This is a genomic window from Zobellella endophytica, assembly GCF_003012775.1.
Classification (GTDB): Bacteria; Pseudomonadota; Gammaproteobacteria; order Enterobacterales; family Aeromonadaceae; genus Oceanimonas; species Oceanimonas endophytica.
The window spans coordinates 786,274-837,553 of the sequence record NZ_PXYG01000002.1 but is presented as its reverse complement, the minus strand read 5'-3'; the positions used below and the strand labels follow the sequence as shown (position 1 = coordinate 837,553).

The following is a 51,280-nucleotide window of genomic DNA, read 5'->3' as shown; positions in this document are numbered from 1 at the left end:
CACCCAAGAAGTGTGAGACCTTGCGGTCAAGGCGACTACAACGACAGCAAACATCAGTTTTCCAGCGATTGTTGGTCGAGAGACCGGCAATCATCAGTTTATTGCCTGGCGGCGATAGCGTTGTGGAACCACCTGACCCCATGCCGAACTCAGAAGTGAAACGCGACCGCGCCGATGATAGTGTGGCAGCTGCCATGTGAAAGTAGGTCACTGCCAGGCACCCAAATTCAAGAAGCCCTTCACCGATGTGAAGGGCTTTTTTCGTTGTCATCGAATGTCCTGAGCGCTGGCCAAGGCATCTAAATAAAAACCCCGACACCTTGGTGTCGGGGTTTTTTCGTTTGCCAGGAACGCCGTCTCGGACCTGGTAACAAGAGCGGCCTTTACGCAATATCCAACCCCTGGATGCCCGTGCAGGCTGTAAGAGTCAACGATGGAGCTGCCGGCAGGTGTCCGGTTGCTGAATAGCCTTACTGTATACATTTTATGCGTGCTATGTTGTTGCATTATCTCTTGTTTTTGGATTATATATTTGGTGATTGAGTGCTTTGTTAAGGTAGATGTAGATCACGTTGATTTAATTATTGTGTACAAATACATCACATAAACATAACAACTTTGTTTTTTTTAAGGTATTATCAATTTGGCTCCTCACTTAGCCCAGGCTTTGCAGTGGAGTATGGAGGATCAGCGCCAACTGTCTTGACAGGATGTTGGCCAATAATCAACAGCAGTCGTCTCGACTGCTCATTGGCAACGATTAACAAAGGGATCTGTTATGACCCAGGAAACTAGAACAGAACAAAGCCGGAACCACGATCTGCTTTATTCATTACACGACAGGCCCGCCTTCTGGCCTTCGACCTTCGCCGCCCTGCAGCATGTGCTGGCAAGCCTGGTCGGGGTGATTACCCCCACCCTGATCGTGGGTGGCGTGCTCGGCTTGGGCGAACATGTTCCCTATCTGATCAGTATGGCGCTGATGGTGTCGGGGGTAGGAACCTTTATCCAGTGTCGTCGTATCGGCCCCATCGGTGCCGGCATGTTGTGCCTGCAGGGTACCAGTTTTGCGTTTCTGACCGCGGTGCTGTCGGCCGGCATGATCGTCAAGAGTCGTGGCGGTACGCCGGAGGACATACTGGCGACCATCTTCGGGGTCAGCTTCTGCGCCGCTTTTGTCGAGATCTTCCTGAGCCGTTTTATCCACAAACTGCAGCGCGTTATTACGCCGGTGGTGACCGGTACCATCATCATCCTGATCGGTATTCCGTTGATCAAGGTAGCGATGACCGACATCGGTGGCGGTTTCGGTGCTGAAAACTTCGGTGCCCTGGATAACCTGCTGCTGGCCGGTATCGTGCTGGTCAGCGTGATCCTGCTCAACCGCTCTAAAAACCCGATGATTCGCCTGGCCGCGGTGGTGATTGGTCTGGCCCTGGGCATGCTGGCGGCTTTTTTTATGGGACGCCTGGATTTTTCCCACCTGGGCAGCCTGCCGCTGATGTCCATTCCCGTGCCCTTCAAGTTCGGCTTCCAGTTTGATCTGGCTGCCTTTATCCCGCTGGCCATCCTGTTCTGTGTCAGCGCCATGGAGACCACCGGTGATCTGACCGCCAACTCCACTATTTCGAAAGAGCCGGTGAAGGGGCCCGTCTATCTGAATCGTATCCGCGGCGGTGTACTGGCCGACGGTTTCAACTCCATGATTGCGGCCACCTTCAACAGCATGCCCTCCACCACCTTCAGCCAGAATAACGGTGTTATCGCCCTGACCGGCGTCGCCAGCCGCTTCGTGGGCATCTATATCGCCGCCATCCTCTTTATCATGGGGCTGTTCCCCATCATCGGCGGCGTGCTGCAGCAGATGCCCAAACCGGTGCTGGGCGGCGCCACCCTGATCATGTTTGGCACCGTTGCGGTTGCCGGGATCCGGGTGCTGTCTCATGCTCATCTGGATCGTCGCAACATGATGATTGTGGCCATCTCGGTCGGCCTGGGTATCGGCGTATCTACCGTGCCGGATGTACTGCAGGAGCTACCGAAGACCGTCGCCAACATTCTGAGTTCACCGGTTGCTATGGGCGCCATCTCTGCCATCCTCTTGAGCCTGGTGTTGCCGGAACAAAAGGTGGAGGAAGAGGAAGTCGCCGATGCTGTTGCCACGGAAGAAGGCGTCGAGATGACTAAAAAAAAATTAGGTGAGATGAGTTAAGACTCACTGTCGTATTGCAGCCTGAATTGGCTCAATCCCCTGGCGTACCTTCCCGGATTGTACGTCAGGGGTTTCTACATCCGGGGGATGCCAACTTTCATTTTTCAATGGAGTCGAAAGTCTGATGCAAAACCCCAAGACACTCTGGATAAAACAGCCTCTTGCCACCCTTGATCCGGCCTGTGCCGGTGGCCTGGTCGTGGCGGGAGACCGTATTATCGAATTGCTGGTCGCGGGCCAGTCTCCCGCTACACCGGTGGATGAGGTATTCGATGCCCGCCGCCATGTAATGCTGCCCGGCCTGGTGAATGCCCACCACCATTTCTACCAGACCCTGACCCGGGCCCATCCGGAGGCCCTGAACAAGGAGCTGTTTTCCTGGCTGGTGTCCCTGTACCCGGTCTGGGCCAGGCTGCACCCGGAAATGGTGGAAGTTTCTACCCAACTGGCCTTGTCCGAGCTGTTGTTGTCCGGCTGTACCACCGCCAGTGACCATCACTACCTGTTTCCGGCCGGGTTGGAAGACGCTATCGATATCCAGCTCGCGCAGGCGGAGAAGCTGGGGGTGCGGGTCCATCTGACCCGGGGCTCGATGAGCCTGGGCCAGGAGCAGGGCGGCCTGCCGCCCCAGTCGACGGTGCAGTCGGAAGAGACCATTCTGGCCGACAGCGAACGGCTGATCCGCCGCTACCATAACAGTGATGACGGTGCCATGGCCCGGGTGGCGCTGGCTCCCTGCTCGCCGTTCTCGGTGAGCAGCGAGCTGATGCGGGCCTCGGCCAGGCTGGCGGAGCAGTACGATGTACAATTGCACACCCACCTGGCGGAAACCCACGACGAAACCGAATTCTGCCTGAAGATGTTCGGCATGCGACCGGTGGATTATCTGGAGTCGGTCGGCTGGCTCAGTAACCGGGCCTGGCTGGCTCACGGCATTCATTTTGACGAGCAGGAAATCCGGCGCCTCGGCCGGGCCGGGGTGGGCATCGCCCACTGTCCTTCCTCCAATATGCTGCTGGCGTCGGGCCAGTGCCCCACCCTGGATCTGGAAGCCGCCGGTTGTCCCATCGGCATTGGCGTGGACGGCTCCGCCTCCAACGATGGCTCCAACATGATCATGGAAGTGCGCCAGGCACTGCTGTTGCAGCGGCTGCGCTACGGTGCCCGCCGTATCACCCACCAGAAGGTGCTGGATTGGGCCACGCGAGGATCGGCGGCCTGCTTGGGCCGCGAGGACATCGGCGAGCTGGCGGTGGGCAAGCAGGCGGATCTGGCCCTGTTTACCCTGGACGATATCCAGTTCGCCGGTGCCGGCGATCCCCTGGCGGCGCTGGTGTTGTGCGGTGCCCGTCAGGCCGATCGGGTGATGGTGGCCGGCAAATGGCGGGTCAGCAACGGTCTTGTCGAGGGGCTGGATCTGGAAGCGTTGAAAGCCCGCCAGCGCGCCCTGGCGGCCACCCTGCGTTAAGCATGCAAGCCGGCCTGGCGGCCGGCTTTTTTGCATCCTGAAATCACCGGTGGATTCTGATATAACATCGGCCTGGCCAGCTTCCTGCTGTTCGCCGTCTATCGCTTTCCCCGCTGCCAGCTCTATCCGCTGATCCCTCTGGTCCTGTTGATGGCGATGCCGAGGCTGTGGTCCGTGCCCATTGGCTGACCGACGTGCTCTGTGGCGCCGTACCACTGGCCCTGCTCACCGGAGCCTGGCTGTTCCACACCCCGCTGGCGGCCCTGCTGATCCGGTTGCTGTCCGGCATGATCTTGAGGCTGCAGCCCCAGTTGAAATCGTAAATCCTCAGCAGGGCAGGGTCAGGCGTTCGCTGCACGGAAGAATATCGTAATCCACCATGACCGGCTGACGGCTGAGATGGCGGCGCAGCATGTCCAGGGCCGCCACCGCCAGCAGCTTGCGGCGGGCCAGGGGATCACGAAAGTGGACCTTCAGGGTCTGTACCTGGCAGTGCTCGGCGGTGAGCAGCGCCACCGGCACCCCCTGCGGCCCCTCCGCTCCTATGGCCAGGGCGGGTCCCCGGGCCGAGCGTTGCAGCCATTCGCCCAGATCCCGGGCTTCGTCGGGCAAGCCGCTCAGGTAGTGACCTTCGAATTCGGCGGTGATGGTGCTGATGGTATCGGTCAGCCGGCCGCCGCTGGCCTCTTCGAACACCGTCAGCGGCTGCATGTCGAGCAAAGGCCCCAGGCTGCGCCGGAAGTCGAGTTCATCGCGGGCCAGCAGGTGAGTGCCCACTTCTGCCAGCAACTGCCGTTCGGCCTGGGCCAGGGCCTCGGGGCTGGCCTGCTCGGCGATCAGCTTCACCTCGATGGTGGGCAGGCTGGCCCGGTAACCCAGGGTGATGCCGGCCGGCCAGTCCTGGCTGTCGAGGCGATCACTCAAACCTGACTCGGAGAGGCCGAACAGGAAGAAGCGCCGTACCTCGCTGGCGCCGCGCTGGCCGAACCAGGTGGCGAGGCGGGGAATGATTTCCTGCTCCATCATGGTCTTCAGCTCGGACGGGACCCCCGGTGTAAAGATGAAAATGGCGCGGTTGAGCCGGACGGCAAAACCGCAGGCGGTGCCCACCGGGTTGTCGATCAGCTCGGCCCCCTGCGGCAGCATGGCCTGCTTGACGTTGCTCCGGGGCATCTGCCGGTTGCGGTTGCTGTATTTTTCCTGCATTACCGCCAGCCAGTGTTCGTTCAGCTCCAGGGGAATGCCGGCGGCGGCGGCCATGGCCTCAGCGCTGATGTCGTCCGAGGTCGGGCCCAGGCCGCCATTGACGATCACCAGATCGGCCAGGTGGCTGCGCTGCTCGAACAGCTCGACCAGATCGGATCTGTCGTCGCCCACGGTAAAGCGGCGGCGAACCTGCCAGCCCTGCTCCAGCAGGCGTTGCGACAGCCAGCCGGCGTTGGTATCCACAATCAGCCCGGTCAGCACTTCATCACCGGTACTCACCAGCTCAATTACAGGTTCCATAGCGTTATCCTTGGGGTGCGTTGTGGCGATTCTAACGCAACTTCCGCCCGTGGCCCACGCCGGGGATGACAAGGACGGCGCCTTTGTTGTAGATTTCTAGATGTCTAGACTTTCTTACCGATACTGTGCATGGAGTAAGCAAATGCCCATCAGAATTCCGGATCGCCTGCCAGCGGCCAATGTCCTGTCTCAGGAAAATATCTTTGTGATGACGGAGACCCGTGCGGTAAATCAGGATATCCGTCCGATGCGGGTGCTGCTGCTCAACCTGATGCCGAAGAAGATAGAGACCGAAAACCAGCTGCTGCGCATGCTGTCCAATTCGCCGCTGCAGATCGGGGTGGACTTGCTGCGCATCGACGACCGGCCCTCGAAGAACACGCCCCAGTCCCATCTCGAGCATTTTTACTACGACTTCGACCAGGTCAAGGACGAGTTCTACGACGGCCTGATCATCACCGGCGCGCCCCTGGGGCTGACCGATTTCTGTGACGTGGTCTACTGGGACAAGATCGAGCAAATCGTGGCGTGGGCCAAGAGCCACGTTACCTCCACCCTGTTTCTGTGCTGGGCGGCCCAGGCCGGGCTGAAAATTCTGTACGGGCTGGACAAGCAGACCCGGCTGGAAAAGCTGTCCGGGGTCTACGAGCACCAGAACCTGGCGCAGTTTGAGCCTCTGGTACGCGGCTTCGACGATGTGTTTCTGGCACCCCATTCCCGCTATGCGGACTTTCCGTTGGAGCTGATCCGCGAAAAGACGGATCTGAAGATCCTGGCGGCGTCCGAACGGGCGGGGGTCTACCTGGCGGTGAGCCCGGATCGGCGGCAGGTGTTTGTCACCGGCCATCCGGAGTACGACGCGGACACCCTGCATCAGGAATACATGCGGGATCTGACCGCCGGCATCGAGCCGAAGATGCCGGAGAATTACTACCCCGGCAACAATCCCGACAACGGGCCCCGGGCCACCTGGCGCAGCCATGGCCATCTGTTGTTTTCCAACTGGCTCAACTACCACGTCTACCAGCTGACCCCTTACGATCTGCGTACGCTCAGCGCCGCCGGCGACACCCTGACCCGGGACTGGGAAGAGTAGCAAAGAAAGGGGGCGATGCGCCCCCTTGTCGTTCCCTTATTCGATGGGAAAACCGGCCTTTTCCGCAGCCTTGGCCTTGTTGATCATGGGGATGATGCTCATGCCCTGCACGATGATCGAGAAGATGACGATGGCATAGGTCATCATCAGGATCAGATCCCGCAGCTCCACCTGACCATCGCTGCCCAGCTTGACCCCGGCCGGGATCGACAGCGCCATCGCCAGGGACAGCCCGCCGCGCAACCCGCCCCAGGTCAGGATCCGTACCGAATACTTGTTGTAGGCACGGAAGCGGCGAAAACCCAGGTAGGGCAGGGCCACGCTGACGAAGCGGCCGGCCAGGGTCAACGGAATGGACAGCAGCACCAGGATCCAGGCCTGCCAGTGGAACTCCACCAGCAGCATGGCCAGGCCGATCAGCAGGAACAGCAGGGCGTTGAGGAACTCGTCCAGCAGATGCCAGAAGTGATCCAGGTATTTCTGGCTCTGCTCCGAAAAGCCGCTGTGGCGGGTCCAGTTGCCGACCATGATACCGGCCACCACCATGGCGAGCGCACCGGACACGCCCAGCAGGTTGGCCAGGGCGAAGCCGGCGGTGGGCACACACAGGGTCATCAGCAGCTCCATGGAGCCGTCGTCGGTGGCGCTGATCATGATATGGGACATCAGTCCCAACAGGGCGCCGAAGATAATGCCGCCGATGGCTTCATGGGTGAACAGGGTCATCACCGAGCCGAAGGTCGCCTCGTTGCCGCTGAAGGCGACGGCGAAGATGGTCAGGAAAATCACCAGGCCGATACCGTCGTTGAACAGGGATTCCCCTTCTATCTGGATGGCGATCTGCTCCGGGGCCCCCAGCTTTTTCACGATCGCCAGGACGGCGATGGGGTCGGTGGGCGAAATCAGGGCGCCGAACAGCAGACAATAGATAAAGGGCAGGGGAATGGCGGCCACAAAAGCCAGCAGCCAGAGGCCGACGGCGACCACCAGGGTGGAAATAACTACCCCCAGCAGTACCAAGACGGTAATTTCCCACTTCTGGCTGCGCAGGGCGGAGAGGTTGATGCCCAGGCCGCCGGCAAACAGCAGAAAGCCGAGGATCCCCTGCAACAGGAATTGTCCGAAATCCACGGTTTCGATGGTACTGACCGCGTGCTGCTGCAACTCGGGCCAGGTGGTTTTACCGAGGATCAGCATCAGGATGGAAATCGCCAGGGCCCCGGAGGTAATGGCGATGGTGGTTTGTATTTTCATGATGTACTGATTGACGAAGGCGATGGTAATCGCCATGGCCGCCAAAAAACACAGGGTATAATAGACGCTCATACAGGCACTTCCGATAATTATTGTATTTTTGCAAGCTGGATTGGCCGGTCTTCGCCGGTTGTGCATAGTGTGCCTTAACTGAACAGTTTTTCTCTAGTGAAAACTGTGGTTGTTCGGCAAAACCGCTGGCAGCGGCAGGCCGCGAGGCCGCCATTCATGGCTGGCCTTATAGATGGCTGGATTTCTAATGCTGTATTTTGTGATAGCATGAACGCCGCTTACAGGAATCAGGTAGTAACAGGAGTCACCAGTGTCCAGATCCCCGGTTTTTTCCCAGCTCGAGCAGGCGCTCGCCGAACGTATTCTGATCATCGATGGCGGCATGGGCACCATGATCCAGTCCTACCGGCTGGATGAAGCCGCCTACCGGGGCGAACGCTTCGCCGACTGGGCCTCCGATCTCAAGGGCAACAACGACCTGCTGGTGCTGACCCAGCCGGAGATCATCGGCCAAATCCACAGCGACTACTTCGCCGCCGGCGCCGACATCATCGAGACCAACACCTTCAACGCCACCACCATCGCCATGGCCGACTACCAGATGGAGTCGCTGGCGGCGGAGATCAACTTGGAGGCGGCCCGGCTGGCGCGCCGGGTGGCGGACGAATGGACCGCGAAAGAGCCGCACAAGCCGCGCTTCGTGGCCGGGGTGCTGGGGCCGACCAACAGAACCGCCTCCATCTCGCCGGACGTGAACGACGCGGGCAAGCGCAACGTCACCTTCGACCAGTTGGTGGCGGCCTACACCGAGGCGGCCCGGGCGCTGGTCGACGGCGGTGCCGATCTCTTGATGATCGAGACCATCTTCGACACCCTCAACGCCAAGGCGGCGGTGTTCGCCATCGAAGGCCTGTTCGACCAGTTGGGCGTGCGGCTGCCGGTGATGATCTCCGGCACCATCACCGATGCCTCCGGCCGTACCCTGTCGGGACAGACCACCGAGGCTTTCTACCACTCCCTGCGTCATGCCGAGCCGCTGTCTTTCGGCCTCAACTGTGCCCTGGGGCCGGACGAGCTGCGCCAGTACGTGGCCGAACTGTCCCGGGTGTGCGAGAGCTACGTGTCGGCCCACCCCAACGCCGGCCTGCCCAACGCCTTCGGCGAATACGATCTGGACGCCGCCGAGATGGCCGGCCATATCCGGGAGTGGGCCGAGAGCGGCTTCCTCAACCTGGTGGGCGGCTGCTGCGGATCCACCCCCGAACATATCCGCGCCATGGCCGAGGCGGTGGCCGGCATCACACCGCGCGCCCTGCCCGAACTGCCGGTGGCCTGCCGGCTGTCCGGCCTGGAGCCGGTGCTGATCACCCCGGAGAGCATGTTCGTCAACGTGGGCGAGCGCACCAACGTCACCGGCTCCGCCATGTTCAAGCGGCTGATCAAGGAGGAACAGTACGACAAGGCGCTGGAAGTGGCGCTGCAGCAGGTAGAGAACGGCGCCCAGATCATCGATATCAACATGGACGAGGGCATGCTCGACGCCGAGGCCTGCATGACCCGCTTCCTCAACCTGATCGCCGGCGAGCCTGACATCGCCCGGGTGCCGATCATGATCGACTCCTCCAAATGGGAAGTGATCGAGGCCGGCCTCAAGTGCATTCAGGGCAAGGGCATCGTCAACTCCATCTCCATGAAAGAAGGAGAAGAGAAATTTATCGAGCAGGCCCGGCTGGTGCGCCGCTACGGCGCCGCCGTCATCGTGATGGCGTTCGACGAGGTGGGCCAGGCCGATACCCGGGCGCGCAAGTTCGAGATCTGCCAGCGCGCCTACCGGGTGCTGGTGGACAAGGTCGGCTTCCCGCCGGAAGACATCATCTTCGACCCCAACATCTTCGCCGTGGCCACCGGTATCGACGAGCACAACAACTACGCGGTGGACTTCATCGAGGCGGTGAAGGACATCAAGGATCACCTGCCTCACGCCATGATCTCCGGCGGCGTGTCCAACGTCTCCTTCTCCTTCCGCGGCAACGACGCGGTGCGCGAGGCCATCCATGCGGTGTTCCTCTATCACGCCATCAAGAACGGCATGGACATGGGTATCGTCAACGCCGGCCAGCTGGCGATTTACGAGGATATCGAGCCCGAGCTCAAGGCCAGGGTGGAGGAGGTGGTGCTCAACACCCACGACGGCGCTACCGAAGCGCTGCTGGAGATCGCCGAGCGCTATCGCGGCAGTGGCGGCCAGCAGGCTGATGCCCGGGATCTGGAGTGGCGCAGCTGGCCGGTGAACAAGCGGCTGGAGCACGCCCTGGTGAAGGGGCTCACCGACTTTATCGAGGACGACACCGAAGAGGCCCGCCAGCAGGCGGCGCGTCCGCTGGAGGTGATCGAGGGCCCGCTGATGGACGGCATGAACGTGGTCGGGGACCTGTTCGGCGAGGGCAAGATGTTTCTGCCCCAGGTGGTCAAGTCGGCGCGGGTGATGAAGCGGGCGGTGGCCTACCTCAACCCCTTTATCGAAGCGGGCAAGGAGGCGGGTCAGAGCAACGGCAAGGTGGTGATGGCCACGGTCAAGGGCGACGTGCACGATATCGGCAAGAACATCGTCGGGGTGGTGCTGCAGTGCAACAACTTCGAGGTGATTGATCTCGGGGTCATGGTGCCCTGCGAGACCATCCTCAAGACCGCCCGGGAAACCAACGCCGACATGATCGGGCTGTCCGGCCTGATCACCCCGTCACTGGACGAGATGGTGCACGTGGCCAAGGAGATGCAGCGCCAGGGCTTCAAGATCCCGCTGCTGATCGGCGGTGCTACCACCTCCAAGGCCCATACCGCGGTGAAGATCGAGCAGAACTACGACGAGCCGGTGGTCTACGTGGCCAACGCCTCCCGTGCCGTGGGGGTGGTGCAGACCCTGCTGAGCGCGGAAAACAAGCCCGCCTTCGTGGAGCGGCTCAAGCAGGAATACGAGGTGGTGCGGGATCAGCACGCCCGCAAGCGCCCGCGCACCCGGCCGGTGACCCTGGCCGAGGCCCGGGCCAACAGGATGGCCATCGACTGGCAGGCCTACACCCCGCCGGTGCCGGCCAAGCCGGGTATCCACGAATTCCGAGATGTGCCCATCGCGGTGCTGCGCGACTATATCGACTGGACCCCCTTTTTCCTCACCTGGTCGCTGGCGGGCAAGTACCCCCGCATCCTCGAGGACGAGGTAGTGGGTGAGGAGGCCAAGCGGCTGTACGCCGACGCCAACGCCCTGCTCGATCAGCTGGCGGCGGATGGCGAGCTGCGCTGCGCCGGGGTCATGGGGCTGTTCCCGGCCAACAGCGTGGACGACGACGTCGAGGTCTACACCGACGAGTCGCGCAGCCGGGTGCTGCATACCCTGCGCTTCCTGCGCCAGCAGACCGAGAAGAAGGACGGCTTCCCCAACTACTGCCTGGCCGATTTCGTGGCGCCCAGGGGCGCCAAGCCCGACTATATCGGCGCCTTCGCGGTGACCGGCGGCATCGGGGAAGACGACATCATCCGCCGCTACAAGGACGCCCACGACGACTACAACGCCATCATGGCCAGCGCCGTGGCCGACCGGCTGGCGGAGGCCTTCGCCGAATACATGCACCTGCTGGTGCGCCGCGAATACTGGGGTTATGCCCCGGACGAGGCGCTCAGCAACGACGAGCTGATCCGCGAGAAATACCGGGGCATCCGTCCGGCGCCCGGCTACCCGGCCTGCCCCGAGCACACCGAGAAGGGCACCCTGTGGCAGTTGCTGGACGTGGAGTCGCGCATCGGCATGAAGCTGACCGAGTCCTTCGCCATGTGGCCGGGGGCGGCGGTGTCGGGCTGGTACTTCTCCTATCCGGATACCCGTTACTTCGCGGTGGCCCAGATCCAGGAGGACCAGTTGCTCGACTACGCCGAGCGCAAGGGCATGAGCCGGCTCGAGGCCGAGAAATGGCTGGGGCCCAACCTCGGTGCATGAGTGCCGTCGGCAAGGCACCGGAAGGTGCCTTGAAGACAAATATTTACGGCTTTTTGCCCCTTGGCGATTGCGCCGACATATATGCTTGTTATATGAGTACTGTTAATGCATGCCGGAGGGCGGCCAGGGAAGGTGTCTCTCCTCGTTCTGCCGGCCGGATCAGTAGAGAAAGGCTGGACAGAATTCGGGCAATCGCGTAGTTTCTGCCGGCTTTATTCACCCTTTGGGAGGAGAGTCCCATGTTTGCTGTACAACAAGCCGGAAAAAGCGGGTTCATGCTGCTGGCCCTGCTGTTTCTTTTCTCCCTGTTCAACCCGGCCCAGGCCAACCCGCGCTATGCGGCCATCGTGATCGATGCGGACAACGGCGAGGTGCTGCATGCCTCCAATGCGGATGCGACCCGCTATCCCGCCTCGCTGACCAAGATGATGACCCTGTACATGCTGTTCGAGGCCATGGAGCAGGGGCTGATGACCCTGGATACCGCCATGCCGGTATCGGCCCACGCCGCTTCCATGCCACAGACCAACCTCTCGCTCAAGGCGGGAGACCGGCTGAAGGTCCGTGACGCCATTCCTGCGCTGATCGTGCGCTCCGCCAACGACGTGGCGGCGGTGGTGGCCGAGGCGTTGGGCGGCACCGAGAGCGGTTTTGCCCGCATGATGACCGACAAGGCGAAGGCGATGAAGATGACCGCCACCACCTTCCGTAACGCCTCCGGCCTGCCGGACAGCCGGCAGACTTCCACCGCCCGGGATCTGGCTATCCTGTCCCTGCGGCTGATGAAGGATTTTCCCCAGCATTATCATTATTTCTCCACCCAGTCCTTTAGCTACAAGGGGCGGACCTATAACAGCCATAACCGCATGGTGCGCAATTATGCCGGGGTGGACGGCATGAAGACCGGCTACATCCGCGCCTCGGGCTTCAACGTGGCCACCTCGGCCAAACGAGGTGAGCGGCGGGTGATTGGCGTGGTGATGGGAGGCAAGACCGCCCAGTCCCGCGATACCCACATGGCCTCCCTGCTGGACCGCAGCTTTACCCGGGCCAGCCAGATAGCCAGGGTGTCGGCCGAGGCGGCCGCACCGGCGAGCAAACTGGTGATCAGCACCGATACCGTCCGCCAGGTGGCCAGGCAGGCGCCGGAGACCCGGGCCCCGGCGGTGGTGCAGCGGGCCCAGGCACCGGCCGCCCTGCCGCGGCCCTCGCTCACCGAAGAGCTCGGCTGGGCGGTGCAGATAGGCTCGTTCCGGGTGCCGGAGCAGGCGCGGGATCGGGCCTCCGATGCCGCCAAGCGGCTCAATGACGTCGATCTGGCCCAGATAGCGGTGAGCGAGGTGGAGATCAGCGATCGCAAGCTGTTCCGCGCCCGGCTGGTCGGCCTGCAGGAAAACCAGGCGAAAAATGCCTGCCAGCGGCTGTCCCGTCAGGGGATGGATTGCCTGGTGGTCAAACTTTCCGGCAGCTGAATCGATATCGGCCCGCAGCCGGCGTACCGCTGGTTGCGGGCGGGCGAGTCCGGGGCCGAATCCTTTGCCACTCGCGAGAGCACCGATCAGTTTAAAAGTTGACCAGCATGATGTTTCTTGGGGGGCGGGCGGCCCGCCCGCATGAGGGTGGCACCGAGGTGGGCAAAAAAGCACAGCCCAACCCGCGATGCCTGTTCTGCTTAGAGTCTGTTTAAACCTGTGGTGTGGTAGCCGAGTCCGAGGGTTTGCGCTACGCGCGAAGGCAGGCGGGCCGCCTGCGTTCCACCAGCAAGGCGCACACGCCTGGCAGCTTGATTTTTAAACTATATGGCGTTCTAGGCACAAAGAAAAAGGGGGCGACATCATGTCGCCCCCTTTTGGGTCGTCTTAACGGTTCAGTCCGTAAACCAAATTGCTCCCTGCAATCCCTGACTTCACCTTAATCCTTAAGGTCATCCTCTTCCCGATCCCTCGGTGTGTCCCTCAGCTCATCCTGAGCGCGCGTCGTCCTGACTCGCCTGACATTCTCCGTCCCGGGAGGTGTCCTTTACCGCGTCCTGCGGGGTTCCATTCGCCTTTCCTGGCAGCCCGTCTTCCTGACCGACTTCCTCGCTCCTTGCGGGAGAGATAATAGCCCAACTCCCGAGCGGCTCAAGCAAGTAAAATGGGCACCGGCGCTGTCAGAAATCGATGTTTGCCATCAACGCATTGATTTTTAAATTAAAAAATTATTTTTCCTGGCAGGTTCCGCGTAGTGAAAACGTTTTCTCTGTCGCCAGCTTGAGAGATCTCTTACAATTTGGCAGGTCTATATCGCTAGTGGTCGGCCATGCCGGCTTCGTGTTGCAGTAGCCAGACCTTGCGCTCCAGGCCGCCGGCATAGCCCACCAGCTTGCCACCGGCACCGATCACCCGGTGACAGGGGATGATGATGGCGACGGGATTGCGGCCGTTGGCCATGCCCACCGCCCGCATCGCTTTGGGGTTGCCGATCAGGGCGGCGATATCGCGGTAACTGCGGTGCTCGCCGCAGGGAATGCTCTGCAGGGCCTGCCAGACTTCCTGCTGGAAGGGGGTGCCTCGGGGCGCCAGGGGCAGATCGAACCGTTGCCGCTCCCCGTGGAAGTAGGCGTCGAGCTGGTCGCAGGCGGCCTGCAGCAGGGGGCTGGCCGGCGGGCAGGGTGGCATTGCTTCGTCCCGGAAGTCGACTTCGAGGATGGCGTCGTCGCTGGCGGCGATATAAAGGGTGCCCAGGGGGCTTGGCAGGGTGGCGTACATAAGGGCTCCGGGCGTTGGGGATACCCTGATTGTATCCTCATTGCGGCATGAGTGGCAGTTACCGGGACAGTCGGCGGGCGATGGCCTCGCCCAGGGTGGCGGTGGTGCCCTGGCCCTTGAGGTCGGGGGTGAGCCGGCTGCCGTCCGCCTCTGTCAGCACAGCTTCGATGGCGGCCAGTATCGCCTGGCCCGCCTCGGCGTGGCCCAGGTGTTCCAGCATCATGGCGCCGGACCAGATCTGGCCTACCGCGCCCGGCGATGTCCGGGGCGCGGCCATGCACCGGCTCGGACAGGCTGGGGAAACGGCCTTCCGGGTTGATATTGGCCGATGGTGCCGGTACAGGCCGGCACCAGATCTGAGAGGATGCCGCCGAACAGGTTGCTGGCCACCACCACGTCGAACCAGTCCGGATGCAGCACGAAATGGGCGGTGAGGATATCGATATGGAACTGATCCACTGCCACCTGCGGATAGCCCTTGGCCATGGCGGCCACCCGTTGATCCCACCAGGGCATGGTGATGGCGATGCCGTTGTATTTGGTGGCCGAGGTCAGCTTGCGGCACGGCCGTCGTTGAGCCAGCTCGAAGGCGTATTTCAGCACCCGGTCGACTTCGGTGCGGGTCATCACCGTTTCCTGGATGACGATTTCCCGCTCGGTGCCTTCGAACATCTTGCCGCCGACGCTGGAATACTCGCCCTCGGTACTCTCCCGCACTACGTAGAAGTCGATATTCCCCGGCTGCCGTCCGGCCAGCGGGCTCTTGATGCCGGGCAGCAGGCGGCAGGGCCGCAGGTTGACATACCGATCGAAGGCGCGGCGGAACTGCAGCAGCGAGTCCCACAGGGAAATGTGGTCCGGCACCTTTTCCGGCCAGCCGACGGCGCCGAAGTAGATGGCGTCGAAGCCGTACAGGCTCTGGAACCAGTCGTCGTGCAGCATCTTGCCGTGTTGCAGGTAGTCGTCGCAGCTGGCGAAATCGAAATGTTCGAACTACAGCTTGATGTCAAAGTGGTCGGCGGCGGCCTGTATCGCCTACCTGATGGCGGCCCTGCCCGAGCGGCGGCTGCCGCTGCCGGACTAGAACCCGGCCAGGGGCCAGGAGTCGAAGGCGGGCTCTTCGTAAGGGTGGGTGGCGCGGAGGGCGGCGACGGCGGCCCGGATCAGGTGATCGTCGCACACCAGTTCGACCCGCACCTCGGCCACCTGCTCCAGCTCGCCGGGCTGGCCGATAAAGGGACTGGCCCCGGCCAGGGGGCGGAACTGACCCAGCCCCCGGGTTTCGAAGCAGCATTGATCGTAGTCGCCGATTTTTCCGGCGCCGGTGGCGAACACCGCCGTTTTGACCGGCTCCAGATGGGATTCGGGCACGAAGAACACCAACTTGTACATGGCTACCTCCCGGCTCCTGCTCAGGCCTTTTTCAGGAATTTGGCCACCAGCACGATTTGCACGCCGTTGACCTTGCCTTCGATATGCTCCGGATTATTGGTCAGGCTGATGTTCTTGACCAGGGTGCCGCGCTTGGCGGTGAAGCCCGCGCCCTTGACCTCCAGATCCTTGATCAGGGTGACCGCATCGCCGGCCTGCAGCCGGGTGCCGTTGCTGTCGAAGGTCGGCTCGCTGTCGTCTTCCTCGGCGGCCAGGCCGTCTTCGGCCCACTGCTGCACCTCTGGCTCCAGGTAGAGCATGTCCAGCAGGTCCCGGGCCCAGACTTCACCGGAAAGCTTTTTCAGGGTGCGCCAGGCCAGCACCTGCACCGCCGGCACCGGACTCCACATGCTGTCGTTGAGGCAGCGCCAGTGGTTGTGATCCTGGGGGCCGTCCAGCTCGGCCTGGCAGTGGGCGCACAGTAGGGCACAGTGATCGGCACTGTCGGCGGCGCGCGGTGCCACCGCGTGCAGTTGCAGCTGTTCGCCGCCGCCGCCGCACAGCTCGCACCGGTCACCGCCGCGCTGTTGCAGTTGTTGTTCGATAGTCATGTGTTGAAATCACCCCATTCAAGGTAAAAGTGGCGGCACTATAACACAGCCGCCGATATCCCCTAAGCGGAGCCCGGCGACTGAACTATACTAGCTGGGAGAACGGGGATATGCGTTGCCGGGTAAATCGTCGCTTGTTTTCCGGTCATGGAAGGGGCCGGAGCATCGGGAATGCCGGTGGCGGGACGGGGAGGAAGCCCGGCCCCCTACCGGATTTCAGGGTAACATCAAGAGACAAGCCATTGACTTACCGGGTCCCTGCATGGTAGTCGGAAAAATGGACAGGACGTCCTATGCACAATTTGCCTGGAACCAAGGACAGGGCCGAGCGCGGGGGGGGTACCGCCGACGCCATACCGCAATTCAATCTGCTCAGATGGTTTTCCCTGCTGAGCCTGTTGATCATCGCCACCGTCGCCATCGGGCTGGGCTACATCACCACCCATTTTCTGGTCAAGGAGAGCATGGAGCGCGATTCCATGCTCAGCGCCCAGTTTATCGAGGCGATCGCCGAGGCCGAGGTCAGTCATTCCGGCGTCCCCTTTCTGGCGGCCATGGGGGAGCTGCTCGATCCGCGCGAGGATCACCGGCATCCGGCGGCGACCTCCGCCATCCGAAAACAGGCGCGACAGGAGTTTCTCGATCATATCGCCCACCTGCCCGACGCCCTCCTGGCCAATATCTATGCGCCGGACCGGATCATTGTCTGGTCGACCAATCCGTCCCTTATCGGCAAGCGTATCGGCCAGAACCCTCATCTGGAGGCGGCCTTCGTATCGGGTGAGCGGATGGTCACCAGCGATGTCCATGCGGTCGAGGGCCGCCAAGAGCAGAAATTCATCCAGCACCCGGAGAAGCTCTTTATCGAGACTTATATCCCGCTGATGGACGAGCAGGGCAGCGTGCTGTCGGTGGTCGAGATCTATAAGGAGCCGAAGGATCTGCTGGCCAGGATCCAGCGTGGTTATGTGCTGATCTGGCTGTCCACCTTTATCGGCGGCGGGCTGATCTACGGCGGCCTGTTCTGGATAGTGCGCCGGGCCTCGATCCTGCTGGCCTCCCAGCAACAGCAGCTGATCGCCAACGAAACCTTCGTGGCCCTGGGCGAGATGTCTTCCGCCGTGGCCCACAGCCTGCGCAATCCCCTCGCCACCATTCGTTCCAGTGCCGAGCTGGCGCTGGATATTGCCGAGCCGCCGTTGCAGAAAAACATCGGTGACATCATCACCCAGGTCGATCGCATGTCCCACTGGGTACGCGGCCTGCTGTTGTCGTCCCGCCCGATCAGCGGCGACAGCGAGCCGGTGGATCCCGCCGCCGCGGTACGGGAAACCCTGATTGCCTTCGAACAGCAGCTGCGGGTGGCGCGCATCGAGGTGGAGGCGCCCCAGGGTCCGGCGCCGGCGGTGATCAGCGAACGAATGCTGCTCTCCCAGGTGCTCAACAGCCTGGTGGCCAATGCCATCGAGGCCATGCCCGGGGGGGGGCGGCTGAGCATCCGTATCGATCCTGATCAACAGACGCATCGGCTGCACCTGATCATCAGCGACAGCGGCAGGGGCATGAGCCCGGAACAGGAAACACTGGCCTTCAAGCCGTTCTACACTACCAAGAAAGGGGGACTGGGCGTGGGGCTGGTACTGGTTAAAAGGATCATGGAACGATTCGGCGGCAAGGTCAGCCTGACCTCCCGCGAGCAGGAGGGGACCCGGGTCTGCCTCAGCTTCCGGTTGGCCGCAGGGGGGGAAAATGGAACACAGCATACTGATTGTCGAGGATGACCCTGTTCTGGCGGAAAACATCCAGACCTATCTCCGGCGCCGGCAGTTCGATGCCCAGATCTGCCATTCGGCGGAGGAGGCGCTGACGGTGCAGCAGTCCCAGCACCCGGATATCGTGCTGACCGACAACTCGCTGCCCGGGATGAATGGCCTGCAACTGCTGCAGCAGCTCACCATCGCGGATCCCCAGCTCAAGGTGATCATGATGACCGGCTACGGCAATATCGAGGACGCGGTGGAGGCGATGAAGGTGGGCGCTTTTCACTACCTGACCAAGCCGGTGGCCCTGGCCGAGCTCAAGCTGCTGCTGGACAAGGCACTGCAGGCCCAGCGCATGGAATGCCAGCTGCACTTCTATCAGCACCGTGAAGGACAGAACGCGGGGCTGGCGGCGCTGCTCGGCAACTCTGCGGCCATGCAGAAGGTGAAACAGATGGTACGCCAGTTGCTGGAGGCGGAAGCGCGGATGGCGGGGGCGGATCTGCCGAGCGTGCTGATCGAGGGCGAAACCGGCACCGGCAAGGAACTGGTCGCCCGGGCCCTGCACGTGGACGGCTGCCGCAGCAAGGAGCCCTTCGTCGAATTCAACTGTGCGTCCATTCCCTCCCACCTGCTGGAGGCCGAGTTGTTCGGCCACGAGAAGGGAGCCTTTACCGACGCCAAGGAGCGCCGCATCGGCCTGGTCGAGGCGGCGGACGGCGGCACCCTGTTCCTGGACGAGATCGGGGAGATGGATCTGGGCCTGCAGGCCAAGCTGCTCAAGCTGCTGGAAGACAGGACCATCCGCCGGATCGGCTCGGTCAAGGAACGCAAGATCAACCTGCGCATCGTCAGCGCCACCAACTGCAATCTCGAGGAGATGGTGCGCCAGGGCAAGTTTCGCAGCGACCTCTTCTTTCGCCTGAAGATTATTTCCATCAAACTGCCCAGCCTGGCCGAGCGCGGCGACGACATCCTGTTGCTGGCCCGCCATTTCCTGGCCGAGCTCGGCCGCCGCTACGGCAAGGCCGGGCTACAGTTTTCGCCGGCGGCGGAGCGGCTGCTGCACTGTTATCGCTGGCCGGGCAACGTCCGGGAGCTGCGCAACATGCTGGAGCAGGCGGTCCTGCTCGCCCAGAGTCCCTCGATCACCCCGGAGCAACTGGGCATCAGCCTGGTGCCGGATACCACCCCGGCCGGCGCCGATGAGCCCGAGCCGGCAGCGCCCGGGGATGATGTCGAGGCGGACGAGCTCAACCTGCTGGAGTTCGAGCGGGACATGGTGATCCGCATGCTTCACAAGACCGACTGGAACGTCACCAAATCGGCCCGCCTGCTGGGCATTACCCGGGACATGCTGCGCTACCGCATCGAGCGGCTGGGGCTGGTGCGACCCGAGCGCCGGTGCTGACCGGCGCTACTGGATGCTGGAAGCCAGCTCGAAGATGGGGATATACATCAGGATCACGATGATGCCGATCAGCAGGCCGATAAAGGTCATCAGCAGCGGCTCGAACAGGCGGACGAACCATTCGAGCCAGCGGCTGACATCGTCGTCGTAGAAGTCCGCCGTGCGCTCCATCATCTCTCCCAGGTTGCCCGACCTTTCTCCCGCCCGCAGCATGCGCAGCGACACCGGCGTGGTCAGCCGGTTGGCTTCGAGGGCGGTGGACAGGGCCTGCCCCTCCCGGATCTGACCGCCGGCCTGCTCGAGCCGTCCGCGGGCGGCGGCGCCCAGCAGGCCGCGGACCATCTTCAGGGCGGTGAGGATGGGGATGCCGCCCTGCAGCAGGATGCCGAGCGAACGATAGAAGCGCGCCAGCTCGTAGATGGCCAGGCGCCGGCGCAGCGCCGGAATCCGCTCGAACTGGCGCAACAGCCCCTGGCGGACCCGCTCCTGGCGCAGCAGCATAGCCGTACCCGCGACCACCAGCACCAAGCCACCGAAGAGCGGAGCTTGGTGCTGGTCGAGGAAGAGCCCGGCCTTCAGCAGCATCAGCGACAGCCAGGGCAGGTTGGATCCCAGCCCTTCGAACACCAAGCTGAAGCGGGGCACCACATAGCCGATCAGGAACAACAGCACGCTGCAGCCGACCAGGAACAGCAGCAGGGGATAGAGGGAAGCCCCGATGATCTTCTGGCGCACCTCGTCCATCCGGCTGCGGTAGGCCACATAACGCTCCAGCGCTTCGCCGACGGTACCGGTCTTCTCGCTGGACTGGACCAGGGCCACGTACAGCGGCGGAAACCGGTCGGGAAACTGCCCCAGCGCCTGGGAGAGCGACTTGCCTTCATAAAGCAGGCGCACCAGCCCGATCAGGGTGGTGCGGGCGAGCGGCTCGGACTCCTTCTCGGCCAGGCTTTCGAGGGCATCGATCAGGGCCAGTCCGGCCCGGAGCAGGGTCGCCAGCTCCTGGCTGAACAACAGCAGCGGAAATGGCTCGCGCCGCTGCCAGCGAGCGAGGACCCAGAGGTGCTGGGGCCGTACCGCCAGCACCCGCAATCCCTGGCCTTCGGCCAGCAGCCGGGCGTCGGTCGCGGACGGCGCATCCAGCTGCAGGGAAACGATGCCGACGGGTTTGCCGACGCCTTTGACATGAAAACGCATCCTGTCTGCCTCCGCTATTGCCAACTGGTGATTTCCGCACTCTCTCCGTCACCGCCGGGCTGGCCATCCTTGCCCAGCGACAGCAGGTCGTAATCGCCGTATTCTCCCGGCGAGCGGTAGACGTAGTCCCGTCCCCAAGGGTCCTGCGGCACCTGCTTCTGCAGGTAGGGCCCCCCCCACTTGGGCTCGTCATTCGGCGCCAGCATCAGGGCATTCAGGCCCTGCTCCGTGGTGGGGTAGCGGCCCACCTCGAGCCGGTAGAGGTCCAGCGCCTTGGCCAGGCCTTCGATCTGCGCCCGCGCCACCTTCACCTCGGAACGCCCGAGCTGGGTGAAGTACTTGGGCGCGACGATGCCGGCCAGCAGCCCGAGTACCACCAGTACTACCAGCAGTTCGAGCAGGGTAAAGCCCCGGTCGGGCCGGCGGCGCCCGGGCATTCCGTCATTCGGTTTCATGTCTCACCTCCCTGTGCCATGACCCGTGGATAAACAATGCAAGAACCATGCAAGTCTGTGGCGGTGCAGTATCCGTCCGTTGCCCGGCAAAATGCCGCTATATTTCATACAGGTCTCGGACAGGGTGCCGCGGCCCGCCGGGGTGAACCGGGGGAACGGCATGGTCCTTGCCTGTTGCAGCGACGGGGCCGGAACAGGAGGTGAGCGCCGGCCCGTTTTCCAGGCCCTAGGGAGTATCAAGGATGAAATCGACTACCCTGTTATGGCTGTGCACCGTGCTGGCGACATCGGCCCGGGCCGATGTGTATATGGAGATAGCCGAGGACGGCAGCATCACCCTGACCAACATCTACCCCGCGGGTCGCAACCATGTGCTGCTGCTGCGCGAACCGCCACCCCCGCCGCGCGCCAGCGCCCCGTCGGCCCCGGGCAAGCGACCTTACGCCGAGATCATTGCCGACGCGGCGCAGGAGCATGAACTGCCGGAAACCCTGTTGCATGCGGTGATCCACGCCGAGTCCAACTACAATCCCACCGCGCTTTCCCCCAAGGGCGCCGCCGGCCTGATGCAACTGATGCCGGACACGGCGAAGGCGCTGGGGGTGGCCGATGTGTGGGAGCCGACGGCTAACATTCGCGGCGGCGCCCGCTACCTGAAGCAACTGATGGGGATGTTCGACAACGATCTGTCCCTGGCCCTGGCGGCCTACAATGCAGGACCCGGTGCCGTCCGACGCCGGGGTGACACCATACCGCCCTTTCCCGAGACCCGCCGCTACGTGTCCCGGGTGATCGATCACTACCAGCGGTTGCGGGACAGGCCCCGCTGAGTCGTCCCCATCACTGGGGCTATAGCCCCAGATCCGGGGGGAATGGGGCATATCGCCCGCCCCGGTTCTGGGATGACTCTGAGTATGGCCTCATTTGGATTTTTCTATTGCCTCCTGCCGTTGGGGGATCCCCGATGCCGGAGGCATCCTCCCCACCGGCGGATCCTTGCCAGTATTATCGTATGAAATGAAAGATGTACGTCTGTGGCACAAAGTCTGCTTCGGCCTGCCTGACGCGGGGATACCCCGCGGGCAACGACCAGCGGAATGCGGGGTGTGGCTTCTGTCCATGACAAAACAGGATCAGTCTCGGTGCCAAGAAGATCCTGCCCGCATTCTGGCGAACTGGTTTGGTTGCCGGTTGATTGGTGTATTCCTCCTGGATCGGGCGGTTCGGACCATGGATTATCGGAAAGAGCTGTCTGGATGTGTTCAGTGAAACCATAGAGCATGCTGGCAAGCCTCGATGAGGTTAGCGCAGGGAGGAATGCGTTGCCTGTCAGGAGCGGGTCGCCAAGGAAAGGAGGCAGACCATGAAACTCTGCATCAGCGTCGTGCTGAGCCTGGGGCTGTGCGTCAGCCCGCAGGCCCATCACGGGCACCAGACTCCCCCGCTGGGGGCCGAGCCGGTCCGGGAGAGCCTCGCAGCCACCGAGGCCTACGATGCCCGGAAATACTTCACCGATAATCGCCTGCTGACCCAGGATGGCACCGAGGTCCGTTTCTACAGCGATCTGCTGCAGGACAAGGTGGTGGTGCTGAACGTGGTATATACCCGCTGTACCGATGTCTGCCCGCTGATCACTCGCAAGCTGAAGGCGGTGCGGGAGCTCCTGGGGGAAGGGCTTGCGGCCCGGATACGGTTTATCTCCCTCAGCAGCGACCCTGCACACGACAGTCCCGCTGTGCTCAAGGCTTTTGCGCGCCGGCATGAGGCGGACGATCCGCACTGGACCTTTCTCACCGGCGAAGAAGCACGGATGACGCAGGTGCTGGCGCGGCTCGACCATCTGGAACCCAGTCCGGAAAACCACTCGACGTTGCTGCTCGTGGGCGACGTGGGCAACCGGCGCTGGAGCAAGATCCGCCCGGACGCTTCGGTCGAGGCCATCGCCCAGCGCCTGCAGCTGTTGTCCATGCCGGCTCCGGAATGAGGCTGCTCGCCGCAGGCGGCGTCCACCGTTGAGTTGTGGCCTTATCCCTCTGGGCCTGTCCCGTGTGGTCAGGGGGGAGACCGCTTATGACCGGGTGACGGGCCGGATCCCCCAATAGTGGGGGCCATCCGTACTACACTGATAGAAAGCGTCCCCGCTATTGGGGAATGGGCCGGAAGGACGAAATTTATTTTCTATTAATTCAATGGATTATGTTTTTTCGCCAAGGATGATAGCTGGCATGGATCCTGCCTGACTCCTGTTGAAGCAGGGAGCCCGCCCAAGACGGGTCAATCCGGTCAGGCGATGCAACAGGAGCGTTTCCTTTGGCAAACCAGGTACTGATTGTCGAAGACGAAGACATTTTCGCCCAGAATCTCAGGCTCTATCTGGAGCACAGGGGACTGCAGGTGCGGGTAGCCGGTGACGGCGCCGGGGCCATCGGGCTGGTGGGGGCCGGCTTTGTCCCCGATCTGGTCGTGCTTGATTTCTGCCTGCCGGACATGGACGGGTTTCAGCTGTTCGATATCCTCAGCCGGGAGCGGGATTACCGCTGGCTGCTGATGACGGCCCATTCCACCGGCGAGGTATATGACGAGGCCATGCGCAGGGGCATTAGCCATATGATGTTCAAGCCCTTTCCCCTGCGTGAACTGGCCCGGGCGGTGTCCGTGCTGCTGGAGCGAGCGGTCGGGGAGGGCGAGGGGCCGGTACTGGCCGAGCGCAGGCATCGGCGGGGGGGGGCGCACTTTCCGCTGCAGATGTACGACGGGACCTGGGTCTTCGCGGAACGCCGCCGGCCCGAGGTGATCACCGGAATGACCGCCTGCGGTGCCGAGGCCCAACCGATCCGGGAGCGCGAACACAAATAACCGGAGTCGATCGGAAATGCTGTGGTGCCGTGACCATAAGGATGTGGGAGAGGATCCATGGAAACCGTATTTCTGGCTGCCGGGCGCGAGCCCCAGCCCGCCGGCGCGCAGGACGAGCCGGATCTGTTGAAGTCCCTGTTGCGCGGCGCGCGGCAGCGGGCCGTCGAGCGGGACAGTCGGGTGCTGGCGGAACTGGAATCCGCCTCCGGGCTTGAACCGGAGCCTTTCGTCCGTCGGCTGGGCGCCCTGCTGCATTATCCGGTACTGGACGACGAGCACCTCTTCGCCAGCCCGCCCTGCTTCGAACGTCTTCCCCTGACCCAGTCCATCAAACGTGAATTCGTGATGATCCTGTTCGAGCGGCAGCGGGTCGGGGTGTTTGCCGATCCCTTCGAGCCGGACCGCCTGGCCTGGATCGACGAATGCCTGGACGGGGCGCCGCTCTACCTGGTGCACCGGGACGCGCTGGCCGCCTACCTGACCCACCAGGAGGAGGCCTTCCACGCGGTCGAGTCCCTTAATGCCGGAGCCGGGCAGGAAGCCGACGGCGAGGTCTCGGTGGAGAGCCTGTCGCTGACCAGTATCAGCGAGGATCCCAGCGTGGTGATCAAGCTGGTCAACTCCACTCTCTACGATGCCCTGAAGATGCACGCCAGCGACATTCACCTGGGCATGACCGGCCAGGGACTGGTGATCAAATACCGGATTGACGGGGTGCTCAACGGTATCAGCCGGGTCCATGGCAAGGAGATCGCCGAGCAGGTGATTTCCAGGATCAAGGTGATGGCCGAGCTGGATATCGGCGAGAAAAGGGTGCCCCAGGACGGCCGCTTCAAGATTGCGGTCAAGGGGCGCCAGATCGATTTCCGGGTGTCGATCATGCCGAGTATCTTCGGCGAGGACGCGGTGCTGCGGGTATTGGACAAGCAGGATCTGGCCGATCACATCCACGGCGTGCGGCTGGACGGCCTGGGATTCGAGCAGGATATCCTGCTCAGCCTGCGCCGGCTGGCGGCGGAGCCCTACGGCATGGTGCTGGTGACCGGCCCCACCGGCAGCGGCAAGACCACGACCCTCTACGCCATGCTCACCGAGATCAACCACGGCGTGGACAAGATCATCACCATCGAGGACCCGGTGGAATACCAGTTGCCCGGGGTGTTGCAGATCCCGGTCAACGAGAAGAAGGGGCTGACCTTTGCCCGTGGCCTGCGCTCCATACTGCGGCACGATCCGGACAAGATCATGGTGGGGGAGATCCGGGATCCGGAAACCGCCCAGATAGCGGTGCAGTCGGCGCTCACCGGCCACCTGGTGTTCACCACCATCCACGCCAACAACGTGTTCGACGTGATCGGGCGCTTTATCCAGATGGAGGTGGATCCTTATAGTTTTGTGTCGGCGCTCAACGCGGTGCTGGCCCAGCGGCTGATCCGCCTGGTCTGCGCGCACTGCACCACCCCGGCAATGCCCGCGGTCGACGAACTGCATGCCTCGGGGCTGGATCCGGCCAGGGTTGGGGACTATCGCTTCGTGCGGGGCGCCGGCTGCATGCACTGCCGGGGCACCGGCTACAAGGGGCGCACCGCCATCGCCGAGCTGCTGCGGCTGGACGACGAGCTGCGCCAGCTGATCATCGATCGCCGCCCCATCGCCGAGCTCAAGGAACTGGCCTGCCGGCGGGGGCTGCGTCTGCTGCGCGGCTCGGCACTGGCGCTGGTGCGCGAGGGTCGGACCACCCTGGAGGAAATCAACCGTGTCACTTTTGTCGGCTGAACACTATATCGCCGTGCTCGGCGGCGGCGCGGTCGGCCTGTGCCGCCGCCGGCGGGACGGCCTGATCTGGCTGGGACGGCTCGATACCGGGGCCGAGCCGGGGGACTGGCCGGCGGCGAGCGCGGCCCTGGCCCGGCTGCTGGCCGAGCAGGTGCCCGGACGGGCCCGGCTCAGCGTCGTGCTGTCCGCCCACTTCACCCGCTACTGTCTGGTGCCCTGGAGCGCCGAGATCCGCACCCCCGGTGAACTGGAGACCTTCGGGCGCCTCTGCATCGAGGAGCTTTACGGGCAGCCGGCGGCGGGCTGGAGCCTGCGGCTTTCGCCCGACATCGCCGGCCACCCCCGGCTGGCGGCGGCGATGCCGGCGGCCCTGCTGGAGCGCTTGCGGCAGGCGGCCGAAGCGGCGGGCATCCGGCTGCTCTCGGTACAGCCTTACCTGATGTCGGTGGTGAACCGCTTCTGCGGCAGCCTGTCCGGCAACGATTTCCTGTTTATCCTCGCCGAGCCCGGGCGCAGCACCCTGTTGCGGGCGAGAAACGGGCACTGGACCGGGGTGGGCTCGCTCGGGGCAGAAGACTCGGATCCGGCGCTGGGGGCGCTGATCGAGCGGGAGCTGACCCTGGAGGAGCTGGACGGTGCTGCTGCCGACGAGCTCTACCTGCATGCGCCGGGACGGGCGGGCGAACGTCCCCGCCCGACCTGCGCCCGGCAGCCCCGGCTGCTCGAACTGCCCCGCCCCCAGGTGGGGGGGGATCCCCTGTACACCATGGCCCAGACGGTGAACTGAGATGAACAGACTGGAGCTCGACTTTCAATCCCGCCGCCCGGCCAGCCCGCTGGGCTGGGTCCTGCTGCTGCTGGGCCTGCTCTGCGCCGGCGTCGTCTTGCTGGTGCAGTGGCAACTGGCGGAGGCGACGGCGGGACAGCGGCAGGCGCTGGCCGAGGCCCGGCAGGGCTTGCCGGACGAGGGCACGGGCTCGGTCGGCGGCACCGGCCAGGATGCGGCCCTGCTGGAGATGCAGCGGGTCTCCGCCCAGCTCAACCGGCCTTGGGACGGCCTCTTCGGCTTGCTTGAAGGCCTGCAGCGGGAGCAGATCGCCTTGTTGTCACTGACTCCCGACGCCCGCCAGCGGCAGTTGAGGATCAGCGCCGAGGCACGGGATCTGCCGGCCATGCTGGCATTCCACCGGGAGCTGGAGCAGAGCGGCCCCTTGAGCGACGTGTCCCTGCTCAGCCACGAGATACTACCGACGGCGGAGCGGCCGATCCGCTTCAATCTGCTGGCGACCTGGGAGGTGGCCGATGCGCGTCCCTGAACTGATCCTGCGGGAACGACTGCAGCGCCTGGGCCGGCCCGGGCTGCTGGGCGGCGTGCTGCTGCTGCTGGCCCTCGGTTACACCGGCTTCGGGCTGCTGCCGGCCTGGCGGGTCCTGGCGCAGCTGGAGCAGAACACCCATCAGGCTCTGGTGCTGCGGGAGCGGCTGGCGGACGGGCGGGAATTCCTGCCCCCGGCGCCGGGGCGGCAACTGGACGATTTTCACCAGGGGCTGCCGGCCCAGTTGGACGCCACCCGGGCCATCGATCACATCTACCTGCTGGCGGAGAACGAGCGCATTTCCCTGGCGCGGGGGGAATATGCCCTCGGCATCGATCCCCGCACCCGGCTGGCCCGCTACCAGATCCTGCTACCGGTGCGCGGCAGCTATCCCCAGTTGCGGCGTTTCCTGCACGGGGTGCTGGCGGAGGTGCCGGCCCTGGTACTGGAGGAGGTGGATCTCCAGCGGCGGCAAATATCCGACACCGAACTCGAGGGTCGAATCCGAATGACTCTATACTTATCGAGGTTGTGATGAATAAACGCAGGATGCTCAACTGGTTGGCCTTCCTCGGCGCGGCCGGGGTCATCGCCCTGATCCCCGAATTGCTGTTCACCGAGGTCGACGGGGAGGCGAGGCCCGTCGCGCGGGATGAAGGGCCACGGCAGCAACAAGGCCAGTTGGCGACCTTGCGTTCGGAACAGGAGCCGACGATGATAACGAATGTCAACGAGAACCGGACCGGGGACGAGGTCGCCGTCGCCGGATTTCCTCGGGCGGATCTGTTCGCCGCCCACAGCTGGCACCGGCCGGCACCGGTTCCGATGGCGGAGCCTGCCCCGACGGTGGCGCCCCGGCCGGCACCGTCGGCTCCGTCCCTGCCGCTGCGCTTTATCGGCCGGCTGGACGACAGCAGGGGCACCCAGCTGTTCCTGCAATGGGACGAACGCATCCACCTGGTCCGGGTCGGCGACGTGATCGAGGGTACCTATCGCCTCGAACGGCTCGACCGGGATCGGCTCACCCTGATCTACCTGCCCCTGCGCCAATCCCAGTCACTGGCGGTAGGGAGTCCTTTATGATGACCCTGGTTGCTTCTTTCGGGTACTGGCCAGCCCTGGTGCTGGTGGTGTTGCTGACGGCCGGCTGTGCCGGACGCCTGGTGCAGGACGAGGGCCTGGCGCTGATCGAGATGGGCAACTACGAAGCAGGGCTGGCCCGGCTGGAACAGGTGGCGCAGGCGGAACCGCGCAACACCTCGCTGCAGATCGCCCTGGCGACCCAGCGGGCGCGGGTGATGGCCACGCTGCTGAGCCAGGCCGAACGGGCCCGCAACGCGGGAGACTTCGCCACCGCGCGGCTCGCTTACGAGCGGGTGCTGGGACTGGATCCGGAAAACGCCAGGGCCGAAGAGGGCGTTCGCCGGCTCGAGCAGAGGCGCGCCATCGACGACATGATCCGCTACGGCCAGACCGCCCTGCGCCGGGGGGACGTGACCGGGGCGGAGCAGCAGGTGCGCGCCGTCTTCACGCTGGATCCCCGCCACGAGGGTGCCCGCCAGCTGCAGCGCAGCATCGAGGCCATTCAGGCCCGGGCCCGCAGTCCCTATCCGCAGCTGCGTTCTCGGCTGGAACGGCCGGTAACCCTGGAATTCCGGGACGCCAACCTGAGCGCCATCTTCGAGGTGCTGTCCCGTACCGCGGGCATCAACTTCATCTTCGATAAGGACATGAGTCCGGATCTGCGGGCTTCGATCTTCGTGCGCCAGGTGCGGATCGAGGATGCCATCGATCTGCTGCTGCAGCAGAACCAGCTGCGGCAGAAGGTGGTCAACGACAACACCATACTGGTCTACCCGGATTCGCCCCAGAAACTGCAGGAATACCAGGAACTGGTGATGCGCACCTTCTACCTGGTCAACATCGACGCCAACAGCGCGCTGAACATGGTCAAGACCATGCTCAAGACCCGGGACGTCTTTATCGACGAACGGCTCAATTCCCTGACCATGCGCGACACCGCCGATGCGGTGCGCATGGCCGAGATGCTGCTGCTGGCCCAGGATCAGGCCAATCCGGAGGTGATACTGGAGGTGGAAGTGATGGAAGTGGCGCGCCAGCGCATCCTGGATCTCGGCCTGCAGTGGCCCAACACCTTCGGGGTGATCAACGAGGATGGCTTGCCGGTGTCCATCCTCAACCAGCTGCGCGGCATCGACGGCGGCCGGATCAGCATCTCTCCCTCGCCCCAGCTCAGGATCAATGCCCAGGACAACGACATCAACACCCTGGCCAGCCCGGTGATCCGGGTCAGCAACAAGGAACTGGCCCGGATCCATATCGGCCAGCGGGTGCCCATCGTCAGCGCCACCTCGGTGCCCTCGACTCAGGGACCGGTGATCACCGAGAGCATCACTTACCTGGACGTGGGCCTGAAGCTGGAGGTGGAGCCGACCATCCACCTGAATGACGAGGTGGGCATCAAGGTCTCGCTCGAGGTGAGCAATGCCACCCCGCTGGAGCCTACCCGGCAGGGCACCATACCGGTGCAGGTCGATACCCGCAATGCGACGACTACATTGCGTTTGCGGGACGGCGAGACCCAGATCCTGGCCGGGCTGATGCGCAACGATCACGGTTTTACCGGCAACCGGATCCCCGGTTTGGGGGACATTCCCGGCCTGGGCCGGCTGTTCGGCAGCAACAGGGATACGGTCGGCAAGTCCGAGCTGGTGCTGTCCATTACCCCGCGCATCGTGCGCAACCTGCCGTACCGCAGCCCCGGTGACATGGAATTCACCACCGGTACCGAGAACGAGTTGCAGGTGGAAACGGTGGTGCTGCCGGCGCCGAGTGTCGTGGTGCCCGCATCCTGAAAAGTGGATAAGGAGGCAAAGGAGGTGAAACGCAAACAGGGGTTTTCGCTGATCGAACTGGTGGTGACCGTCGCCATCGTCGCCCTGCTGGCCAGCATGGCGGTGCCGGTAACCGAGACCGTGATCCGGCGGAGCCAGGAGCAGGATCTGAAAAAGGCGCTCTACCAGATCCGCGATGCCATCGATGCCTACAAGCAGGCGGCCGATGCGGGACATATCGATACGCCGGCCGAGGGATCCGGCTATCCTCCTTCCCTGCGGGTGCTGGTGGAGGGGGCGCGGGATCTGCGCGATATCGAAGGCGACAAGATCTATTTTTTACGTCGCATCCCCCGGGATCCCTTCGCCGATCCGGCACTGGCAGCGGAAGAACAGTGGGGGCTGAGGGCCTATGACAGCCCGGCGGAGGAGCCCCGGGCCGGGGAGGACGTGTTCGACGTCTATTCCCTGGCCCGTGGTTCCGGGCTCAACGGAATTGCCTACAGGGAGTGGTGATGCCATGAAAAGGGGAAAGGGATTTACCCTGATCGAACTGCTGGTGGTGATGGCGATTATCGCCATCCTGCTGACCATAGCCGGACCGCGTTATTTCTCCAGTCTGGAGGGGGCCAAGGAAACCACGCTGCGCCAGAGCCTGGCGGTGATGCGTGAGGCGCTCGATCAGTACTACGGCGATACCGGCCGCTATCCGGAGTCCATCGAGGCGCTGGTGGAGCAGCGCTACCTGCGCCAGCTGCCCCGGGATCCGCTGCTCGACAGCAGCGAGCACTGGGTGCTGCTGCCGCCCCCGGAGGGGGCCGGCGTCTACGATGTAAAGAGCGGGGCTCCCGGGCTGGCCCGGGACGGGAGCCGGTATGGGGACTGGTAGGGTCCCGGGGCAGGGGGGCTTCACCTACCTTGGGGTGTTGTTCCTGATCGTGCTGATGGGCCTGGGCCTGGCCGGCACCGGGCAGCTGTGGTCGCTGGCCAGCCAGCGCGCCAAGGAGCGCGAGCTGCTGTGGGTGGGCAACCAGTACGCCCAGGCGTTGCGCAGCTATTATCGCAGCTCGCCGGGCGTGTCCCTCTATCCCTCACGGCTGGAAGAATTGCTCGAGGATCCCCGCTTTCCCCAGGTGCGCCGCCACCTGCGCCGGCTCTATCCGGATCCCGTTACCGGCAACCTCGACTGGGGGCTGGTCCGCTCCATCGACGGCCGCATCGCCGGGGTGTACAGCCGTTCGACGCAGCGACCGCTGAAACAGGCCCGGTTCCCGTCCCAATGGGCGGAATTCGAGCAGATGGGCAGTTATGCGGACTGGCGGTTCGTGGCGGACAAGTCTTTCCTGCTTGAAGCCGGGGGCAGTAGTGACATCGCTCGTTAGCGCAATTTCCAGCAGGCGTTATTACGGCCACAAGATGTCGGTTCTTATGTTCTCTGCCGTCAATATTTTGGGGGCGTGGGCGTTTTACATCCTCATATATTGGCCGAGGAAACCGGCCGGAGAATGATGGTACTCTTGGAGATGTTGCACCGTGCCTGACGCCCCTTCACTGCAACCGGGAGCCCCATGAGCTCAGCCAAACACCGATTTCGCCGCCTGTTTTCCGGCCTTTCCGACAACCTGTTGCCCCTGGTGCTGCTGGGGGTGGCGACCGGCCTGGCTGCCAGCCTGGTGATGATCTGCTTCCTGGTGCTGCTCAACGGCCTGCTGGGGGTGTGGAACGGCGCGTCGCTGGAAGACTTCGAGTCGCTGCCCCGGGGCTGGCAGCTCGGCCTGCCCGTGGCCGGCAGCCTGCTGTTGATCCTGCTGTACCGGCTGACACCGGCCTCGGCCCAGGCGGTCGGCCTGGCCTATGTGCTGGAGCGGTTGCAGTTCGGCCAGGGGCGGCTGCCGGCGGCCAATATCGGGTTCCAGTTCCTGGCCGCGCTGATCGCCCTGGGATCGGGGCACAGCGTCGGCCGCGAGGGGCCGGCGGTGCACCTGGGCGCGGGCATCGCCAGCCAACTGGGCCAGTATGTCCACCGGCCGCCGAGCCAGCTGCGGCTGCTGGTGGGTTGCGGCACCGCCGCGGCCATTTCGGCGGCCTTCAATACCCCGCTGGCGGGGGTGCTGTTCGCCATGGAAGTGGTGCTGATGGAATACAGCCTGCTCGGATTCGCCCCCATCATCGCCGCCGCCGTCACCGCCTCGGCGGTCAGCGGCCTGCTGCTGGGGGCTGAGCCGATATTGCTGCCGGTTACCCTGTCGCTGGCCTCGTACCGGGATATTCCCGGCCTGCTGCTGACCGGTGTCGGCATCGGCCTGACTGCGGTGCTGTTCCACCGGCTGGTGCGGCTCTTCCTGCGGCTGCCGCTGCCGAGCCGGGACGGGCGCCTGCTGCTGGCCGGCCTGCTCGCCGGCACCCTGGCCCTGGCGGCGCCGCAGATCCTTGGCTCGGGCTACGACACCATCAACGTTATTCTGGGCGAGGGGTTGCCCTGGCCGGTGCTGCTGCTGATCCTGGCGGCCAAGCTGCTGGCCACCGCCGCCGCCATCGGCCTGGGGGTGCCGGGTGGGCAGATAGCCCCGACCCTGATGCTCGGCGTCTGTGCCGGCGGCATCGCCGGGGCCCTGGTGCCGGGCACCTCGGATCCCGGCCTCTATGCGCTGCTGGGCATGGCGGCCATGATGGGAGCCGTGCTGCACGCGCCCCTGGCGGCGTTGGCGACGGTACTGGAGCTGTCGCTCAGTGCCGAGGCCATGTTGCCGGCGATGATAGTGGTACTCGGGGCCAACCTGGTGTGCCAGCACGGTTTTCGCCAGCCGTCCCTGGTGATCACCCTGCTCAGGGCCCGGGGGCGGGTGCTGCAGACCCATCCGCTGCGCACCGGGCTGGCCCAGCGCTATCTGTCCGAGCTGGCCGGATTCCGCTTTGCCGAGTTTGACGCGGATGGCAGCGGGGCCCTGGCCGAGGTGCTGCACGGCGGGCCCGAGCAGGTGGTGGTGCGGCTGGGCGGGGAATCCTACCTGGTCGGCGGTGATCGACTGGCGGCACTGCTACAGGAACACGCGGAGGCGGAGCCGCGCGAGCGGGCGCTACGGCGGCTGCTGTTGCCGCGGCGGCGGCTGGTCGAGCTGACCGGAGATGCTTCCCTGCTGACCGCCATCAAGTCCCTGCAGCAGGAAGAAGGTGCCGGCTTCCTGCTGCCGGTCGGTCGGCAGGGGCTGGGGCTGGTGACCCGCGCCCAGCTGGTGGAGGTGCTGACCGGGGAGGGTGGGCTGCACTGAACTCAGGGCGCGAGCGTCGCCAGCGCCTGGCGGGCCCGGGATTGCCAGGGGCCGGGCAGGGCGGCGGCGCGGCGCAGGCTGGCGGCGACCTCGGGATGGCCGAGCGCCGCCTGGGTCAGCCCCAGGTTGAGCCAGGCCACGGCCAGGTCCGGCTGGAGCCGGGTCGCCTGGCGGAACGCCTCGGCCGCCCCCGCCGGATCTCCCGCTCCGTGGTGGCCGTTGCCGAGGGCAAACCAGCCCATGGCCGACGCCGGCCAGCGGGCCACCAGCGCCTGCCAGGCGGGCAGGGCGGCCTCGGCGCCGGCCAGCCGTTCGAAGGCGGCGATGCTCTCGGTGGCACGCGCCGGGCTGATGGCGGCGGGCAGCTCGCCGGGAGGCAGGGCCACCATGGCCCAACGCCCGCTGCGGGCCCAGGTGGCGTCGAAGCGGGCAAAGCTCACCGGCATCCGGGCCTGTTCGCCGCTGTGCAGTATCAATTGCCGGCGCGCCCGGTCGTAGCCGATGACCACCGCGTAATGCCACAGCGGGAATGCCGGTAGCGACAGGTTCTGCAGCACCACCACCGGATGGCCGGCGGCGATTTCGCTCAGCAGCCCCTCGAAACCGCCCTCCAGGGTATAGCCGATGCGCTGGTGGCGACGGGCCGTGGCCAGCATTTCCGGCTGCACGCTGCCCTCGCGTCCGGGCAGGAACAGCTGGGGGATCAGTTCATCGACACCGGTATCGATGCCGCCGGCATTCAGCACCATGGCCAGCGATGCCGGCCCGCACTGGTAGTCGCGCTGGCCGTGGAAGGGGACCCCGGTGACGTAGGCGCGGGCCGGCAACCGCGCGTTGGCGTCGTCCGACAAGGGGGGCGTGGCGGCACAGCCGCTCAGCAGCAGTAACAGCAACAGGCCCGCCAGGTGGGCCTGTTGCTGCAGGCGGTGCCGGGCCATGTCAGCGGGTGAAGGGGAAGACGTTGGTCAGGCCCAGCAGGTCGGTGACCAGCAGGATGATGAACACGGTGAGCAGGGCGCCGACCACCGCATTGGCCCCGGCTGGCATGTTGTCGAGCTGCTCCGCCATCTGGCGTACTTCCTGATCGGACAGGGCGGCGACCCGGGCTTCCACTTCGGCCGGCGCCACGCCGAAGCCGGCCAGTTGCGCCCGCACCTCGGTCCGGGTCAGCAGCTCGCCGATCCGTGCCCGATCGGCGTTCACCTGCTCCGTGGCCAGCACCTGCTGGGTGGATACCAGCGCCACCGGCTGAGCCTGTACCGCCAGGGGTATCGACCCCATAACCAGGGACAGTATCAGCAGGGGATTCAGCACTCGACAGATTCGTTGCATCATTATTATTCTCCTTGAAGTATGTTACACGAGATACGGGCCCACTCGGGGCAGGAGCAGGGATCTCATGCCTGCGTTCCATGTCGGGCCTTCTCGGTAGCAGTATAGTCATTCGGACGGTCAGGATTCTCATGGATACAAAGTTAAAAGCAAGGGCGGCGGCGAGGGCCGGGACCGGCCTGCGCCGGGCCCGGTGGCCCGGTGGCCGCGGCCGGCCTGGGCAGCGCGCCGTCGGGGGCGGCTCGGGGCAGGTACGGCATTGCGACAGCTATGGACATGAGGCCGGGGTACCTCGGCCTCCAGGGGAGGCTTGGCCTTGTCACTAGCAGGGGGCGACATGGCCGCCACCGGCGGTGGACTGCCGCTCCGGCTGGAGGGGCTGGCGGTGGGCGAGCTGGCGCCGGTGTCGCTGACGGTGGCGGCGGGAGAGATCCTGTGCCTGTCGGGCCCCTCCGGCTCGGGGAAGAGCCGGTTGTTGCGGGCCATCGCCGATCTGGATGAACACCGGGGTCGCGTCTGGCTGGGCGAGCAGGACAGGGCCGGGGTTCCGGCCCATCGCTGGCGGCGCCGGGTGATGCTGGTGCCCGCCGACAGCCAGTGGTGGGGCGAGCGGGTGGCGGATCACCTGGGCCAGGGGCTCGATGGCCAGGGCGAGGCGCTGGGCTTTCCGGCCGGGGTGGAGGACTGGTCGGTGGCCCGGCTGTCGTCCGGTGAAAAGCAGCGGCTGGCGCTGTTGCGCGCCTGGTCGCACCAGCCCGGGGCCCTGCTGCTCGACGAACCCACCGCCAACCTGGATCCGGCGCTGACCGGGCGGGTGGAAGCCTGGCTGTGCCGCTGGATCCGGCAGGCGTGCCTGCCGGCGCTGTGGATCAGTCACGATCCCGGACAGATCGCCCGGGTGGCGGATCGCCATGGTCGCCTCCGCGATCGGCAGCTGGAGCTGAGCCATGGGGGTGATTGAGCTGAACTGGTGGCAGTTGGGGCTGGCTGCGGTCATGGTGCTGGCGCTGGCCGGCTGTACCGCCGCCGGCCGGCTCGGGGTCGGCCGCAGCCTGCTGGTGGCCGCCTTGCGCACCGTGCTGCAGCTGGCGCTGATCGGCCTGGTGCTGGAGGCGCTGTTCGCCACCACCGCCCTGCACTGGGTGGTGCTGATGGCGACGGCCATGCTGTTGATCGCCGGTCGTGAGGTCATGGCCCGGCAGCAGCGCCGGCTGGGCGGCGGCTGGACCTTCGGCATCGGCACCCTGGCCATGTTCCTTTCCTCCTTCGCGGTGACGGTGCTGTCGCTGACGCTGATCATCGGTCCCGAGCCCTGGTATACCCCGCAATACGCCATTCCTCTGCTGGGCATGATGCTCGGCAACACCATGACCGGCGTGGCCATCGGCCTGGATCGGCTGAGCGACGGGGTCTGGCGCCAGCGGGCCCAGATCGAGGGCCGGCTGATGCTGGGCCAGCGTTGGCAGGAGGCGGTGGGCGATCTGCGGCGGGACGCCATGCGCGGCGGTCTGATCCCCACCATCAACGGCATGGCCGCCGCCGGCGTGGTCAGCCTGCCGGGCATGATGACCGGCCAGATCCTGGCGGGCAGCTCGCCGGCGGTGGCGGTGAAATACCAGATCCTGGTGATGTTCGCCATCACCACCGCCACCGGTTTCGGCACCCTGCTGGCGGTGGCCCTGGCCAGCCGCCGGCTGTTCGACGAGCGGGAGCGGCTGCGTCTCGACCGGCTGGTGCCGCCGGGAGGGAACCGATGAGGCGGATGGCCTTGTTGTTGCTGCTGGGCGGGTGGCCGGGTCTGTCGGCGGCGGTGGAGCGGCTGAGGGTCGAGGTGCTGGAGGTGCTGCCGCACGACGCCCGGGCCTTTACCCAGGGCCTGCTGCTGCACGAGGGCCGCTTTTACGAAAGCACCGGGCGCTACGGCCATTCCAGCCTGCGGGAGGTGGATCCGGCCAGCGGCGAGGTGCTGCGCCGGCGGGAGCTGGATCCGGCCTGGTTCGGCGAGGGCCTGGCCCGGGTGGACGATCGGCTGATCCAGCTCACCTGGCGCGAGGGGCTGGCGCTGAGCTACCGGCTGGACGATTTCCGCCTGCTCGGGGTCTACCAGTACGGCGGTGAAGGCTGGGGCCTGTGTTACGACGGCGAATCGCTGTGGATGAGCGACGGCTCGGCCACCCTGTACCGGCGGGATCCGGCGGACTTCTCCCTGCGCGGGCGGGTGACGGTGCGCCTGGACGGCGCGCCGCAGGAGCGGCTCAACGAGCTGGCCTGCGTGGGCGAACATGTCTATGCCAACATCTGGCACGAGCCCCGGCTGGTGCGGATAGACAAGCCCAGCGGCCGGGTCAGCGCCGAGATCGACGCCTCGGCGCTGGTGGCGGCGAGCCGCAGGGGCGACGATCGGGAAGCGGTGCTGAACGGCATCGCCCATGATGCCGCCAGCGGCGACTTTTACCTGACCGGCAAGCTCTGGCCCGAGATGTTCCGGGTGCGTTTTGTGGCCTCGTCGGCGGTGGCGGACTGAGCGGCGGAGGCCCGGCCTTCATCCAGCGAGCGCAGCGCCTTGCTGATGCTGTCCTGGTGCAGCAGTTGTTCCCCGGGGTAGTAATGGCGGGCCAGGGCCAGCAGCCGTTCGGCTTCCTGCCGCCGGTCCAGGTGGTTCAGGGCCAGTACCATGTTGTAGTAAATATTGGATCTGGGGGTATGGCGCACGAACTCTTCGCCCCAGCTCAGGTAGGCCTGCAGCGCCCGGAGATCCCGCTGTTGCGCCCCCACCACCAGCCGCAGCGACATGGCGTTGAATTCCAGCCGGGTCAGCCAGGCCATGGGGTTGCTGGCGGCCAGCAGCCGCTGCGGCTCCCGGTAGCCGCCACGTTCGTACTGGGTCACCACGTAGGCGGTCTGCAGCCCGGTGAGCATGAAGGGCACCACCAGCGCCGGGATCAGCAGGGCGGTGAAGCGGGCCAGCAGCCAGGGCCGGAACGGCCGCCGCTCGGGCGGCGCCAGCCGGCTGTCGGCCCAGTACAGCAGGGTCAGCAGTATGATCCAGTGGGCCAGGGAGTGATAGAGCGGGTACTCGGTCTGGCTGTGCAGGGCGATGGGCCACACCAGTGCCGTCAGCGCCAGCGCCTGGTGCCAGGGGGCCCGGGCCAGCAGGCGCACAAAGGCCAGCGCCGCCAGCAAAATGGCGAACACCGGCAGCAGGCCGCCTTCCACCCCCCAGTAGAGCAGCTCGTTATGGGGGTGATCCAGGTTGGGCTCCATCGGCGGCAAGCCGGAGAGCGCCTCCCGCTGGCCGGCGTAAAAGCGCATGAACTGGTGTTCGAAGTCGCCGTAACCCACCCCCAGCCAGGGGTGCTGGCCGATCAGGGCCAGGCTCTGGGCCCAGTAATGCTTGCGCAATCCGGAGGCGGTGTAGACGTCGAGGCCGCGTTGCACTCCCTCCACCAGCGTCAGGGACCAGAGCCCCAGCGCCACCCCGGCGGCGATCAGCGCGAGGGCCGGCAACAGCCGCCGCCGGCCCTGGTGCCAGGCCAGGGGCAGCAGCAGCAGCAGCCCGACCAGGGCCCCGAGCTGGCCGACCCGGGACTGCCCCACCACCAGCAACAGGGCGGTGGCGATCAGCACCCCGCCCAGCCAGAGCCTTTGCCCCGGCGCCAGGCGCCGCTGCTCCTCCAGCCACAGGTAGCAGGCCAGCACCAAGCCGGTAGCCATCAGGCTGGCCATGACGTTGGGCTGCTGGAAGATGCCGTAGGGCCGGTTGCTCTGGATGTTGTAGCCAATCCAGTTGCCCGGGGTCAGCAGGTAGTACTGCACCAGGCCGAACAGGGCCTCGAGGGTGATGCCGGCCAGCACCAGGTGCAACAGCCGGTAGCGCCGGGCCGGATCGAAGCGGCATTGCAGCAGGGAGAAATAGAACAGCAGGCCGCCGGCCACCCCGGCCAGCCGGGGCAGGGCATGGTCGGCAAAGCGGTTGTTGGGATAGAGCAGCGGCAGCAGCAGCAGCGCGAAGGCCAGCCAGCACCAGAGATGAAAACGGCTGTAGTCGACCGCCTGGTTCAGGGTCATCTGCCACAGGCCCAGGCCGATCAGCAGGGAGACGAAGATCCAGCCCACCATGTTGAACGGCAGGTAGAGGCCGGCGCCGCCGGGGTTGTGCATGAAGAAGTGCATGCCGCCCAGCAACCAGACGGCGAAGCACCAGAACCAGAGGGAAGGCAATGATATCCGGGTCATCCGTGACTCCAACGATAGACTAGCGCCCTTTCAGCATAGGCCGTAAAAAGCGGGCCGTGTGCGAATCGTCGTGCTCCGCCACCTGTTCCGGGGTGCCGGTGACCAGGATGCGGCCGCCGCCGCTGCCGCCCTCGGGGCCCAGATCCACTATCCAGTCGGCGGTCTTGATCACGTCCAGGTTGTGCTCGATGATGACGATGGTATTGCCGTGATCGCGCAACCGGTGCAGCACCTCGAGCAGCAGCTGGATGTCGTGGAAGTGCAGGCCGGTGGTGGGCTCGTCCAGGATATAGAGGGTCTGGCCGGTGTCGCGCTTGGACAGCTCCCGGGCCAGCTTGACCCGCTGGGCCTCGCCGCCGGAGAGGGTGGTGGCCGACTGACCCAGGCGGATGTAGGACAGGCCCACGTCCATCAGGGTCTGCAGCTTGCGGGCGATGGCCGGCACCGGGGCGAAGAAGTCGCAGGCTTCTTCCACCGTCATCTCCAGCACCTCGTGGATGCTCCTGCCCTTGTAGCGGATCTCCAGGGTCTCCCGGTTGTAGCGCTTGCCCTTGCACACGTCGCAGGGCACGTAGACGTCGGGCAGGAAGTGCATCTCCACCTTGATCACCCCGTCGCCCTGGCAGGCCTCGCAGCGGCCGCCCTTGACGTTGAACGAGAAACGGCCCGGCTTGTAGCCCCGGGAGCGGGCCTCCTGGGTGCCGGCGAACAGCTCGCGGATGGGGGTGAAAATGCCGGTGTAGGTGGCCGGGTTGGAGCGCGGGGTGCGGCCGATCGGGCTCTGGTCGATGTCCACCACCTTGTCCAGCCGGTCGAGGCCGTGGATCACCCGGTACGGGGCCGGCTGGCTGACGGTGGCCTTGTTCAGCTCCCGGTGGGCGAGCGGGAACAAGGTATCGTTGATCAGGGTCGACTTGCCCGAGCCGGACACCCCGGTGACGCAGGTCATCAGACCCAGCGGCAGCCTGAGGTCCACCTCCTTCAGGTTGTTGCCGCGGGCGCCCTTGAGCTCCAGCCAGTGCTCCCCCGGCGAGGTACGCCGCTCGGGCACGGCGATTTGCTCCCGTCCCGAGAGGTAGGCGCCGGTGAGCGAGTCCGGGTTGGCCATCACCTCGGCCGGGGTGCCCTGGGCCACGATTTGGCCGCCGTGTACCCCGGCGCCGGGGCCGATGTCCAGCACATAATCGGCGGCGCGGATGGCGTCCTCGTCGTGTTCCACCACGATCACGGTGTTGCCCAGGTCGCGCAGGTGGGTGAGGGTGGACAGCAGCCGTTCGTTGTCCCGCTGGTGCAGGCCGATGCTGGGTTCGTCGAGCACGTACATCACCCCCACCAGGCCGGCGCCGATCTGGCTGGCCAGGCGGATGCGCTGGGCCTCGCCGCCGGACAGGGTCTCGGCGCTGCGCGACAGGCTGAGGTAGTTGAGGCCCACGTTGACCAGGAAGCCCAGCCGCTCGACGATCTCCTTGAAGATCTTGTCGGCGATCTGTGCCTTCTGGCCGGCCAGTTCCATGCGGGTGAAGAAGGCGTGGGCCTCGCCGATGGCCATCTCGGTGACCTGGGGCAGGTTGTGATTGGCCACGAACACGTGCCGCGGCCCTTCCTTCAGTCGGGTGCCCTGGCAGCTGGGGCAGGCGCGGTTGGTCTGGTACTTGGCCAGCTCTTCGCGCACCGAATTGGACTCGGTTTCCCGGTAGCGCCGCTCCATGTTGTGCAGTATGCCTTCGAAGGGGTGCTTGCGCACCAGCACGTCGCCCCTGTCGTTCATGTACTTGAATTCGATGCTGGTGCGACCCGAGCCGTACAGCACCGCCTTCTGGATATCTTTCGGCAACTGCTCGTAGGGTGCCTCCAGATCGAACTGGTAGTGGTCGGCCAGGGACTTGAGCATCTGGTAGTAGTAATAGCTGCGCTTGTCCCAGCCGCGGATGGCGCCGCCGGACAGGCTCAGCTCCGGGTTGCTGATCACCTTGTCCGGGTCGAAGATCTGCTGCACGCCCAGGCCGTCGCAGCTTTCGCAGGCGCCCGCCGGGTTGTTGAAGGAGAAGATGCGCGGCTCCAGTTCGGCGATGGAATAGCCGCACTCGGGGCAGGCGAAGTTGGCGGAGAACACCAGCGGCGTCTCGTCCGGCTCGTCCATCGCCACCACCGAGGCGATACCGCCGGACAGCTCCAGGGCGGTTTCGAAAGATTCCGCCAGCCGCAGCTGCAGATCCTCGCGCACCTTGAAGCGATCCACCACCACTTCGATGCTGTGTTTCTTCTGCAACTCCAGGGCGGGCGGATCCGACAGATCGCACACCTCGCCGTCGATGCGGGCGCGGATGAAGCCTTGGGCCGCCAGGTTGTCGAGCAGCTTGCTGTGCTCGCCCTTGCGGTTGCGCACCACCGGCGCCAGCAGCATCAGCTTCTTGCCCTCGGGTTGTTCCAGCACCTTGTCCACCATCTGGCTGATGGTCTGGGCGGTGAGCGGCAGGGCGTGGCTGGGGCAGCGGGGCTCGCCCACCCGGGCGAACAGCAGCCGCAGGTAGTCGTAGATTTCGGTGATTGTGCCCACGGTGGAGCGCGGGTTGTGGGAGGTGGATTTCTGCTCGATGGAGATCGCCGGCGACAGCCCCTCGATATGGTCCACGTCCGGCTTTTCCATCAGCGAGAGGAACTGGCGGGCGTAGGCGGAGAGAGATTCCACGTAACGGCGCTGGCCCTCGGCATAGAGGGTATCGAAGGCGAGGGAGGACTTGCCCGAGCCGGACAGGCCGGTGATCACGATAAGCTTGTCCCGGGGCAGTTCCAGGCTGATGTTCTTCAGGTTGTGGGTGCGCGCCCCGCGAACTTCGATTTTATCCATCTGCAGCATGACCTTGGTGTAAATTCGACCGGCTAGTATGGCACTGGATGAATAGACAGCCAAGGGGACAATAAGGATTAATCTTGACAGTGCCCCCGTGCTAAACTAGCCGCCTTTTGAGCAAATTGATGGCGGAAGGATATCCATGAGCGACGAGCAAGGCTTCAGCCCTCGCGAGCGGCGGGCCTCGTTTACCCTGGCGGGCATTTTCGGCATGCGGATGCTGGGTTTGTTTATGATCATGCCGGTATTTGCGCTCTACGGCCAGGATCTGATCGGCTTTTCACCGTTGTGGGTGGGCATCGTCATCGGCGCCTACGGCCTGACCCAGGCGCTGCTGCAGATCCCCGCCGGCTGGCTGTCGGACCGCATCGGCCGCAAGCCGGTGATCTACGGCGGCCTGGCGCTGTTTGCCCTGGGCTCGGTGGTGGCGGCGCTGTCCGACTCGGTGTACGGCGTGGTCGCCGGCCGGGTGCTGCAGGGCAGTGGCGCCATCGCTGGCGCCATACTGGCGCTGGCCGCCGACATCACCCGGGAGGAACACCGCACCAAGGCGATGGCCATTATCGGCGTGTGCATCGGCATTTCCTTCGCGGTGGCCATGGTGGCCGGCCCCCTGCTGGCAGCCTGGTTCGGCCTGTCCGGGGTATTCTGGACCACGGCGCTGCTGGCGCTGGCCGGCATGGGGATGGTGCGTTTCCTGCTGCCGGCCTCGGCCAGCAAGGGCCAGATCCGCGACGTGACCGCTGCCCCCGAGCTGTTCGGCCGCTTGCTGAAGGACAAACAGCTGCTGCGTCTCGATGCCGGCATCATGCTGCTGCACCTGACGCTTACCGCCGTGTTCGTGGCCTTTCCGCTCACCCTGCTCGACGCCGGGCTGGCGGCGGATCGGCACTGGTGGCTGTACCTGCCGACCCTGCTGCTGTCGTTCGTGCTGATCGTCCCCTTGCTGATCCTGGGGGCCCGGCGCAACATGAACAAGCTGCTGTTCCAGGTTTCCATCCTGGTGATGATGGTGGCGCTGGTGCTGATGGCGCTGGGCCAGGGTCAGCTGTGGCTGCTGGCCCTGGCCATGCTGCTCTATTTCACCGCCTTCAATTTCATGGAGGCCTCGCTGCCGGCCTTCCTGTCGATGCTGGCGCCGGCGGGGGCCAAGGGCACCGCCATGGGCATCTATTCCACCAGCCAGTTTTTCGGCGCCTTCCTCGGCGGCGTGCTGGGCGGTGCCCTGTTCCAGCAACTGGGTGGTGCCGGGGTCTTTTTACTGGTGGCCATGGCCATGGCATTCTGGTTCTGGTTGGCGGCGGGCATGGCGAATGTCAGCCAGGTGCGGTCTCATATCCTGCCCATTGGTGTTAATATAGAGAGCAAGGATCGGCGGGAGCAGCTGCTGCAGCGGCTGATGGCGTTGCCCGGCGTACATGAAGCCCTGATCATCCCCGAGGAAGGGGCCGCCTATCTGAAGGTGGACGGGAAAATTTTTGAACTGGATCAGGCCCGGCGCCTGATCAATCTGTGAGTACGGAGCGAGTTATGGCCAATAGAGGCATCAATAAAGTCATCCTGATCGGCCACCTGGGCCAGGATCCCGAAGTGCGCTATATGCCCAACGGCAATGCGGTGGCCAACATCACCCTGGCGACCAGTGAAACCTGGCGCGACAAGCAGAGTGGTGAGCAGAAAGAGCGCACCGAATGGCACCGGGTGGTGTTCTTCGGCAAGCTGGCGGAGATCGCTGGCGAATACCTGCGCAAGGGCTCACAGGTGTATGTGGAAGGCCGGCTGCAGACTCGCAAATGGCAGGATCAGAGCGGCCAGGATCGTTACACTACCGAAGTGGTGGTGGACATGGGCGGTGTGATGCAGATGCTGGGCGGCCGTCCCCAGGGCGGCGGTGCCGTCCAGGGTGGCTGGAACCAGGGCGGCCAGCCCGCCGGTGGTCAGCCTTCTGGTGGTCAGTATGGCGCGGGTCAGCAGGGTGGCCAGGGCAACTGGGGCCAGCAGGGCGGTCAGCCCCAGGGGCAGCCTCAAGGGCAGCCGCAATACGGCCAGCAGAGTCCGCAGCCGGCCAGCAAGCCCCAGAGCCAGCCGCCGGTGTACAACGAGCCGCCGATGGATTTCGATGACGATATTCCGTTCTGATATTCAGCTGCGACCGATTTTGTAAATTATAAATATAAGCCCCTGTATCGAGGGGCTTTTTTATCGCCTGACTGCGCCAGAAGGGGCCAGCCCGGGGCGAATTTTCCGGACCGGGTACCGATTGAGCTAAAAGTCTTGTTGTCACTGTACACCCGGGTCTGCGATAACAACGGGTAAGAACAAGAAAAAGAACGGCAACGTAGGCGTTTTGTTAGGGATGACCGATGAAATTTACCAACCAGTTTATCGCCACTATCACCCTGTGCGTGCTGGCGGCCGTACTGCTGGTGCTGGTGGGTGCCGGGATCAGCTTTTACCAGATGGGCATCGCCTATCAGAAGCGTCAGGTCGACGCCGTGGTGCGGCTGGTGAACGAGGGCTGGCAGCCCGGCGCCGAGCAGCAGCAGAATATTGATCGCTGGCTGCCGGCCTTGCTGGACGTGAACGATATCGTCGAGTTCACGGTACTCCAAGGGGAGCGGAACCTGTACAGCTACCAGGCCGAGACCCGGTTGTCTGCCAGTGAGCTGGCGCTCGAATACCGGCGGGATCTGCCGGCCCACCAGGGGCTGGCGGTGCGCTTGGTGCTGCGCCCACCCTTCTACGATATCGACCACTCGCTGGCGGCGGTATCCGGGCTGACCGCCGCCATACTGCTGGTGTTCGTGGGGCTGCTGTTCAGCTTGCGCTGGTTCCGCCAGCAGTTGAGGGGAGCCGAGTGGCTCGACTTGCGCGGTCAGCTGATCCTCGACGGCAAGCTCAACATGCTGCAGCACAATCCCCGGGAAGAATGGCCGCACCACGCCAGTCAGGCGCTGGACAAGCTGCTGCTCGAGCTCAAGGATGCCCGCAAGGAACGCAGCCGTTTCGACACCTTTATCCGTGCCAACGTGTTCGTTGACAAGAAGATCCGCATCGGCAACCGGGTGTTCTTCGACAACCGGCTGGAGGCGGCGCTCAACGATCCGTCCAGCCACTCCGGCGCCCTGCTGCTGGTGGAATTACAGGATCTGGAATACATCAACTACAACCTGGGCTATGAACGCGGCGACGAGCTGCTGTCGTCGGCCTCGGTCTACCTGGGTCACCTGATCCGCCGTTATCCCGGCTCCCTGCAGGCCAGGTACACGGGCAACATCTTCGCCCTGCTGTTTCCCAATCAGGTGGAAAGCGAAGCCCTGGAGGCGGCCCGGCAGGTGATGAAGCTACTGCAGCGGCTGCACTGGCCCGACGAGATCCGGGAGCCGTCGATCTTTATCGGCGGGGTCTGCTTCCGCTTCGGAGAGCCCCTGTCCCAGGTGCAGGAAGAGGCGGAGCTGGCCCTGCGCAGCGCCGCCCTGCAGGGCGGCGAGGGCTACTTCATGTATTACAAGGGGGTCACCGAAGAGAGCAGCGGCAAGGGCACGGTGCGCTGGCGCACCCTGCTCGGCCGGCTACTGGAGAAAGACCTGGTGATGCTCGATCGCCAGGGCATTTACACCGGGGAACAGCGGCCGCCGGTGATGTACGAGCTGCTCGCCCGGATCCGGGACGAGCAGGGGCGGGAGCTGTCGGCCGGGCACTTCATTCCCATGGCGGAAAAGTGCGGCCTGCTGCAGGAACTGGATCGGGCCATCATGCTGCATTGCCTGACTCTGCTGCAGGAAGGGGGCCGGCAGGCCCCGCTGGCCATCAACCTGTCGGCGGCCAGCCTGCTCAACCGCGGTTTTCACCGCTGGCTGATCTTCGAACTGCTCCAACTGCCCAAGGCGCAGCTTTCCGAACTGGTGATCGAGCTGTCCGAAGCCCAGGTCAGCCGCCATTTCCAGGCGCTGGTGCAGCCGCTGCGTGCGCTCAAGGCGCTGGGCTGCCGGCTGGCGGTGGATCATGCGGGCCAGGACGTGGTCAGCACCCAGTACATCAAGGACTATGATCTGGACTACCTGAAGCTGCATCCCAGCCTGGTGCGGGAGATCGATCACAAGCCGGTTAACCAGATGGCGGTGCGCAGCCTGAGCGGCAACTGCGTCGGCACCCAGACCCGGGTGATCGCCGTGGGGGTGGAAACCGAGGCGGAATGGGAGTGCCTGCACCAGCTGGGCATCTACGCGGGGCAGGGGTACTACTTTTCCCGCCCGGAGCGCTTCGAACTGTCATAGACCGCCGCGCACACCCTGCAGGCCGCCGGTATGGAGGAAGATCAGCCGGCTGCCGGCCGGGTAGTAGCCGGCCTCGATATCCCGGAACAGCCCCAGCATCGCCTTGCCGCTGTACACCGGCTCCAGAGGGACCGCCAGTTCAGAGGCTAGGCGAGCGATCCGCTGTCGATCATCGGCGGAGCATTTGGCGTAACCGCCGCCGTGATACCCTAGCCGCAGCCGCCAGCCCGGGTCCCGGGCCGCCGGCGGATACAGTCCCGACACCGTTTCCGCCAGCCAGCCATCGCCTTTCAGGACCGCGTAACCGATGATCCGGGTGTCCGCCGGCCGGGCGGACAACAGCCCGGCCAGGGTACCGCCGCTGGCCACCGGCAGGATCAGGGCATCGGCCGGCGCCAGCTCCCGCCACAGCTCCGCCACTCCCGGCAGGGCCAGTGCGCAGCTGCCGCCTTCGGGGATCAGCCGGTAGCCGGGATGGCGCTGCGCCAGCGCCGCCAGCCAGTCCGGTTCCTGGCGGCGGCGATATTGCCGCCGGTCGACGAATGCCAGGGTCATGCCCCAGTGGCGGGCATCGGCCAGGGTCGGGTTGTCGGCATATTCGGGTTCGCCACGAACCACCCCCAGGGTCGGCAGCTCCAGTGTCTGGCCCGCCGCCGCCAGGGCATGTAGGTGGTTGGACCAGGCGCCGCCGAAGCTGAGCAACCCCGACGCCTGCTCCGACACTGCCTGGCGCAGCACGTACTTGAGCTTGCGCCACTTGTTGCCGGAGATCCGCGGGTGCAGCAGATCGTCCCGCTTGATCATCAGGTCGAGTCCATGTCGGGTCAGCAGCGGATGCCGGGCCCATTGCAGGGGGGAGGGGGGCACGGCGTCAAACAGCCGCCGCCAGCGTAAAAGATGGGACACGGGAAAAAATAAAAAATGGTGGTGGGGCAAGTGTAAGGAACTTATCACTTTATTAAAACTCCTGCTCGCCGGTGAGCGGCTTCCCCGTGGTTGCGCCTTGCTACGAACTGGCTGCATTGGTAAAGTTAGCCGAATTTTTTCCGGTTTCTCAATCCAGGATCCCCTTCAGCATATGTTTAAAAAGCTCAGAGGCATGTTCTCCAACGATCTGTCGATCGATCTGGGAACGGCCAACACCCTTATCTACGTCAAAGATCAGGGCATTGTTCTGAACGAGCCCTCGGTCGTGGCCATTCGCCAGGAAAGATCCGGTTCCGCTCAGAGTGTTGCCGCCGTCGGCCATGCCGCTAAACAGATGCTGGGGCGGACCCCCGGCAATATCGCCGCCATCCGCCCGATGAAGGACGGCGTTATCGCCGACTTTTACGTCACCGAAAAGATGCTGCAGCACTTCATCAAGCAGGTACACGACAACAACTTCTTCCGGCCCAGCCCGCGAGTGCTGGTCTGTGTGCCCTGCGGCTCCACCCAGGTGGAACGCCGGGCGATCAAGGAATCCGCCCTGGGGGCCGGGGCCCGCGAGGTCTATCTGATCGATGAACCCATGGCCGCCGCCATCGGTGCCGGCCTGCCGGTGTCTGAAGCGACCGGGTCCATGGTGGTGGATATCGGTGGCGGTACCACCGAGGTGGCCATCATCTCCCTCAATGGCGTGGTGTACTCCCAGTCGGTACGCATCGGCGGGGATCGCTTCGACGAGTCGATCATCAATTATGTGCGCCGCAACTACGGATCCCTGATCGGGGAAGCCACCGCCGAACGCATCAAGCATGCGGTCGGCTCCGCCTACCCTGGTGACGAGGTGCTGGAGATCGAAGTCCGCGGCCGTAACCTGGCCGAAGGGGTACCGCGCAGCTTCACCCTCAATTCCAACGAGATCCTGGAAGCCCTGCAGGAGCCGTTGACCGGCATCGTCAGCGCGGTGATGGTGGCGCTGGAGCAGTCGCCGCCTGAGCTGGCGTCCGACATTTCCGAGCGCGGCATGGTGCTGACCGGCGGTGGCGCCCTGCTGCGGGATCTGGACCGGCTGTTGATGGAAGAAACCGGTATCCCCGTGGTGGTCGCCGACGATCCCATGACCTGCGTGGCCCGGGGCGGCGGCAAGGCACTGGAAATGATCGATATGCATGGTGGGGATCTGTTCCATTACGATTGATGACAAGGCCGGCTCGAGCGGCCTGTGTATTTGCCTATGAAACCGATTTTCGGCCGCGGGCCTTCCTTGTCAATCCGGCTGGTGCTGGCGGTGGTGGCGTCGCTGGCTATTATTGTCGCCGACAGCCGCTACCACAGTTTTACCGAGGCCAAGGTCTATCTGAATTCCCTGGTCAGTCCGCTGCAATACATGGCCAATAGCCCCCGGGTGCTGCTCGACTCCGCCTCCACCCAGCTGATGTCGCGCAAGTCGCTGCTGACGCAGGCGGAGCGGATGGAGCAGGAGCTGTTCCTGCTGCGGGACGATCTGCTGCGCCTGCGCCACCTGGAGCAGGAGAACCAGCGGCTGCGTGATCTGCTGGGATCCCCGGTGCGTTACGATACCCGCCGCATGGTGGGGGAGATCATGTCGGTGGACACGGATCCCTTCTCCCAGCAGGTGGTGCTCGACAAGGGCAGCATCCAGGGCGTGTTCGAAGGCCAGCCGGTGCTCAACGAGCAGGGCGTGGTCGGCCAGGTGATCTCGGTGGGCAAGACCACCAGCCGGGTACTGCTGATCACCGACATTAGCCACGGCATTCCGGTGCGGGTGGCGCGCAACGACATCAGGGCCATCGCCAGCGGCAGCGGCCAGCTCGACAGCCTGGTGTTGCACAACATCACCCGCAACACCGACATCCGGGAAGGGGACGTGCTGCTCAGCTCGGGGCTGGCCGGCCGCTTTCCCGAAGGCTATCCGGTGGGCCGGGTCAGCCATGTGGGCTACGAGGAAGGCCAGCCGTTCGCCGATATCCGGGTGCAGCCGTTCGCCGCTCTGGACCGGGTGCGCTACCTGCTGCTGCTGTGGCTCGAACCCCGGGGGATGGAAGTCGAGGCCGACCCGGTCCCAGCCTCCACGGAGCCGCAACCATGACCGCGTTTTCCCTGAAAGGCCGGCTGGTTATCCTGGTCAGCCTGTTACTGGCGCTGATCCTGTCGATCCTGCCGTTGCCCGAGCTGATCGCCGCCTTCCGCCCCGACTGGCTGCTGGTGACCCTGATCTACTGGAGCATCGCCCTGCCGCACCGGGCCAATGTCGGCACCGCCTTCGTGGCCGGCCTGATGTTGGATCTGCTGCTCGGCTCCGTGCTGGGGGTGCATGCGCTGGCGCTGGTGATCCCGGTGTATCTGGCCGCGTCCCAGTTCCAGCGCATGCGCAACTATTCGGTCTGGCAGCAGGCCTTCGTGGTCGGCGCCCTGGCGATGCTCAACAAGCTGCTGATTTTCTGGGCTGCCTACCTCAACAGCAATATCCAGCTCGATTACCACTACTTCTGGTCCATCGTCAGCAGCATGGTGTTCTGGCCCTGGATCTTCCTGCTGCTGCGCAAGTGCCGCCGGCAGTTCGCCTTGTCCTGAGGTCGCCCATGTCCCCCGTGCTCTATCTCGCCTCCGCCTCCCCGCGCCGCCGGGAACTGCTGGCCCAGCTGGAACTGCCGTTCGAGCTGGTGCTGCCCCAAGTGGAGGAACGCCGCGCTCCCCACGAGGCGGCCGCCGACTACGTGCGCCGGCTGGCCCGGGACAAGGCCCTGGCCGGCCGCGCCATGGCGCCCCGGCCGCTGCCGGTGCTGGCCGGCGACACCATAGTGGTGGTGGACGGCGAGGTGCTGGAAAAGCCGGTCGACCGGGCCGACGGCCTGGCCATGCTGAGCCGGCTGTCGGGACGCAGCCACCTGGTGATGACTGCCATGGCGCTGGCGCACCGGGGCGGTTGCGAGCTGACCCTGGTGACCACCGAAGTGACCTTCCGCGCGCTCAGCGCCAGCGACAAGGCACGTTACTGGGCCAGCGGCGAACCGGCGGACAAGGCCGGCGGTTACGGTATCCAGGGGTTGGGCGGGCGCTTCGTGTCGCGTATCGACGGCAGTTACAGCGCCGTGGTCGGGCTGCCACTGGTGGAAACCGAGGCGCTGTTGCAGCGGGCGGGGATTTTGCCGCGTTGAGCAGGCGTTTTCCGCCGCCATTCTGTGGTAGGTTAACGGTATTCTTCACATCCTGATGGCCGGAGCAAGCATGTCCGCAGAACTGATTATCAATATGACCCCCGCGGAAACCCGGGTGGCGCTGGTGGAAAACGGTATCCTGCAGGAAGTGCACGTAGAGCGCCAGGCCCGGCGCGGCATCGTCGGCAACATCTACAAGGGTAAGGTCAGCCGGGTGTTGCCCGGCATGCAGGCGGCCTTCGTCGATATCGGCGGTGAACGGGCGGCCTTCCTGCATGCTTCCGACATCGTGCCCCACACCGAATGCGTGGATACCAAGGAACAGGAACACTTCCAGGCCGGCAACATCGCCGAGCTGGTACGCCAGGGGCAGGACATCATGGTGCAGGTGGTAAAGGACCCGCTCGGAACCAAGGGCGCCCGCCTGACCACCGACATCACCCTGCCCTCCCGCTACCTGGTGTTCATGCCGGGCAGCGCCTACGTGGGGGTGTCCCAGCGCATCGACTCGGAGCAGGAGCGGGAGCGGCTCAAGGCATTGGCGGCCAGCTACGTCGACGACCTCGGCGGCTTTATCATCCGTACCGCCGCCGAGGGCATCGGCGAGTCGGAGCTGGCCCAGGACGCGGCCTTCCTCAAGCGGCTGTGGCGCAAGATCCTGGAGCGGCGCGGCAAGTACCCGTCCTGCTCCATGCTGTACGAAGATCTGGGGCTGGCGTTTCGCATCGTGCGCGACTTCGTCGGCGCCGAGCTGGACCGGATCCGGGTCGATTCCCGCAGTACCTGCGAGACCCTCAGGGCCTTCGTCGACGAGTTCGTACCCGAGCTGGCGGGCAAAATCGAATATTACCAGGGCGAGTCGCCGATCTTCGATCTCTACGACGTGGAGAACGAGATCCAGCGCGCGCTGGATCGCAAGGTGGAGCTCAAGTCCGGCGGCTACCTGATCATCGATCAGACCGAGGCCATGACCACGGTGGACATCAACACCGGCGCCTTCGTCGGCCACCGCAACCTGGAAGAGACCATCTTCAACACCAATATCGAGGCCACCCAATCCATCGCCCGCCAGCTGCGGCTGCGCAACCTGGGCGGCATCATCATCATCGATTTCATCGACATGTACGACGAGGACCACAAGCGCCGGGTGCTGCACAGCCTGGAGCTGGCGCTGTCCAAGGACAGGGCCAAGACCAACGTCAACGGTTTCTCCCAACTCGGGCTGGTGGAGATGACCCGCAAGCGCACCCGGGAAAGTTTGGAACACGTGCTGTGCGGCGAATGCCCCGAGTGCCATGGCCGGGGCCGGGTCAAG

46 protein-coding genes and 1 rRNA gene (1 of these 47 cut by a window edge) are annotated in these 51,280 nt (G+C 64.7%); 33 read left to right on the top strand and 14 right to left on the bottom strand.

Annotated features, from left to right (window positions below; genetic code table 11):
* Window positions 1–104: 104 nt before the first annotated feature.
* From rrf to C7H85_RS19875, 4 genes are all read left to right on the top strand, one after another.
* Window positions 105–219 (top strand): 5S ribosomal RNA (gene rrf, locus C7H85_RS09160).
* Window positions 220–778: 559 nt separating this feature from the next.
* Window positions 779–2,212, top strand: coding sequence for a nucleobase:cation symporter-2 family protein (locus tag C7H85_RS09155; RefSeq protein WP_106729374.1), 1,434 nt, complete (start codon window positions 779–781; stop codon window positions 2,210–2,212).
* A 124-nt stretch (window positions 2,213–2,336) separates the two neighbouring features.
* Window positions 2,337–3,680: an 8-oxoguanine deaminase gene (locus tag C7H85_RS09150; protein WP_106729373.1), complete on the top strand. Its 1,344-nt coding sequence runs from the start codon at window positions 2,337–2,339 to the stop codon at window positions 3,678–3,680.
* Between the two features lie 167 nt (window positions 3,681–3,847).
* Complete coding sequence (locus C7H85_RS19875; protein ID WP_210433602.1) at window positions 3,848–4,003, top strand: hypothetical protein; 156 nt, start codon at window positions 3,848–3,850, stop codon at window positions 4,001–4,003.
* A 4-nt stretch (window positions 4,004–4,007) separates the two neighbouring features.
* Here the strand turns inward: C7H85_RS19875 and C7H85_RS09140 are convergent, their stop codons facing one another.
* A complete protein-coding gene (locus C7H85_RS09140; protein ID WP_106729372.1) occupies window positions 4,008–5,186 on the bottom strand; it encodes a CinA family nicotinamide mononucleotide deamidase-related protein in 1,179 nt (392 codons plus the stop codon).
* A 142-nt stretch (window positions 5,187–5,328) separates the two neighbouring features.
* On the opposite strand from C7H85_RS09140, the gene metA reads away from it, so the two are divergent.
* Window positions 5,329–6,282 (top strand): homoserine O-acetyltransferase MetA, encoded by a 954-nt coding sequence (gene metA, locus C7H85_RS09135; RefSeq protein WP_106729371.1) that lies wholly within the window; start codon window positions 5,329–5,331, stop codon window positions 6,280–6,282.
* Window positions 6,283–6,318: 36 nt separating this feature from the next.
* Here metA and C7H85_RS09130 read toward each other — a convergent pair whose 3' ends face one another.
* Complete coding sequence (locus C7H85_RS09130; protein WP_106729370.1) at window positions 6,319–7,608, bottom strand: cation:proton antiporter; 1,290 nt, start codon at window positions 7,606–7,608, stop codon at window positions 6,319–6,321.
* A 250-nt stretch (window positions 7,609–7,858) separates the two neighbouring features.
* Between C7H85_RS09130 and metH the strand changes: the two genes are divergently transcribed.
* Both metH and C7H85_RS09120 read left to right on the top strand, forming a co-directional pair.
* On the top strand, window positions 7,859–11,539 hold the full coding sequence (gene metH / locus C7H85_RS09125) for a methionine synthase (RefSeq protein ID WP_106729369.1): 3,681 nt from the start codon (window positions 7,859–7,861) through the stop codon (window positions 11,537–11,539).
* A 239-nt stretch (window positions 11,540–11,778) separates the two neighbouring features.
* Window positions 11,779–13,011 (top strand): D-alanyl-D-alanine carboxypeptidase, encoded by a 1,233-nt coding sequence (locus tag C7H85_RS09120; protein WP_106729368.1) that lies wholly within the window; start codon window positions 11,779–11,781, stop codon window positions 13,009–13,011.
* An 816-nt stretch (window positions 13,012–13,827) separates the two neighbouring features.
* On the opposite strand, the gene C7H85_RS09115 is transcribed toward C7H85_RS09120, so the two are convergent.
* From C7H85_RS09115 to C7H85_RS09100, 5 genes are all read right to left on the bottom strand, one after another.
* Entirely contained in the window at window positions 13,828–14,289 is a 462-nt protein-coding gene (locus C7H85_RS09115) for a methylated-DNA--[protein]-cysteine S-methyltransferase (protein ID WP_106729367.1), read from the bottom strand.
* Window positions 14,290–14,347: 58 nt separating this feature from the next.
* Window positions 14,348–14,512 (bottom strand): isocitrate/isopropylmalate family dehydrogenase, encoded by a 165-nt coding sequence (locus C7H85_RS20255; protein WP_281257599.1) that lies wholly within the window; start codon window positions 14,510–14,512, stop codon window positions 14,348–14,350.
* 20 nt (window positions 14,513–14,532) lie between these two features.
* Window positions 14,533–15,246, bottom strand: a complete 714-nt coding sequence (locus tag C7H85_RS09110) for an isocitrate/isopropylmalate family dehydrogenase (protein WP_342749335.1) — start codon at window positions 15,244–15,246, stop codon at window positions 14,533–14,535.
* A gap of 123 nt (window positions 15,247–15,369) precedes the next feature.
* Window positions 15,370–15,681, bottom strand: coding sequence for a YqfO family protein (locus C7H85_RS09105; protein WP_106729366.1), 312 nt, complete (start codon window positions 15,679–15,681; stop codon window positions 15,370–15,372).
* A 20-nt stretch (window positions 15,682–15,701) separates the two neighbouring features.
* Entirely contained in the window at window positions 15,702–16,271 is a 570-nt protein-coding gene (locus C7H85_RS09100) for a PhnA domain-containing protein (protein WP_106729365.1), read from the bottom strand.
* A gap of 293 nt (window positions 16,272–16,564) precedes the next feature.
* Between C7H85_RS09100 and C7H85_RS09095 the strand changes: the two genes are divergently transcribed.
* On the top strand, window positions 16,565–18,052 hold the full coding sequence (locus C7H85_RS09095; RefSeq protein ID WP_106729364.1) for a sensor histidine kinase: 1,488 nt from the start codon (window positions 16,565–16,567) through the stop codon (window positions 18,050–18,052).
* Window positions 18,021–19,442 (top strand): sigma-54-dependent transcriptional regulator, encoded by a 1,422-nt coding sequence (locus C7H85_RS09090; RefSeq protein WP_106729363.1) that lies wholly within the window; start codon window positions 18,021–18,023, stop codon window positions 19,440–19,442. Before C7H85_RS09095 ends, C7H85_RS09090 begins: the two co-directional genes overlap by 32 nt.
* Before the next feature lie 6 nt (window positions 19,443–19,448).
* Here C7H85_RS09090 and C7H85_RS09085 read toward each other — a convergent pair whose 3' ends face one another.
* On the bottom strand, window positions 19,449–20,639 hold the full coding sequence (locus C7H85_RS09085) for a type II secretion system F family protein (RefSeq protein WP_106729362.1): 1,191 nt from the start codon (window positions 20,637–20,639) through the stop codon (window positions 19,449–19,451).
* Window positions 20,640–20,653: 14 nt separating this feature from the next.
* On the bottom strand, window positions 20,654–21,094 hold the full coding sequence (gene gspG / locus C7H85_RS09080) for a type II secretion system major pseudopilin GspG (protein ID WP_245879608.1): 441 nt from the start codon (window positions 21,092–21,094) through the stop codon (window positions 20,654–20,656).
* A gap of 242 nt (window positions 21,095–21,336) precedes the next feature.
* Here gspG and C7H85_RS09075 point away from each other — a divergent pair, with 242 nt between their 5' ends.
* The 13 genes from C7H85_RS09075 to C7H85_RS09015 all read left to right on the top strand — a co-directional run bounded on the left by C7H85_RS09075 (window position 21,337) and on the right by C7H85_RS09015 (window position 33,166).
* Window positions 21,337–21,924 carry a lytic transglycosylase domain-containing protein gene (locus C7H85_RS09075; RefSeq protein WP_106729360.1) on the top strand — a complete coding sequence of 196 codons (588 nt, stop codon included), beginning with the start codon at window positions 21,337–21,339 and terminating at the stop codon, window positions 21,922–21,924.
* 533 nt (window positions 21,925–22,457) lie between these two features.
* Window positions 22,458–23,078, top strand: a complete 621-nt coding sequence (locus tag C7H85_RS09070) for an SCO family protein (RefSeq protein WP_106729359.1) — start codon at window positions 22,458–22,460, stop codon at window positions 23,076–23,078.
* A 326-nt stretch (window positions 23,079–23,404) separates the two neighbouring features.
* A complete protein-coding gene (locus C7H85_RS09065) occupies window positions 23,405–23,950 on the top strand; it encodes a response regulator (RefSeq protein WP_106729358.1) in 546 nt (181 codons plus the stop codon).
* A gap of 57 nt (window positions 23,951–24,007) precedes the next feature.
* Window positions 24,008–25,726 (top strand): GspE/PulE family protein, encoded by a 1,719-nt coding sequence (locus C7H85_RS09060; protein ID WP_106729357.1) that lies wholly within the window; start codon window positions 24,008–24,010, stop codon window positions 25,724–25,726.
* Window positions 25,707–26,513 carry a hypothetical protein gene (locus C7H85_RS09055; RefSeq protein ID WP_146140435.1) on the top strand — a complete coding sequence of 269 codons (807 nt, stop codon included), beginning with the start codon at window positions 25,707–25,709 and terminating at the stop codon, window positions 26,511–26,513. Before C7H85_RS09060 ends, C7H85_RS09055 begins: the two co-directional genes overlap by 20 nt.
* A 1-nt stretch (window position 26,514) precedes the next feature.
* A complete protein-coding gene (locus C7H85_RS09050) occupies window positions 26,515–27,042 on the top strand; it encodes a pilus assembly protein (RefSeq protein ID WP_106729355.1) in 528 nt (175 codons plus the stop codon).
* A complete protein-coding gene (locus C7H85_RS09045) occupies window positions 27,029–27,577 on the top strand; it encodes a GspMb/PilO family protein (RefSeq protein WP_106729354.1) in 549 nt (182 codons plus the stop codon). The genes C7H85_RS09050 and C7H85_RS09045 overlap by 14 nt, the downstream gene beginning before the upstream one ends.
* The gene (locus C7H85_RS09040; protein WP_106729353.1) at window positions 27,577–28,125 is read left to right on the top strand and encodes a hypothetical protein; all 549 of its coding nucleotides are present in this window, start codon (window positions 27,577–27,579) and stop codon (window positions 28,123–28,125) included. Before C7H85_RS09045 ends, C7H85_RS09040 begins: the two co-directional genes overlap by 1 nt.
* Window positions 28,122–29,918 carry a secretin N-terminal domain-containing protein gene (locus C7H85_RS09035; RefSeq protein WP_106729352.1) on the top strand — a complete coding sequence of 599 codons (1,797 nt, stop codon included), beginning with the start codon at window positions 28,122–28,124 and terminating at the stop codon, window positions 29,916–29,918. The genes C7H85_RS09040 and C7H85_RS09035 overlap by 4 nt, the downstream gene beginning before the upstream one ends.
* 24 nt (window positions 29,919–29,942) lie before the next feature.
* On the top strand, window positions 29,943–30,413 hold the full coding sequence (locus tag C7H85_RS09030; RefSeq protein WP_106729351.1) for a type II secretion system protein: 471 nt from the start codon (window positions 29,943–29,945) through the stop codon (window positions 30,411–30,413).
* A 4-nt stretch (window positions 30,414–30,417) separates the two neighbouring features.
* Window positions 30,418–30,786, top strand: coding sequence for a type II secretion system protein (locus C7H85_RS09025; protein WP_106729350.1), 369 nt, complete (start codon window positions 30,418–30,420; stop codon window positions 30,784–30,786).
* Entirely contained in the window at window positions 30,773–31,279 is a 507-nt protein-coding gene (locus C7H85_RS09020) for a type II secretion system protein (protein WP_106729349.1), read from the top strand. Before C7H85_RS09025 ends, C7H85_RS09020 begins: the two co-directional genes overlap by 14 nt.
* Before the next feature lie 186 nt (window positions 31,280–31,465).
* Complete coding sequence (locus C7H85_RS09015) at window positions 31,466–33,166, top strand: chloride channel protein (protein ID WP_106729348.1); 1,701 nt, start codon at window positions 31,466–31,468, stop codon at window positions 33,164–33,166.
* 2 nt (window positions 33,167–33,168) lie between these two features.
* Here C7H85_RS09015 and C7H85_RS09010 read toward each other — a convergent pair whose 3' ends face one another.
* Together C7H85_RS09010 and C7H85_RS09005 are read right to left on the bottom strand one after the other, a co-directional pair.
* Window positions 33,169–34,104 carry a PA2778 family cysteine peptidase gene (locus C7H85_RS09010; RefSeq protein ID WP_106729347.1) on the bottom strand — a complete coding sequence of 312 codons (936 nt, stop codon included), beginning with the start codon at window positions 34,102–34,104 and terminating at the stop codon, window positions 33,169–33,171.
* A gap of 1 nt (window position 34,105) precedes the next feature.
* Window positions 34,106–34,501: a PA2779 family protein gene (locus tag C7H85_RS09005; RefSeq protein ID WP_210433601.1), complete on the bottom strand. Its 396-nt coding sequence runs from the start codon at window positions 34,499–34,501 to the stop codon at window positions 34,106–34,108.
* A gap of 313 nt (window positions 34,502–34,814) precedes the next feature.
* On the opposite strand from C7H85_RS09005, the gene C7H85_RS09000 reads away from it, so the two are divergent.
* Genes C7H85_RS09000 through C7H85_RS08990 form a run of 3 tightly spaced genes read left to right on the top strand, consistent with a single transcriptional unit; the run spans window position 34,815 to window position 37,022 of the window.
* Window positions 34,815–35,459: an ABC transporter ATP-binding protein gene (locus C7H85_RS09000; RefSeq protein ID WP_245879607.1), complete on the top strand. Its 645-nt coding sequence runs from the start codon at window positions 34,815–34,817 to the stop codon at window positions 35,457–35,459.
* Window positions 35,446–36,255, top strand: coding sequence for an ABC transporter permease (locus C7H85_RS08995; protein WP_106729345.1), 810 nt, complete (start codon window positions 35,446–35,448; stop codon window positions 36,253–36,255). The genes C7H85_RS09000 and C7H85_RS08995 overlap by 14 nt, the downstream gene beginning before the upstream one ends.
* On the top strand, window positions 36,252–37,022 hold the full coding sequence (locus tag C7H85_RS08990) for a glutaminyl-peptide cyclotransferase (protein WP_106729344.1): 771 nt from the start codon (window positions 36,252–36,254) through the stop codon (window positions 37,020–37,022). Before C7H85_RS08995 ends, C7H85_RS08990 begins: the two co-directional genes overlap by 4 nt.
* Here the strand turns inward: C7H85_RS08990 and C7H85_RS08985 are convergent.
* Together C7H85_RS08985 and uvrA are read right to left on the bottom strand one after the other, a co-directional pair.
* Window positions 36,950–38,734: a PglL family O-oligosaccharyltransferase gene (locus C7H85_RS08985; protein ID WP_106729343.1), complete on the bottom strand. Its 1,785-nt coding sequence runs from the start codon at window positions 38,732–38,734 to the stop codon at window positions 36,950–36,952. The two genes, C7H85_RS08990 and C7H85_RS08985, sit on opposite strands and share 73 nt — an antisense overlap.
* A 19-nt stretch (window positions 38,735–38,753) precedes the next feature.
* The gene (gene uvrA / locus C7H85_RS08980) at window positions 38,754–41,582 is read right to left on the bottom strand and encodes an excinuclease ABC subunit UvrA (protein ID WP_106729416.1); all 2,829 of its coding nucleotides are present in this window, start codon (window positions 41,580–41,582) and stop codon (window positions 38,754–38,756) included.
* A 145-nt stretch (window positions 41,583–41,727) separates the two neighbouring features.
* Between uvrA and C7H85_RS08975 the strand changes: the two genes are divergently transcribed.
* The 3 genes from C7H85_RS08975 (at window position 41,728) to C7H85_RS08965 (ending at window position 45,862) form a co-directional block, all read left to right on the top strand.
* A complete protein-coding gene (locus tag C7H85_RS08975) occupies window positions 41,728–43,101 on the top strand; it encodes an MFS transporter (protein WP_106729342.1) in 1,374 nt (457 codons plus the stop codon).
* 14 nt (window positions 43,102–43,115) lie between these two features.
* The gene (locus C7H85_RS08970) at window positions 43,116–43,724 is read left to right on the top strand and encodes a single-stranded DNA-binding protein (RefSeq protein WP_106729341.1); all 609 of its coding nucleotides are present in this window, start codon (window positions 43,116–43,118) and stop codon (window positions 43,722–43,724) included.
* 224 nt (window positions 43,725–43,948) lie between these two features.
* Window positions 43,949–45,862 (top strand): EAL domain-containing protein, encoded by a 1,914-nt coding sequence (locus C7H85_RS08965; protein WP_106729340.1) that lies wholly within the window; start codon window positions 43,949–43,951, stop codon window positions 45,860–45,862.
* Here C7H85_RS08965 and C7H85_RS08960 read toward each other — a convergent pair.
* Window positions 45,857–46,768 (bottom strand): 1-aminocyclopropane-1-carboxylate deaminase/D-cysteine desulfhydrase, encoded by a 912-nt coding sequence (locus C7H85_RS08960; protein WP_245879606.1) that lies wholly within the window; start codon window positions 46,766–46,768, stop codon window positions 45,857–45,859. The two genes, C7H85_RS08965 and C7H85_RS08960, sit on opposite strands and share 6 nt — an antisense overlap.
* Before the next feature lie 172 nt (window positions 46,769–46,940).
* Between C7H85_RS08960 and C7H85_RS08955 the strand changes: the two genes are divergently transcribed.
* The 5 genes from C7H85_RS08955 to rng form a co-directional block, all read left to right on the top strand.
* Entirely contained in the window at window positions 46,941–47,984 is a 1,044-nt protein-coding gene (locus tag C7H85_RS08955; RefSeq protein ID WP_106729338.1) for a rod shape-determining protein, read from the top strand.
* A gap of 36 nt (window positions 47,985–48,020) precedes the next feature.
* Complete coding sequence (gene mreC / locus C7H85_RS08950; RefSeq protein WP_106729337.1) at window positions 48,021–48,896, top strand: rod shape-determining protein MreC; 876 nt, start codon at window positions 48,021–48,023, stop codon at window positions 48,894–48,896.
* Window positions 48,893–49,381 (top strand): rod shape-determining protein MreD, encoded by a 489-nt coding sequence (mreD, locus tag C7H85_RS08945; RefSeq protein WP_106729336.1) that lies wholly within the window; start codon window positions 48,893–48,895, stop codon window positions 49,379–49,381. Before mreC ends, mreD begins: the two co-directional genes overlap by 4 nt.
* Window positions 49,382–49,389: 8 nt before the next feature.
* Window positions 49,390–49,965, top strand: coding sequence for a Maf family protein (locus tag C7H85_RS08940; RefSeq protein ID WP_106729335.1), 576 nt, complete (start codon window positions 49,390–49,392; stop codon window positions 49,963–49,965).
* Window positions 49,966–50,035: 70 nt separating this feature from the next.
* On the top strand, window positions 50,036–51,280 hold the 5' portion of the coding sequence (gene rng, locus C7H85_RS08935; RefSeq protein ID WP_106729334.1) for a ribonuclease G. Its footprint extends 225 nt past the window's final position; only the first 1,245 of its 1,470 coding nucleotides appear in the window; it begins with the start codon at window positions 50,036–50,038; its stop codon lies off the right edge, out of view.

Coding starts and splice junctions, on each gene's coding strand:
- C7H85_RS09155 (WP_106729374.1), top strand. CDS start 779: ATGACCCAGGAAACTAGAACAGAACAAAGCCGGAACCACGATCTGCTT.
- C7H85_RS09150 (WP_106729373.1), top strand. CDS start 2,337: ATGCAAAACCCCAAGACACTCTGGATAAAACAGCCTCTTGCCACCCTT.
- C7H85_RS09140 (WP_106729372.1), bottom strand. CDS start 5,186: ATGGAACCTGTAATTGAGCTGGTGAGTACCGGTGATGAAGTGCTGACC.
- metA (WP_106729371.1), top strand. CDS start 5,329: ATGCCCATCAGAATTCCGGATCGCCTGCCAGCGGCCAATGTCCTGTCT.
- C7H85_RS09130 (WP_106729370.1), bottom strand. CDS start 7,608: ATGAGCGTCTATTATACCCTGTGTTTTTTGGCGGCCATGGCGATTACC.
- C7H85_RS09120 (WP_106729368.1), top strand. CDS start 11,779: ATGTTTGCTGTACAACAAGCCGGAAAAAGCGGGTTCATGCTGCTGGCC.
- C7H85_RS09115 (WP_106729367.1), bottom strand. CDS start 14,289: ATGTACGCCACCCTGCCAAGCCCCCTGGGCACCCTTTATATCGCCGCC.
- C7H85_RS20255 (WP_281257599.1), bottom strand. CDS start 14,512: ATGATGCTGGAACACCTGGGCCACGCCGAGGCGGGCCAGGCGATACTG.
- C7H85_RS09105 (WP_106729366.1), bottom strand. CDS start 15,681: ATGTACAAGTTGGTGTTCTTCGTGCCCGAATCCCATCTGGAGCCGGTC.
- C7H85_RS09100 (WP_106729365.1), bottom strand. CDS start 16,271: ATGACTATCGAACAACAACTGCAACAGCGCGGCGGTGACCGGTGCGAG.
- C7H85_RS09095 (WP_106729364.1), top strand. CDS start 16,565: ATGCACAATTTGCCTGGAACCAAGGACAGGGCCGAGCGCGGGGGGGGT.
- C7H85_RS09090 (WP_106729363.1), top strand. CDS start 18,021: ATGGAACACAGCATACTGATTGTCGAGGATGACCCTGTTCTGGCGGAA.
- C7H85_RS09085 (WP_106729362.1), bottom strand. CDS start 20,639: ATGCGTTTTCATGTCAAAGGCGTCGGCAAACCCGTCGGCATCGTTTCC.
- gspG (WP_245879608.1), bottom strand. CDS start 21,094: ATGAAACCGAATGACGGAATGCCCGGGCGCCGCCGGCCCGACCGGGGC.
- C7H85_RS09075 (WP_106729360.1), top strand. CDS start 21,337: ATGAAATCGACTACCCTGTTATGGCTGTGCACCGTGCTGGCGACATCG.
- C7H85_RS09070 (WP_106729359.1), top strand. CDS start 22,458: ATGAAACTCTGCATCAGCGTCGTGCTGAGCCTGGGGCTGTGCGTCAGC.
- C7H85_RS09060 (WP_106729357.1), top strand. CDS start 24,008: ATGGAAACCGTATTTCTGGCTGCCGGGCGCGAGCCCCAGCCCGCCGGC.
- C7H85_RS09050 (WP_106729355.1), top strand. CDS start 26,515: ATGAACAGACTGGAGCTCGACTTTCAATCCCGCCGCCCGGCCAGCCCG.
- C7H85_RS09045 (WP_106729354.1), top strand. CDS start 27,029: ATGCGCGTCCCTGAACTGATCCTGCGGGAACGACTGCAGCGCCTGGGC.
- C7H85_RS09040 (WP_106729353.1), top strand. CDS start 27,577: ATGAATAAACGCAGGATGCTCAACTGGTTGGCCTTCCTCGGCGCGGCC.
- C7H85_RS09035 (WP_106729352.1), top strand. CDS start 28,122: ATGATGACCCTGGTTGCTTCTTTCGGGTACTGGCCAGCCCTGGTGCTG.
- C7H85_RS09025 (WP_106729350.1), top strand. CDS start 30,418: ATGAAAAGGGGAAAGGGATTTACCCTGATCGAACTGCTGGTGGTGATG.
- C7H85_RS09020 (WP_106729349.1), top strand. CDS start 30,773: ATGGGGACTGGTAGGGTCCCGGGGCAGGGGGGCTTCACCTACCTTGGG.
- C7H85_RS09015 (WP_106729348.1), top strand. CDS start 31,466: ATGAGCTCAGCCAAACACCGATTTCGCCGCCTGTTTTCCGGCCTTTCC.
- C7H85_RS09010 (WP_106729347.1), bottom strand. CDS start 34,104: ATGGCCCGGCACCGCCTGCAGCAACAGGCCCACCTGGCGGGCCTGTTG.
- C7H85_RS09005 (WP_210433601.1), bottom strand. CDS start 34,501: ATGATGCAACGAATCTGTCGAGTGCTGAATCCCCTGCTGATACTGTCC.
- C7H85_RS08995 (WP_106729345.1), top strand. CDS start 35,446: ATGGGGGTGATTGAGCTGAACTGGTGGCAGTTGGGGCTGGCTGCGGTC.
- C7H85_RS08990 (WP_106729344.1), top strand. CDS start 36,252: ATGAGGCGGATGGCCTTGTTGTTGCTGCTGGGCGGGTGGCCGGGTCTG.
- C7H85_RS08985 (WP_106729343.1), bottom strand. CDS start 38,734: ATGACCCGGATATCATTGCCTTCCCTCTGGTTCTGGTGCTTCGCCGTC.
- uvrA (WP_106729416.1), bottom strand. CDS start 41,582: ATGGATAAAATCGAAGTTCGCGGGGCGCGCACCCACAACCTGAAGAAC.
- C7H85_RS08975 (WP_106729342.1), top strand. CDS start 41,728: ATGAGCGACGAGCAAGGCTTCAGCCCTCGCGAGCGGCGGGCCTCGTTT.
- C7H85_RS08970 (WP_106729341.1), top strand. CDS start 43,116: ATGGCCAATAGAGGCATCAATAAAGTCATCCTGATCGGCCACCTGGGC.
- C7H85_RS08965 (WP_106729340.1), top strand. CDS start 43,949: ATGAAATTTACCAACCAGTTTATCGCCACTATCACCCTGTGCGTGCTG.
- C7H85_RS08955 (WP_106729338.1), top strand. CDS start 46,941: ATGTTTAAAAAGCTCAGAGGCATGTTCTCCAACGATCTGTCGATCGAT.
- mreC (WP_106729337.1), top strand. CDS start 48,021: ATGAAACCGATTTTCGGCCGCGGGCCTTCCTTGTCAATCCGGCTGGTG.
- mreD (WP_106729336.1), top strand. CDS start 48,893: ATGACCGCGTTTTCCCTGAAAGGCCGGCTGGTTATCCTGGTCAGCCTG.
- C7H85_RS08940 (WP_106729335.1), top strand. CDS start 49,390: ATGTCCCCCGTGCTCTATCTCGCCTCCGCCTCCCCGCGCCGCCGGGAA.